Below are 56,728 nucleotides of genomic sequence, written 5' to 3'. Positions count from 1 at the left end.
TTGCTGATGGGCTACGCCAATCTGAATCGGTGCCTGGCGGATCTGGAGGCCCAAGGGCAGCTCCGGCGCGTGGATGTGGAGCTGGACCCCTGTCTGGAACTGGCCGCCGTGCAGCGCCGGGCATTCCGGGCCAAGGCCCCGGCTCTGCTCTTCACCAGAGTCAAGGATACGCGTTTTCCCATGCTGGCCAATCTCTTCGGCACGCGCGAGCGCCTGCGCTATATTTTCCGGGACAGTCTGCGGGCCGTGGACGCCGTGCTGGCGGCCAAGGCCGATCCCGCGGCGGCCTTGCGGCGGCCCTGGCGCTCGCTGGCCGCGCTGCCCGGTCTGGTCCGCATGCTGCCGCGCGCGAAGCGGAACGGCGGCGCTCCGGTGCTGGAGTGCAACTGCAATCTCGCCGATCTGCCGCGCCTGACCTGCTGGCCGGGCGACGGCGGCCCCTTTATCACCCTGCCCCTGGTTTATAGCGAAGATCCCTGCCGCCCCGGCCTGAACGCCTCCAATCTGGGCATGTACCGGGTGCAGCTGGCGGGCAACGCCTATGCGCCCGACGAGGCGGGCCTGCATTATCAGATCCACCGGGGCATCGGCGCGCACCACGCCAACGCCATCGCCAGGGGCGAGGAACTGCCGGTGCATGTCTATGTGGGCGGCCCGCCCGCGCTCAGCGTGGCGGCGGTCATGCCCCTGCCCGAGGGACTCTCGGAATTGCGCTTCGCCGGTCTGCTTGGCGGACGCCGGGTGGACTTGGCGCGCGCCCCGGAACTGCCTTTGCCCGTTCTGGCCGAGGCGGATTTCTGCATCAGCGGGCGTCTCGTGCCGGGCCTCAAGCCCGAAGGGCCCTTCGGGGATCATGTGGGCTACTACAGCCTGCGGCACGATTTTCCGGTGCTCAAGGTGGACGCCGTGTACCACCGGCGGGACGCGGTCTGGCCCTTTACCGCCGTGGGCCGCCCGCCGCAGGAAGATACGGTTTTCGGCGACTTTATCCACGAGCTCACAGCGCCCCTGGTGCCCCAGGTTTTCCAGGGCGTACGCGAGGTGCATGCCGTGGACGTCGCCGGGGTGCATCCTCTTTTGCTGGCCCTGGGCAGCGAGCGCTATACCCCTTATGAGGCGCGGCGCAGGCCGCGCGAACTGCTCACGGCGGCCCTGCATCTGCTGGGGGCCACCCAGACCGCTCTTGCCAAATACGTGCTGCTGGCCGCGCATGAGGACGCGCCTGATCTGCGCGCCCGCGACGTGCCCGCTTTTCTGCGCCACCTGCTGGAGAGGACCGACTTCAGCCGCGACCTGCATTTCCTGACCCGCAGCACCAGCGATACTCTGGATTATACGGGCTGCGGCCTGCACGAGGGCTCCAAGCTGATCTGGGCCTCGGCCGGGGAAAAACGGCGCGAGCTGGGTCTGGAACCGCGCGGCGTTCCGGACCTGCCCGAGGGCTTTTCCGAGCCGCGTGTGGCCGGACCGGGCCTGCTGGTCGTGCGCGGCCCGGCGCACTCGCTGGAGCGCGGCGAACCGGACCCGCGTATGGAGGAACTGGCCCGCCGCCTGGAGGCCTGGCCCGAGCGGGAGGCCTTCCCGCTGGTGGCGGTGGTGGACGATGCCGCCTTTTGCGCCGCCGGGCTGGACAATTTTCTCTGGGTGGTCTTCACCCGTTCGGACCCGGCCACGGACAGCTACGGCGCGCATGCCCAAACGAGCGCCAAGCACTGGTCCTGCGCCGCGCCCCTGGTTCTGGACGCCCGTCTCAAGCCCTTTCATGCCCCCCCCCTGGAAGAGGATCCGGCCGTCACGCGCAGGGTGGAAGCGCTGGCCGCGCCGGGCGGGCCTTTGCATGGATATTTTTAATTCTCTAATCCCGGGGGAGGCCGTGGAATGAAAATCGCCTTATTGCAGTGCAACAGCGTCACCGGCGACGTGGCCGGCAATCAGGAGCGCATTCTGGAGGCCGCGCGGCGGGCCGCGCGGGAAGGGGCGGATCTGTGCGTCACGCCGGAACTGGCCCTCTGCGGCGTGGCTCCGGGCCACTATCTGCGCGCCGTTGATTTCGCCGAGGGTTGCCGCACGGCCCTGCGGAATCTGGCCGAGGCCCTGAAGGACGGGCCGCCCCTGCTGGTGGGCGCGCCGGTGCCCAGCGTCTATGCCGCCGGTCTGCTCTCCAATGCGGGCGTGCTGGTGGACAAGGGCCAGTGGCAGGTGGCTTCGCGCAAGGTCTATCAGAACATGGGCCGGAATTCGGGCCAGGACGACGACGTGCGCTATTTCGACCGTGGGGTGTCCTGCGGCATCCTGAGCCTGGGCGGCTGGCGGCTGGGCGTGGTGCTTTGCGAGGACGCCGTGGCCGAGGACGGCGCGTTCTGGAAAACCCAGTACGCCAGCGGGCACAATCCGCTCATGGAGTTGGTCCAGCGCGGGGTGGACGCCGTGGTGCACATGGCCGCCGCGCCTTATTGCGTGGGCGCGCAGGAGGCGGGCGAGCACATGCTTTCGCATGTGGCGGCCCGGCATCACATACATCTTTTTTCGGTCAATCCGGCGGGCGGCAACGACAGCCGCGTATACAACGGCCAAAGTCTGGCCTTTGATCCCACCGGCCAGCTGCTGGCGCGCGGCAAGGCCTTTGCCGAAGACGTGCTGGTGGTGGACACGGCGCAGGGGCCCGGCAGGGTGGAGGAGCTTTGCCGAAGCGCCGAGGAAGCCGGCTGGCGCGCCCTGACCCTGGGCACGCGCGACTTTGTGCGCAAGTGCGGCGCGGAACGGGCCATTGTGGGGCTTTCCGGCGGCATGGATTCGGCCCTGGTCTGCTGCATCGCGGTGGAAGCCCTGGGCGCGGGCAATGTCACCGGCGTGCTGATGCCCTCGCCGTATACCAGCGAGGATTCGCTGGCCGACGCCCGTAGGCTGGCGGACAATCTGGGCGTGTCCACCGTGACCCTGCCCATTGAGCCTTTGATGCGAGCCTTTGAAGCGACGCTCAAGCCGGGTCTGGATCTTTTCCCGCCGTATGCGGGCGAAGTGACCTTTGAAAACGTGCAGGCCCGCATCCGGGGCACGCTGCTGACGTCCCTGGCGAACCGGGCCGGGGCCCTGGTGCTGAACACCGGCAACAAGAGCGAAGGGGCCGTGGGCTACTGCACCCTGTACGGCGACGCCGTGGGCGCGCTGGGGGTCATCGCGGACCTGACCAAAAGCCAGGTCTACGCCGTGGCCCGCTGGTACAATGCCCACCGGGGGGCGGAGATCATCCCGCGGAACGTCTTCGACAAAGCGCCTTCCGCCGAATTGCGGCCCGGCCAGAAGGACGCGGACAGCCTCCCCCCTTACGAGGAGCTGGACCCCATGCTGGAGGAACTGCTGGAGCCGACCGCCCAGGGGCGGGACAAGCCCATGAGCGATGTCTGCCGCGAGGTGCGCGACAAGCTGTTCCGGGCGGAATTCAAGCGCCGTCAGGAACCTCTGGCCCTGCATGTGAGCCGTGTGCCCTTCGGCGCGGGCTGGCAGGCGCCGGTGGCCGGGCGCTACCGGCTGCCGTAAGAGAGACCGGGGCGGTGCCGTCGGGCTTTTCCCTTGAAGCCCGGCGCGCAGTGGGGTAAAACCAGTTCTCAAACAACGCAGTTCCATCAGCTGGAGGATGTCATGGCGGAAGCACCGGAGAAAAATCTGGCCCTTGATATTGTACGCATCACCGAGGCCGCGGCCCTGGCATCAGCCCGCTGGCTTGGCCGCGGCGACAAGGAGGCCGGGGACGGCGCGGCCGTGGACGCCATGCGCATCAGTTTTTCCACCCTGCACATCGACGGCATGGTGGTCATCGGCGAGGGTGAGAAAGATCACGCGCCCATGCTCTACAACGGCGAAAAAGTTGGCATGGGCGACGGCCCCAGTCTGGACGTGGCCGTGGACCCGGTGGAAGGCACCAATCTGCTGGCCTACGGGCGGCCCAACGCCATTTCCGTGGTGGGCGTGGCCCCCAAGGGCAGCATGTTCGATCCCGGCCCCAGCTTCTATATGCAGAAGCTGGTGGTGGCGCGCGAGGCGCGCGATGCCATCGACCTGGACGCGCCGGTCAGGGTCAACCTGGACAATGTGGCCAAAGCCATGGGCAAAAGCGTGCAGGATCTGGTGGTCTTTGTGCTGGACAAGCCGCGTCACCAGCGCCTGATCGAGGAAATCCGCGCCGCCGGGGCGCGCATCCAGTTGCAGACCGACGGCGACGTGGCCGGATCGCTGATGGCTGTGGACCCGCGTTCCGAAGTGGACGTGATGATGGGCACGGGCGGCACTCCGGAAGGCGTGCTGGCCGCCTGCGCCATCAAGGGCATGGGCGGGCAGATTCTGGCCCGGCTGGACCCGCAGTCCTATGTGGAAAAAGAGGCTATCAACGAGACCGGTATAGATCTGCGTGAAGTGCTCACGGTCAATGACCTGGTGCGCAGCGACGACTGTTTCTTCGCCGCCACGGGCATTTCCGGCGGCGACTTTTTACGCGGCGTGCGCTACAGCGCCCGCCACGCGGTGACGCATTCGCTGGTTTTGCGCGGCAAAACCGGCACACTGCGGTATGTGGAGTCCTATCACAATATGGACAGACTCTCTAAATTTAGTGCGGTTCGGTATTGAATGAATAACGGTTATCACAGAACGCCGACGTTGCGGCGTCGGCTTTTTCGGGCCGGGCTGGCTTTGGTCGCGGTGCTGGTCGCGACTCTGAGCCTGACGCCGGTCCTGGCCCAGGACGCTCTGGCGGCGCGCGCCGTCCAGAAAAAGGCCGCCCAGGCCGTCACGGTGTATGAAAATCAACCGCCGGTCACCGACAAGGAACTGGTGGGTTTTCTGGAAATTCTGCCCCGCTTCCGGGCCTGGGCCAAGGAGCATAAGGAAGAGGCCCATCCGGTCTTGCGCAACGGCAAGGCGGACTTCCTCTATTCGCCCCAAGCGGCGGAATGGGTGCGCGCCCAGGGCTGGGACCCGGTACGCTTTTTCTGCGTCATGGGCCGCATGGCCGCGGCCCTGGTCATTGTGGAAGAAGGCAACGACATGAGCGGCACCCGCCCGCGCGACATGCCCGGCGTCACCGAGGAAGAGCTGGCTCTGGCCCGTCGCCATCTGGGCACCATGCTCAAGGCCGGGGGCAATGCGCCGCCCATCAACAGATAGAATTCGCTTATTTCAAAGGTGAATTGCTTCAGAGCGGATTACCTTTGAAATGCTGCGCATTCCAGAGGTAAAAACACGCTTACTTTGCCGCTTGGCTATGCTGTCCTCGTCCGCAAAGCTCGAAGACTCGCTAACGGGAGGGCAACAGCGCAAATAAATTGCGCTTCGGCTTCGTAGCAGAAGCGCTGCTCTCGCAGCTCCCTTAGGGCCTGTTAACGCTATGCCTTTTTGCCCTCCTGCCGCGTCAGATTTCACCTGCTTTTTCGGTCGAGTACCAGAAGAGTACACTCCCTCCTGCTTTTTCGGTCGAGTACCAGAAGAGTACACTCCCTCAAAGCAGGTTTATCTTCCTTGCAGGCGAACAAAAATTCTATAGTGTTAACAGACCCTAGAGCATTTCAACCTTGAAATTCCCTGACTTCCGCGTCTGATCGCGGCGGAAGCCAAGAGAGCCGCTTCGGAACACATCCGGAGCGGCTCTCTTGGCTTCTTGTATTATGGAATAAATCAGTTGGCGGAAGAGGGCGCGGCGGGCGCGTTTTCCTGCTCCTCACTTTGCGGCAGCGGTTGGGGAACGGCCTCGGGCGTTGCCGCGGGCGCGGGAGCGGTCGTCTGTTCCGGCCCGGCTTCGCGCGCGGTTTCCGGCAGGGGCTCGACGGCTTGCGGCGTTTCCGGCTGTGTTTCAGGCCGGGCGGCCTCGGGCTGCGCTGTCGGTTCCGGCGCGGGTGCGGCATTCTCCCGTGCCTGGTCCGAGGCCTGGTCCGGCAGAGTTGCTTCCGGCGCGGCCGGGACGGGCGGCGTGCCTTCTTCCTGCGGCGTCGCGGGCGCGGCGGGCGTCACGGCGTTTTCCGGCATGGTCGGCATCCGGATGTCCTGGAGGCGGCTCAGATGGGCCTCAGGCAGGGCCGCCAGCTCCGGCGCGAGCATCAGGGCCGCCGGCTGGGTGAGAATCACGGCCACCAGAGTGCAGAACAGCAGCGCGCCGCCCGGATGGTCCCGCCGAATAAAACGGGTCATGGTCACGGCGGCCAGCAGGCAGAGCGTGCCGAGCACGGGCAGGGCCTTGAGCCCCAGAATCATTTCGCGTTGTTCCGGGCTGAGGGGCCAGGAGAAAAAGCGCGCCATCCAGTCCAGGGAAAAGCCGAAGCTCGCCGCTACCAGAGCCATGCCCGCGTGCAGCAGGCAGAGAGCCGCGATGAGGTAAAACAGGCGGCTGCCCAGATGGGGCAGGCGCAGCAGGGCCTTGCCCAGCAGGGGCGCGGCCAGGCAGGCCAGGCAGACTGCCACGCTCTGGAGCTGCGCCATGGGCATGAACAGGCTCAGCAGACAAGCCAGCACCATGCTTATCCAGACAAAGGCCGAACCGGCGCGTTCCGCTCGGGAGGCCTTGAGATCGCTCCAGGCTGAGCGCAGCACCCGTTGCCAGGAAACGCAGACCACCACGCCGATCCAGGGCACGAGGCCCAGACCGGCCACGGACAGGGGCAGCCACCAGCGGGCGGTCACCGGGCCGTGCCATTGCCTCACTGTGGCGAACAGGCCTTGCATATAGCCTTCGGCGTTGGTCCAGAGGATGATCCCGCCCAGCCAGAGGGCCAGAAGCAGCAGAAGGAGGACAAAGCCGGTCAGGGCGTCCAGAGCCTGGGCCCGGCGGAAGGTGGCCCGCCAGAGCAGGAAGAGGGCGCTGGCGAGCAGGGGCAGCAAGAGATGGAAGAGCCCGCCGGTCAGGCCTGCCAGACCGGCCAGCACAAAGCCCGCCGGTAGGTAGAACCAGGCGCGTTGCGCCTGCCAGCCCCGGCAGAAGCAGATCAGGGAGAAGAGCAGCAGCGCGGCCGCCAGAGCCGCCGGACCCGTGAAATGGGCCAGAGGCGCGAAAATAGGCATGCAGAGCAGAATCAGCCCGGCGGCCAGGGCCGCCTTGGAGCCGAAGCCCGCCGCGCGGCTCAGGCCCCAGACGCCCAGCAGAGCCAGGGCGGCTGCCAGAGCCCCGGACAGGGGAAAGAGCAGGGCGGGCGGGAGCAGCGCGGCAAGGGAGGCCAAAAACCAGGTGAAGCCCGGCCACTGCGCCGCCAAACCTGCCGCCGACTCTGTTGCCAGGCCCGCCCCTGGGGCCAGCCATTGCCCGTCCTGTTGCGCGTGCAGGAATATCTGGATGTTCCGGACCTCTGCCGGGCAATATAGGGCGTCGCCCCGCCAGCCCTGCCAGAAATCCGGCCAGGCCTGGGCCGCCAGCACTGCCAACAAGACCAGGGGGCCCAGACAGCAGAGGGTCTGGAAGAATTTTTCGGCCCGGCCCGCAGGCGGGACCGGCGCGGCCTGTTTTTCCGCGCGCGGCGGCACATGGCCGCCATTGCTCTTATCGGCGTGCGCGTCATTCGGCGTTGCGGCAGCTTCAGGCTGACCGGCAACGGCGTCCTGCCCGTCTGGTCCTGTCTGTTCGGGCGTCGTGCCCGTAGCGGCCGTGCCATCCGGCGTTGCGGCCCGCGTGGTCTCCGGAGCGGCGTCGGGCATGGCGTCCGTCCTGCTCTCCGGCGAAGCGTCCGGGGAAGGGGTGGGGGCTTTGTCTGAAGTCATGGCGTCGCTCCTTGCTGCAAGGGTGGATGCTTTTAAAATACTATCGGCCAAGGCCCGCTGCCGGGCCGTCCAGCAGCACATGGCGGGAATGGCGGCCGTCCAGCTCCAGTTCAAGGCCGTGCCCGTTCCGCGTCAAGGTGGAAGACAGGTCCTGGCCGCCGCCGATGTCCCGGACAGTGCGCGCCGTAATACCGGCGGGCAGTGCCAGAGGGAAAATGCGTTTTTCAGCGGAAAAGTTGGCTGCCAGCAGCCAGCAGCCGCCCGAGGGCAGGGCGCTGAGCACGGCCACGCAGCCCGGCGGTCCGCTGAATACCGCCAGCAGTTTGCCCTCTGCCAGACCCGCGTCGCGGCGGGCGCGCAACAGGCGGGCCATACTGTGCAGAAAACTTTGTCTGTCCGCCCATTGTTGTTCCAGAGCGCCGAAAGCCGACGGCGCGTCCGGTGCGACGCCGCCCGGATTGCCGCCCCAGAGAGGCGTCAGGCCCAGGCTGGCGGGCAGATCCGCCGTGGAGCGCGACAGGTCCAGCGCCCCGCTGAGATCCTGGGGGCTCACAAAACTCAGGCCCGGCAGGCCCACACGCCAGCCCAGCAGCAAAAGGCAGGCCTCGCGCAGGGTCGCGCTTTTGCCGCTGCCGTCCGCCGCCGAAGCCGATGCTTCCGCCGTTTTCAGGCCCAGAGCGCGCGCGGCCAGAGAGGCGGGCGTGGTCCAGAGTTGCATGGCCTCGGGCGGGGCTCCGGCCAGACGCTGCGCCTTGCGGATCAGTTCCCGGCCCTGCGGCAGGTCCAGCAGGGGCCGCCAGTCCACGGCCTGCCAGTCGTGCAGACCGCGCGCCAGGCGGCTCTGGTCCACGCCGGAGGCCTGTGAGGCGCGCAGCAGGGCTGCCAGCGGGGCCGCGTCGCCGCTGAGCAGGGCATAGGCGGCGGCGGCCGGGGTGATGCTGTCGCGGCTGAAATCCACGGCCCCGGCCAGCACAACGGGCGTGAGCGAGGGCGGCAGCACGTCGTCCTGCATGGCCCAGCCGCCGTAGCGATGCACTTCGCGCGCGGCTTCATCCAGAGCGTCCAGGCCCGGCGTCAGTCGGGCGAAGCGGGCCGCATCCCCGCCGCCGGGATGAGCCGCCTGCGCGGCGGCCGCGTCTTCAGCCGATCCGGCGGGCACGTCCAGGCCCATGAGGGCTTCCAGGCGCAGGCCGGTCAGGGTCTGCTGCTGCAGGCCGGTATGCCGGATGATGGCGGCGGAAAAAATGCGCCTGGCTTGGCCCGATGGGTCCTGCCAGAGCAGCACCGGCCGCAGGGCGTCGCCGCTGTAGCGGTAGACCCAGCGCCGGATCCGGCCGTCGGCCCCGCGCACTTCGCCGGTCGCGGCCCAGCCGCCGGGCGTGGCCCAGGGCAGGGAATCGCGCACCAGGGCGTCGGGCAAAAGGCCGCGCTGGGCCAGTTGCGCCACGGCTTCGGGCCGCAGGGGCAGGCATTCCCACTCGTCCGGCAGGCGGGGCAAAAGATCCCAGTCTTTCTGCGGCACCGCGATCATGGCGTAGATGCCGTCAAAGCGCGCGGCCCGCCGCGCCTGAAGAATGAAGTCCGGTCCCAGGCCCGTGGCCGCCGGGGGCAGCTCGCCGCCCATCTGGATCTGCGACGGTTCCAGGCGTTGGGCCAGTTTTTCGAAGTCCGCGTCCGAGCCCAGGGCCGGGTCAAAACGCAGGGAGGCGACGTTTTCCCCGCCGGGCGAGGACTGGTTGTGCTTGTTCCAGAGGTCGCCGCGCTCGCCGGTGGGGGAGACGAACAGCCCATTGAGCCCGGCCTGGGGCAGCGCGTCCGGAAAACCGGCCCCGGCCCCTCCGGCCAAGGCGCGGAACACGGGCTGCCCTGTACTGACGGTATACGGATTGAGCGCGAACCAGTTGGGCGCGGCCCCCAGCAGCACAGGCAACCGCCGGGCCGTGCTGCTGTTGCGCCAGATGCGTTCCGTGCCGGAAACCTGGGCGGTGAGTTCCGGCGCGGCCCCGAGCATGGATTGCCGCTCAAGCCATTGCAGATAGCCGGGGTCGGCTCTGGGTAGGCCGTTGCTTGCGGCCTGGGCCGCCGTTGCGCCGGAGGCCGGGCGCGCCGCGTGTTTTGAGGGCGTGCAGGCCGCCAGACAACAGGCCAGGCAAGAGGCCAGACAACAGGCCATGACGGCCGACAGAAGGACGGGCAGCCCGGCCGACCGTCCGGCCCTGGAGGAAGCTGAAGGTCGCGTCCGCAGCGGCATGGGCCGTCTCCGTCAGGCCTTGGCGGCGGATTGGGCTTCTTCCTCCGCCTTGGCCGCGTTCCAGAGCTCGTCCTTGTCGTCCAGGGAAAGCTCCGTGAAGTCCCGGCCCTGCTCCCGGGCCAGTTCTTCCATGCGGGCGAAGCGGCGCAGGAAACGCAGCGTGGCCAGATCCAGAGCCTCATTGGCCTTGATGCCTTTGCGGCGGCCCAGCTCCGTAATGCTGAACAGCAGATCGCCCAGTTCGTGCTTCTGGGCCTCCGCGTCGCCGTTGGCCGAGGCGTCGAGCCATTCCAGCCATTCGGCCTCCACCTGCTGTTCCACTTCTTCGTCCTCGGGCCAGGTGAAGCCCGCGCGCGCGGCCTTGGAGTGGATGCGGTAGGCCTTGACCAGGGGCGGTAGGCTGGCGGGCAGGCTGTCGAAAATGCCTTGGGGCGCGCCGTCGGCGTCCGCGTGTTCGGCGCGTTTGATGGCCTCCCAGGTTTTGAGCTGCTCGTCCAGGTTTTCAAAGACCGTGTCCCCGAAGACGTGCGGATGGCGGCGGATCATCTTGGCCCGGCTGGTGTTCAGGGCGTCGCTGAAGTTGAATTGCCCCCGCTTTTCGCACAAACGGGCCACGAAGAGCAGCAGAAAGGCCACATCGCCCAGCTCTTCGCGGATGTCGTCCGTTTTGCCCGAGCGGATGGCGCTGACCAGCTCGTGACTTTCCTCAATAATATAGTCGGCCAGGCTTTCCGGGCTCTGTTCCTTGTCCCAGGGGCAGCCGTCCGGACCCGTCAGGCGTTCGATGACGTTCTGCAACTCTTCCAATGCGCTTTTTTCCATAACGCTGTGCATCCTTGGTATGAGTATGGGCATATGACGCGCCGGTTCAGATTCCCAGGCGGGACACGAGATCGGGCGGCAGCCAGGTGCGCACCTGTTCCATCAGGGCGTTGAAATAGGGCAGGACGCGCGAATGCTGCATGAACGGCGCGTCGTGAAAGAACTTTTGCAACACCAGCAGCGCCAGCGCGCAGAGCAGCACGCCCTTGGCCAGGCCCAGCAGGCCGCCCGCCAGCCTGTCCGCCCAGGAGACGAAGGAAAAGGAAAGGATTTTCTGCAGCAGGCGGGCCAGCACGGCCACGACCAGAATCACGGCCAGAAAGATCAGCACGTAGGCGGCGATGGTCCGCCAGGCCGGGTCGGCAATGGCCGTGAGGCGCGGGGACAGCAGGGAGTGATAGGCGTGCGCGGCCCAGAAGCCGCCCACCAGCGAAACCACCCCGGCCACTTCGCCCACAAAACCGCGCACAAAGCCCCGTCCGGCAAAAAAGACCAGCGCGAGGACGATAATCAGATCAAAGATGTCTTGTCCCATATGCGGTTCCCTCAGCCTCCGCGACGCACCATAGCAGAAGCGCCGCTGTGAGACAATGCGGCCCGCTGTACAGCCCCCGGAGGTTGGGCTATATTCCTTCCCGTGAAATACGTATCCGCAGCACCCGCCCCGGCGGAATCCCGGGAGCCCGGAGGGCAGAGCGCCGGTCTTGATGCCTACACGCCGGAAATCAGCGTGGCTGCGGCGGGACGGCAATGGCGTCTGACGCGGGCCGCCGACCTGGAGGAGCTCTGGGAGGCCATGACCGCCGATCCTCATAATTTCGAGGACGAGCGGCTGCCCTACTGGACCGAACTCTGGCCGTCCAGCGTGGCTCTGGCCGGTTGGCTGGCGGCCCGGCAAGAGGAAATCACGGGCCGCGCCTGCCTGGATCTGGGCTGCGGCCTGGGGCTCACCGCTCTGGTGGGCCAATGGCTGGGGGCGCGGGTCACGGCTGTGGATTATGAGGAAGCCGCCCTGCATTTCGCCGCGCGCAACGCGGATCTCAATGGCGTGGCGCAGCCCTGTTGGGCGCTCATGGACTGGCGGCGCCCGGCGGTGCGCGCCCGGAGCATGGCGCGGGTCTGGGGCGGTGACATCATGTATGAGAAGCGCTTTGTGGCGCCGGTGCTGCGTTTTCTGGAGCATGCCCTGGCCCCGGACGGCGCGGCCTGGGTGGCCGAGCCGGGGCGCTCGGTGTATGAGGCTTTTCTGCACGCCCTGCACAGCGGCGGCTGGCAGGGGCGGCGCGTGCATACCGCGCGGGTGGAGCCCCTTTATGCCCAGCCCGTGCCGGTGACCGTGCAGGTATGGGAAATCCGGCGTCGGGCGGACTGAGCGCGCACAGGCTGGAATTGTTTTTACAGACGGCAGGCGGAATGTATGGGCAAACTGGCGCGTTTCGGCGTATCGCTGGATGAGGATTTACTGGGGCCTTTTGACGCGCTCTGCGCGCGCAAGGGGTATTCCAACCGCTCGGAAGCCATCCGGGATCTGATCCGCAAGGCTCTGGTCGAAGAGGACTGGCGGACATCCCAGGGACAGGGCGCGGGCACGCTGACCCTGGTCTACGACCACCACAAAAACGATCTGGCGCGGCGGCTGATGCGTATTCAGCACGATGATCACGACATCATCGTGACCACCCTGCATGTGCATCTGGATCATTACAACTGCCTGGAGGTGCTGGTGCTCAAGGGCGAGGCCGAGCGCGTACGGGCTCTGGCCGACCGGCTGATCTCCTGCCGCGGCGTCAAACACGGCACGTTCAGCGTGACCACAACCGGACAGGATCTGGCCTGATGGAAGACGTACAAAGCCATGCCCCCACGGTGCCTCTGAATATCGACCGCGTGGGGGTGCGCGAACTCAGGCTGCCCCTGCTGGTGCGCGACCGCGCCCGGGGCAGCCAGCAGACCGTGGCCAGCGTGGACCTGGGCGTGGACCTGCCTTCGGCCTTCAAGGGGACCCACATGAGCCGCTTTGTGGAAGCCCTGGAGGAGTGGAATGAGGAAATCAGCTACCAGTCGGTGCGCCGCCTGCTGGAAAACATCAAGGAACGCCTGGGCGCGCGGCGTGCCTGGGCGCGCTTCAGCTTCCCCTATTTTATCCGCAAGGCAGCCCCGGCCTCGGGCAGCCCCGGCACTGTGGCCTATTCCTGCCGCCTCACCGGCGAGCTGGATGAAAACGGGCAGTCCTTTCTGCTGGATCTGGACGTGCCGGTGATGACCGTCTGCCCCTGCTCCAAGGCCATCAGCCGCGAGGGCGCGCACAGCCAGCGGGCCATCGTGCGCATGCGCGTGCGCATGACAGGTTTTTCCTGGCTGGAGGAATTCATCGAAATGGCCGAGGAATCGGGGTCCTCGGCGGTCTATACCCTGCTCAAGCGCGAGGACGAAAAATTCGTTACCGAGCACGCCTTCGCCGCCCCGGCTTTTGTGGAGGACGTGGTGCGCAATGTGGCGCAGCGGCTTTCCCGGCACACGCATGTGGACTGGTTCAGCGTGGAGGTGGAGAGCATGGAGTCCATCCACAACCATAACGCCTTTGCCCGCATCGAACGCAGTCTGGCCGCATCCGGAGCCCGGAAAGGCGCTCGGCCGTAGGGTTTGGCGGATCCGGCCCGGCACGGGAAAAAGCGTTTTGCAGTGGGCTGATTTTATGCTATGAAAGCCGTTAAGGTGTAAATGATGAGCGGCATTACCGGCAGTATGAACTTGGGCGCGTCGGCCATGAATGCCCATTCTTGGGGTATGGCTGTTACGGCGCACAATGTGGCCAACGTGAACACGGCGGGCTTTGCGCCGCAACACGCGGTCTATGCCACGGGCCCCGGCGGCCGGGGCGTGCGGCTGGATGCCGTGCTTCAGGATTCCGGCGTTGCCGGACGGCTTCCCGCCGAGGTCCGCAATAACCCGGCCGTATCCACCGCTCCGGCGTCTGTGGAGTCGGACTTTGTTAATCCCGGCGGCACGGATCTGGGGCGTGAAATGACGCAGATGATCTCCACGCAGCGGACCTATGAGGCCAACGCCCAGGTTGTCCGTACCGGCGACGCCATGCTGGGGACGCTGCTGGATCTTAAGGCCTGAATGACGCAATTACCGGAATGGGCGGGATGGACCTGCCCGTTTTTTTATCCCGTTGCCCGCCGCTTGCCGGTAGGACGGTCATTGCCGGAATGGCTTGCATTGAAAATGTCTGAATGCTCTGTGCGGATTTCTACAAGATCCGCGCCGCGAAATTGTCGCAAGGTGAATTGACTTCACCGTTACGCGGCAATTTCAAGCGCAACATGCTGGGAATGGAGTGCGAATGGGTAAATATCTGAAACTGTGTGCGCTGATTATGGGCTGCGGCCTGGCTTTCGGGTGCGCGGCCAAACAGAATGCCGCCGATGAGAATATGCGTGTGGAGCGCTTCCGCCGTTCCTATGAGGCGGCTCTGGACGAAGACCAGGCCCAGGCCAGCAGGCAGCTGTTGCGCAAGGCCCGTTCGGCCATCGGGACCCCCTATGTGCGGGGCGGGTCCAGTCCGGGCGGTTTTGACTGCTCGGGCTTTGTCTGCTGGGCCTACAAAAGCGTGGGCGTGCAGTTGCCGCGCACCGCGCGGGAGCAGTCCGCGGTGGGCCAGCGCATTAAGAATCAGGAAGATATGCGTGCCGGTGACATTGTGGCCTTCCGCCATCCCCGCCGGGGTTATCACACGGGTATTTACGTGGGGGACGGCAAATTCATCCACAGCCCGCGCCGCCGCACCAAAGTGCGGATCAACTCTCTCAGTGACCCCTATTTCAGCAGCACTTTTCTGGGCGCGCGCCGTGTGAATTTTGAAGGCAATGAAAACCTGGTGGCCCAGGCCGAAAGCCGTCTCAACGACTATGCCGAGGAAAAAGCCGTGCGCGAACTCTCCGTGCAGAAAAAAAGCCCGGCCAAATCCCGCCGCAGTGTGAAAACACGCCGCGCCTCTCGCGACAAAGTGGTGCAGGTCGCCAGCAACGACACGCGGCGCAGCGCCAAGGCCGTCAGCGGGCGCAAGGCCGCATCCGTCAAGATCGCCAAGGTTGGAAAAAGCAAGGCCGAGCGCGCTTCCAAGGGCGGCAAGACCGCTGTCCGCGCCTCGGAGAAAAAAGCCTCCTCCAAGATGGCCTCCTCTTCCCATCAGAAAAGCAAGAAATCTTCCGGCACCAAGAGCCGTAAGCAATCATAGGTAGATCCATGCTTCCTGTTATCAGTCCCGCTGAAACCCTGCAAAAACTTCGGGACGGAAAAATCCGTCTCGTGGACATCCGGGAACCCGATGAAGTAAACGCCGTGCGCGTGCCCGGCGCTGAAGTGGCCCCGCTCTCCGTCATCAAATGGACGCATCTGGCCCCGGCCAGTCCGGACCTGCCCATTGTCTTCACCTGCAATTCCGGCAACCGCACCGCCAAGCAGAGCGATCTGCTGCAAGAGTTGGCCGGTGGACCCGCCTGGCAGATGGAAGGAGGCGTCAGCACCTGGGCCAAGGAAGGCCTGCCGGTGGAACGCGGCCGGCGGAGCATGCCCCTGTTCCGCCAGATTCAGATCGGCGCGGGCGCGCTGGTGCTGCTGGGCCTGGCCGGCGTATTCGTCTGGCCCCCCATGATCTGGCTGTCCGCTTTTGTGGGGGCTGGGCTGGTCTTCGCCGGAGTGACCGGTTTCTGCGGCCTGGGCTTGCTGCTTTCGGCCATGCCCTGGAATAAAAAATAACAAAGCGCTGATTCATGGTTTTTTTGCCTCTTGCCTGGGCCAGGCGAACGCCGTGCGAGACTTCTGTCCGCTCTGACGTACGTTGTTTCGCCCTGTGTTCGTCTTGCTTGGCAAAGGGCAAAAGCACTCATAACTCAGCGCATCCATTGGCTCATGCCGTCCCGCGGAGTGGATGAGGCCGTCCGGGTTTGCGGTCGGCTGGCCCCGAGTCCCACGGGCTACGCCCACCTGGGCAATGCCTGGGCCTTTTTGCTGGCTTGGCTGGCGGCGCGGGCGCGCAAGGGCGTTCTTATTCTGCGGCTGGAAGACATCGACCCCCAGCGTTCCCGGCCGGAATTCGCAACGGCGTTATTGGAAGACCTGCGCTGGCTGGGTCTGGACTGGGATCAGGGGCCGGATGTGGGTGGGCCCGCCGAACCGTATGCGCAGAGCCTGCGCACCGCCGTATACGCGGACGCATTGGCCCGGCTGGAGGCTGCGGGCCTGACGTATCCCTGTTTCTGCACCCGAAAGGAATTGCGTCTGCTGGCCGCCGCCCCGCATGTGGACGACGCGGGCGCGCCGTATCCCGGCATCTGCCGGAACCTGGACGCGAAACAGCGGGAAGCCCTGTTTCGGGCCGGGCGCAAGGCCGCCGTGCGGCTGCGTTGCGCGGAGGAACGCGTCGATTTTGTGGACGTGCTGCTGGGCTCCCAATCCTTTTGTTTGGGGGAATGCGGCGGGGATTTCGCCTTGCGGCGTTCCGACGGCGTGGTGGCCTATCAACTGGCCGTGGCCGTGGACGATGCGCTTATGGGCGTAAACCAGGTGGTGCGCGGACGAGATATTTTGTCTTCCACACCGCGCCAGATCGTTCTTTTGCGGCTTTTGGGGCATGCGGTCCCCTCGTATGCGCATATTCCGCTGCTTCTGGACGGCGAGGGCCAGCGCTTGGCCAAACGCCACCAGAGCCTGTCGCTGCGGGTTTTGCGCGAGCGGGGTGCGGACCCCAGGCGCATTGTGGGCCTGCTGGCCCGGCTGGCCGGGCTTAACCCGCTCGGGCGACCCGTGCGCCCGGCGGAATTGTTGCCTGATTTTGCTCTGGAGCGCCTACCCGGCACAGACCAGCGCGTGACGGATCAGGATTTGCGTCAGCTTGCCTCATAACGCACAGGAAGCTTGAGTTTTCCTCTTGGCGGCGGGCAAAGCATCTCGCGGGTCTTGCTGGTCGAGCATTTTTACCGCCAAGAAGCAATGGTAGTCAGAAACAGCCCCTAGTGGCGCGTATCTCTCAGCAGGAGTGTGTAGAACCGTGGCAACGCTTGATCAGGATTTTCTGGATACTGCTTTTCCGGCCCAGCGGACGGATGATTTTTTTGACGCGCTGTTCGGCGGCGCCGAGGAGGGGGCCTACGACATCCGGCTGGTCTGCCGGAACGTGACGCCCGACCGGGCGCTTCTGGCCTTTGAACTGCGCCGGCGGCCGGGCAAATGCCTGGTCTGTAATCTGACCTACGGCCTGCCCCAGGTTTTTCAGCGCCATCCGGTGCTCAATGTGGCCGGTGTGGCCGAAGCTGTGGCGGTGCGCCTGGGCTGGCCCGAAACCAGCCGCTGGAGCCTGGAACCCACGGAAGAAATCAGCCATGAGCTGCACGCCATCCCGCTGGTGCTGGAACGGGCCTGACGCCCTTCTTGACAGAGCGTTTCTTTTTTGGCAATAGAAGCCGGTCGCCAGCTTAGCTCAGTTGGTAGAGCAGCTGATTCGTAATCAGCAGGTCAAGAGTTCAAGTCTCTTAGCTGGCTCCACAGATTTAAGCCCTTACGGAAATGCCCGTGAGGGCTTTTCATTTTTGGGGCGATTTTGCACCCGTTCCCTTCTCACTTCACCAGCAGACCGGCCAGTTCCTGGGCCCGGATATCCCCTTTTTCCAGCACATGCAGCACCTGTCCCTGATGCAGTACCACCAGGCGTGCGGCCAGCCGTACAGCCTGTTCCGGACTGTGCGAAACCACAATCAGCGGATAGCGCTCCGCCAGCCGCAGCAAAAGATCCTCGATACCGGTGGCGGCGTGTACGTCGAGCGAGGCCGTGGGCTCGTCCAGCAAGAGCACGGCGGGTTCCAGCGCCAGAGCCCTGGCCAGGCAAAGGCGCTGCTGCTGGCCGCCGGACAAACGTTCCGCCGGAATATCCAGCCGGTCGGCCACCTCATCCCACAGGCGCACGTCAACGAGAGCCCGCTGCATACGCCTCTGTATTTCCGGAGCCGGAACGCCCGCCACCACCCGCAGGGGAAGGGCCAGGTTCCGGGCCACGCTGACCGGCAGGACGTTAGGCGTCTGAAAAACCATGCCCACTCGACGGCGGAGTTCGCTCAGGGGGCGGGGACGCGTCCGTTCGCCGCCTTTGCCGGGCGCTTCATAGATGGCCTCCAGGCCGTTTCCCAGGTCCAGTTCCACCCGGCCGGTGGTCCGGCAGCGGGGAAACGTTTCATTCAGGCGGTTCAAGGCCCGCAGCAGGGTCGTCTTGCCCGAGCCCGAACGCCCGGCCAGCACCGTAATCCCGGCGGCCGGGGCGCAAAAAGCCACGTTGTGCAGGACGTGCCGTTTGTTGAAGGAAACGCACAGCGCATGAATGCGCGCGGCAATTTTCATGATTCCCCCCGCCAGCGCCGGTGAAAGCGGCTCTCCAGCAGCCGGGCGCAGGCCAGCAGGCCCGAGGCCAGCATAAGCAGAACCAGGGCCGCGCCAAAGCCCCGGAGCAGTTCCTCCTGGCTTTGGTATTGGGCCGCCGTGTAAAAGATGGAAAAAGGCAGGGCTTCAAACTTGCCCCATAAGCCCGCGGGCAGGCCCGCATTGGCTACGACGCCTGTAAGCATGATGACGGCCGTGTCCTCGGCGGCCCGGCCCAGGGCGAGAATCACGCCGCCCCGGATGCCCGGAACAACGGCGGGAAGCAGAATGTGACGCGCGGCCTGCCGCCTGGTGAAGCCCAGAGCCGTGGCGGTAGTTCTCAGGCTTTGGGGAACGGCCTCCAGGGCTTCACACGTGGCGGCCACCAGTACGGGCAGCACCAGCAATGCCAGGCAGGCGGCGGCCAGAAACAGCGAGGTGTTCGCTTCCGTTTGGAAGACCTTGCGCAGAAAGAGAATCAGCGTAAAGCCGAACAGCCCCATGACTATGGAGGGCGTTCCGGCCAGTACATCCATGGCCAGGCGGATGCGCACGGCCTGACGTTCCGGTGCGAATTCGGCCAGATACAGGCCGCAGCCCACGCCGGGGAAGACTGCCAGCAGTATGGTAAGGGCCACCAGACAGGCCGTACCCGCGCAGGCGGGCCAGAGTCCGTCCCAGACGGCTTGGCGCCCCAGCAGCGCGTCCAGGGCCGGGACATCCCCGAAAAAAAGCCGCGCGCCCAATGTGGGCAGCCCCTTGAAAAGCAGAAAGGCCAGCAAAGCGCCTGTTCCCAGGATGAGAAGCAGGGCGCAGGCGCGCAATGTCCAGCGGAAAAAAGCGCCGGACGGAGCAGGGGAGGGAGCCCGGCGGATCAGCATGACCGCATCTCCTTGCCGCGGCGCGCGCCCGTCTCCAGGCGGCGCAAGGCCAGGCTGACGCCGCCGTTGACCAGCAGGAGAATCAGACCGGCCACAAAAAGGGAATTATACGCCGCGCCGCCCACTTCGTTGGCCGTGACCAAAGCCATGTGCGCGGTAAGCGTGCGCAGGCTTTCGGTCAGGCCGCCGGGAACTTGCGTGGCATTGCCTGCCAGCATAAGCGGAATAAGCGTGTCGCCCACGGCGCGGCCGAAACCCAGAACAGCCGAGGCCGTCAGATTGCGCCGGGCTTTCGGAAGCACAAAAAAGCGCAGCAGGTCCAGGCGGGAAAAGCCCAGCGCCTGCCCCCAGGGGCAAAGCCGTTCCAGGCGGGGGCCGAGCCCGGCTTCCAGCACCAGAATCATGGTGGGAAGAACCAGAAAGGTGAGCATGATTCCGGCGGAGAGCAGGCACATGCCCGTACCGCCCAAAGCCGTGCGCACCAAGGGCGTCAGCAGGAACACGGCCGCAAAGCCGTAGACCACGGTGGGAATGGTGGTCATAAAGCGGATCAGCGCGCTTGTCAGCTTGACCAGGGGGCGCGCGGCACGGGCTTCCTCGGTGAGCAGCCAGCAGCACAAGCCCAGTGCCAGGGGCCAGCCGATGATCAGGGCAAAGCCCGCCAGAGCCAGAGATCCCAGACACATGGGCAAAATGCCGAAATGCCCCTGATAGGGCTGCCAGACCCAGCCCAGGGGGCTTCCCGGTCCCGGCTGGATTAATGCGGGCAGGGCCGCCGCCAGAATCATGACGAAGAGCAAAGACATTGCGCCGACAGTCAGCAGCGCGGCCAGCCGCGTGCCCAGGCCCGCCCGGTCGCCCGGTTCGCCCCGATATGCGCCCGGCCCGGCGGCTGGGAAGGTCAACTCTTCTTCCGCCGCCGGGCCGTCAGTGTCCTTATTTTTTCTCATAAGGAATATAACCGGCCCCGGACACGATCTCTTTGCCCGCGGGCGAGTAGATATAGTCCACAAAGGCTTTGGCCAGCCCCTCGGGCTCGCCCTTGGTATTCATATACAGCAGCCGGGTCACGGTATAGGTGCCCTTGGCGGCGTTTTCCTGGGAAGGCTTCATGCCGTCCACGTCCAGGCCTTTGATGCTCGGGTCCAGATGGCCGATGCCCACATAGCCCACGGCGTTGGGATCCTGGGCAATGGCGGTTTTCATGGCCCCGTTGGAATTGACCACATTGGCTCCGGCAGAGGTACTTCCCTTGTCCAGAGCGCGTTCTTCGAAGGTTTCGCGGGTTCCGCTGCCGTCCTCGCGCACGTAAAGCGAAATGGGCGCATCAGCCCCGCCCACGACTTTCCAGTTGGTGATTTTACCGGCAAAAATATCTTTGAGTTGGGCTTTGCTCAGGCCGGAAACCGGATTTTCGGGATTGACGGCCACCGCCACGCCATCGATGGCAAAGGGAAAGCTGACCAGCCCGTATTTCTTGATTTCGGACTCCTTGAGCGCCCGGCCCGTGTTGCCGATCTGGGCCAGACCTTCGCCGGCCTTCCGTACGCCGACGCCTGAACCGCCTCCGGCCACAGTGATGCGGATGTTCGGATTGGCCGCCATGATCTGTTTGGCGGCGCCTTTCATCACCGGGATATGGGCGGTGCCTCCCGCGATGTCGAGGTTGCCTTTCAGACCGTTGAAGGCGTCCAGAGGGCCGGCGGCCAGAGCCGGGGAAGCGCAGAAAGCCAGGCAGGCCAGCGCCATGAGACAACGATGCATGAGATTCTCCTGTTTTGCCGTGTGAGCGACACGATCCGGAGCTGTGTCCGAACTAGGCCATTGCCGCAAGTGCGGCGCCACTGAGCCGTTGCAGGAGGGAGAAGGAACCGCGTCATGCCTGATGCGGCCACGAAAGAAAAGAAAGCCCGGCCGCTAAGGGATGAAGGGAGACATCCAGCCCCACCCAACGGCCGGTCAGGTGGCGCCGGTACGCGCACGCATGCCCTGTGCGTCCTTCAGAATCCTGAGACGCTGGCATTTCAGCGAGATTTCGCGTGAATATTTCCGGCATGCAAGCATTAAATCTCTGTACGCAGACCTGGACCGGGAGTCAAGGCATGCGGGAAAGCGGACATTGTAGTTTCCCGGAGCTGGCGCAGGTCATTCCTCCGCGTTAAAGGGGCGTTCGAAGTCGTCCACGTCAAAGCGGCAATCCCTGAAATAACAGTAGCGGTCGGCCTCGGTGACAAACCGCAGCACGCGGCAGGGATTGCCGGCGGCCAGGGTATTGTCCGGAATGTCCCTGGTCACCACGCTGCCGGAGCCGATCACCACATTGTCCCCCACGCGCACGCCGGGATTGATCACCGTATTGCCCCCGATCCAGACATTGTCGCCGATGGCGACGGGCCTGCCGTATTCATAACCCGAGTTCCGGGATACGGGATGCAGGGGGTGCCCGGCCGTATAAATAGCCACATTGGGCGCGATCATGGCATAGCGGCCGATGCTGACCCTGGCCACGTCCAGCACCGTGAAGTTGTAATTGGCGAAAAAGTTTTCGCCCACAACGATATTATAGCCGTAATCGCAGTAAAACGGCCCCTCGATGCGCAGATGTCTGCCGCACGCGCCGAGAATCTCGCGGAGCAGCGCGTCCCGTTCGCCTTCCCGGTCGGGCGGCAGATGATTGTAGCGAAAAATTTTTTCCCGGCAGGCCCGGCGTTCTTCGCTCAGCCCGTCCAGCCATGCCTTGTAGGGCAGACCCGCCAGCATGCGTTCCTTGTGGTTCATGAGTTGTTCTCCTGTGTCTCGCGCGGGGAGCGGAGTTCAAAAAAACGGCAGGCTTGCGGCCTGCCGTTTTTTTGAACTGATGAAAAGCTTATCCGGCTCAGATGAAGAATATCCAGGTCAGCAGGGCGAACAGCGGGATCAGAATGCCCACGGACCAGGCCATGTAGCCGAAGAAGCTGGGCATGCGCACGCCCTGGTTTTCGGCGATGGAGCGGACCATGAAGTTGGGCGCGTTGCCGATATAGGTATTGGCGCCCATGAACACCGCGCCCGCCGAGATGGCGATCAGGGTGTTGGCCATGTCGTTCATCAGGTGAACGGCATCGCCGCCGGCGGTGTTGAAGAAGACCAGGTAGGTGGGCGCATTGTCCAGGAAGCTCGACAGCGCGCCGGTGAGCCAGAAATACATGGCGTTGACCGGCTGGCCGTCCGGGGTGGAAACCATCTGGATCAGGGAGGACAAGGCGCCGTCTGTACCGGCGCGCAGAATGGCGATGGCCGGGATCATGCTCAGGAAGATGCCGAAGAAGAGCTTGGCCACTTCCTCAATGGGCGCCCAGGAAAAGCCGTTAAGCTCGCGGCAGCGGCGGCTGGTGAACTTCCAGGAAAGACCGGCCAGGCAGAGCAGCACGATGTCGCGCAGCAGGTTCTGGCCTTCCACGGGCACGCCGAAGACTTCGATCCAGGTGCCCAGCGGCAGCATGCCCGAGGCCAGCACCGCCAGCACCACGCCCAGCAGGAAGAGCAGGTTGATCTTGCCGTCCAGGCCGAGTTTTTCTTCCGCGGCATTGGGGTCATGCGGGGGAGTGGGGCGGCCTTCCTTGTTGAAAAGCACCGTGTCCAGCACAAAGAAGATTGCCAGCAGGGCCACGGAGAGGCAGAGGGTCTTCAGGAAAAGGTGGGTGGTGGTCCAGAAAAAGCTGACGCCCTTGAGGAAGCCCAGGAAGAGCGGCGGGTCGCCCAACGGGGTCAGGGAGCCGCCGATATTGGCTACCAGGAAGATGAAAAAGACCACGGAATGGACCCGGTATTTGCGGTGGGCGTTGGCGCGCAGCAGGGGGCGGATCAGCAGCATGGCCGCGCCGGTGGTGCCCATCCAGCTTGCCAGGACGGTGCCCACGGCCAGCAGGAGAGTGTTCACCACGGGCGTGCCCACCAGGGAGCCTTTGAGACGCACGCCGCCGGCCACGGTGAACAGCGCGAACAACAGGACGATGAAGGGGATGTAGTCCAGCAGAATGATATGCAGAAATTCGTACAAAGCCACATTGAAGCCGTAAACGAGGAGGCAGGGCACCAGAAAGGCCAGACCCCAGAATACGGCGATTTTGCCGAAATGGTGTTCCCAGAAGTGCGGCAGGGCCAGCGGCATGATGGCGATGGAAAGCAACATGCAGGCGAAGGGAATGACCCAGACGGCCGAGAGCTCGGATCCGGGAATGGTGGGATGTCCCGCGGCGGCCAGGGCCGCGCCGGGCAGAACCAGGGCCGAGAACAGGGCCGTAACCAGGGTCAGGGACAAAGGCCAGAGTTTTGACATTGGGCACTCCTGAATGGAAAATGTCACGGCCCCGGGCCGCGAAAAAACAGATATTTTCCGTTTTTTTAGGCTAAATCCACACCCTTGGCAATGCGCTTGCCTGAAAAAGTTTTTTCTGACACACCTTTCACAAGCATTTGCATCGCTGCCGCCATGTCATTCGCAGCGTACGGGGCGTCAGCCACGGGGCGCGCCGCCAGCGGCGGTAAAGCAAGAGCCGTATTTTTTTCGCTGCGCGCAGGCCTGTTGCAGAAGTACACATGAGTAAGGAAGTCATCAGCATGCCCAAGGAACCCACTCCCAGGCGCAGGGCGCGCCTGCTTGAAGTGCTGCGTCACCGCCAGAACGATCTGACCCTGGTGCTGGCCAACATCCACGATCCGCACAATGTTTCGGCCATTTACCGCTCCTGCGACGCCTTCGGCCTGTCCAGAGTGCATCTGTACTATACGAATACCCCGTTTCCGACGCTGGGCCGCAAAACCTCGGCCTCGGCCCGCAAGTGGGTGGAAAGCGAGCGCCACAAGAACAGCGCGGATCTGATGCGCACTCTGCGCGGCCAGGGTTTTCAGGTGCTGGCGACCTCCTGCTCGGAAACGGCCCGGCCTTTGCGGACCTGGGATTTCATCCGTCCCACGGCGGTGATTATGGGCAATGAGCACAGCGGCGTGGAGGAGGAACTGCTCTCCCTGGCCGACGGCCAGCTTTACATCCCCATGTACGGCATGATCCAGAGCTTCAACGTCTCCGTGGCCGCGGCCATTATCCTGGCCGAAGCCGCGCGCCAGCGCGAGGGCGCCGGAATGTACGACTCCTCTCGTCTGAGCGAGACCGCGCTGGAAGCCAAGCTGGAGGAATGGCTGAAGAAGTAGAGCGTTGCCGCATGCCTGGAAGGGATTTGCGGCGGCCTGCTTTTCCTGAACAAGCTGAGCGCCGCGCCGCTCAGAAACAACTCCTGGTCCCGGATCAGGGACGTTCCCCGCTCTGTTCCTTGCGCGGGGTCACCTGCTTCTCAAAGGCCTTGCCGTTCCACTGAAAGCTGACGTCGTTGGCCAGGGGCACATGGGCCATGCCCGAGCTGTTCCAGAAGACGGGCTCGGCCTTGAGACCGCCCAGACCCAAGCAGATCAGCACCGTGGGATTGATGTCCGGCGGCAGCTTCTGGTCCTGGCCCAGAAAATCCCTGATGTCCGGTTCCGGCGGGGTGTCGATGGGCACCATGCGGCCCGAGGCGTCCACCCGCCATAATTCCATGGTGCAGATGGGACCGCCCAGGGTGCCGATGGCCGCCTCCACCGAGCCGTCCGCCGTATTGCGGAAAAGCCGCAGGGCCACGGCGCTGTCCCGGAAGGGAAGGGCCGCGAAAACAATGACGTCCTCGGTTTCTCCGGCGACTTCCCAGAATTCCGTATGGCCTTCGGCCAGCAGTTGCTGCTTTTCCGCGTCGGAAAGGCCTTCAGCCGTATTTTCAAAGATGCTGGCGGGCAGCAGGGTGAAAATGCCTCTGGCCGTCATGCCGTTGTCCTCCGCATGAACCGTGGCGGGCAGCACCACGGCAAGCAGGGCCAGCAGCGCGCATATCCGTATATATTGATGCATGTCTATCCCCCTCCCGGCCGGGCCGGGCGGCCTGTTTCAGGTCCGTAAAAATTTTTTTACCGATTTTACGTCCGCTTGTCCATGCGTTCGTCGGGTCCGGGGTCATATCTTTATATCCACGCACGAGTATAGATAAATTCTTCGGCAAAACGTCCGTAAAGAAAAGAGGCGGGTTATGCATAACCGCGTCCGGCAATTCCGGCAGAGCGCTGTGAGCGGCCGGGGATTTGTCGCGTGGCGGAAATATTTTGATTTGATGTATATGATCGCTGTTGTGCATAACGTCATGGTGTTTGCCGGATAAAAATTGATAAATCCTGCCTGGAAGAAGAATGCGTACATTAATAGTCATTGTAATATGTTAGATGTCTGGACGGATCTGCGGGTTGCGCTTGATTTTTTTAATGATTCTATGTAAGGCTGAAAACATATAAATATTTTATTTCTTTCTGGTGGGGAAATCATGTTGAAAAACATCAGTGTCCGCGCCAAGCTTTTTGTCCTGCTCATTCTGCCCGTGGCCGCGCTGATTGCCCTGGCCGCCGGAAATGCTCTGGAAAAATACCAAACCATGCGCGCCATGGACATGGCCGTAAGCGTGGTGGACCTTTCCTCGGCCGGCAGCGCCCTGATCCATGAACTCCAGAAAGAACGCGGTTTGTCCGCCGGTTTTGTGGCCCGGCGGGGAGCCTACGCCGAGGAATTGCCGGGCCAGCGCAAGCAGACCGAGGCGGCCCGGCAGGCCATGGTCGAAAAAACGGCTGTTTTCAGCGCGGCCAATCCCACGGCCTCGGTGAATGCGCAATTCGCACCGCTGGCGGAAAAACTTGAAGCCCTGAAAGACCTGCGTTCGCGCATCGACAATTATAATATCGCCCCGTCCGAGGCCATTGCCGTGTACTCGGACCTCATCGCCCATATGGAGGACATTCTCCGGGGCGTGCTGGACCAGTGTCTGGATGCCGGACTGTATGCGCGGGCGGTGAATTTTCTCAATCTCATCTCTGCCAAGGAATTCGCCGGGCAGGAGCGGGCCACGCTGAATGTGGCGCTGTCGTCCCGGCGTTTCAACAAACTCCTGTACCGCAACTGGATCGAACATGTTGCCTTGCAGCGGGCCTATCTTCAGGATTTTCTGGAGCGGGACGAAGCACTGGCGCGGGTCTACGAGCAAAAGGCGCCGTCTTTGCTGGAGAAGGTGGAAATCTTCCGCCGGGAAGCCTTCGAGAGCCAGGACGAACCTCGGCTCAACGGCGATGCCAGGGCCTGGTTCGCGGCCTCCACGGCCTATATCGACGCCCTCTACGAGGTGGAGGCCGCCGCCGCGCGGAACCTGGAGCGAACGGCGGACGCGCTGAGCGATACGGCCCGGCAAACCCTGTATATTTCGCTGGGCGTGACCTTGGCGGTGATCCTGTGCACGCTGCTGCTGGCCCGCAGCCTGGTCGGCAACGTCACCAGGCCGTTGCGGCGCTCCGTGGCCTTTGCTCAGAAAGTGGCCGCCGGAGAGCTGGACGCTGAATTGCGGATGGTCCGCAAGGACGAGTTCGGCGTGCTCGGCAGAGCGCTGCAGGCCATGGTCGTCTCCATCCGGGAAACCCTGGCAAAAGCCGACGCGGCGGCGGAATCCGCGCGGCGCGAGGCCGAACGGGCCCAGACCTCGACGACGGCGGCCGAGGACGCCCGCGCCCTGGCCGAGCGCCGCCAGAACGGCATGGCCCTGGCGGCGGAACGTATCGCCTCGGCTGTGGCGGCCATGTCCGCCGCCACCCGGAGCATCTCCAGCCAGATCGAGCAGTCCGACAAGGGAGCCAAGGAACAGTCCGCGCGACTGGGCGAGGTAGCCGCGGCCATGGAGGAAATGAGCGCCACGGTGCACGGGGTGGCCCAAAACAGCTCGGCCGCCGCCGAAACCGCGGAGGTTGCCGGAAAGCAGGCCCAACAGGGTTCGGCCAGCGTGGCGGAAGTGGCCGAAAACATCACCGGGGTGCTGCGGCACACCGAAGAGCTCAAGGAATCCATGACCCGCCTGGGCCTGCGCGTGCGGGACATCGACAAGGTGCTTAACGTGATTACGGACATCGCGGACCAGACCAACCTGCTGGCGCTCAACGCGGCCATTGAGGCCGCGCGCGCGGGCGAGGCCGGGCGCGGTTTCGCCGTGGTGGCCGACGAAGTGCGCAAGCTGGCCGAAAAGACCATGGCCGCCACCAAGGAAGTGGCCGAGGTGCTCTCCGGCATTCAGCGGGACGCGGCCCATAATATCGCCACCGTGGACCAGACCGTGGACGGCATGAGCCGGACCACGGATTTGACCCGTCAGTCCGACGAAGTCCTGCGCGAGATCGTGGCCTTGTCGGACAAGACCAGCGAACAGATCCGTTCCATTGCCGCCGCCTCCGAGCAGCAGGCCGCGGGCAGCGAAACCATCAGCAGAAGCGTGGAGGGGGTCAATCGCATTGCTGTGGAAAATATGGCGGGCATGGACCATTCCGCCAAAGCCGTCAGGGATCTGCTGGAACAGACGCGCCTGCTGGAGAATCTTGTGCGGGATCTCCAGGACGAGGAGCATCGCTGATCCCGTGACGCTCCCGCTTCGGCAACGATTCCGGCCGCCTGTCAGGGTTTGCGGCATGTGTCGCTTGACGCGGCACTGATTCTGTTTTGAGCACGGTAATCTGTTTCTGAAGTCCGTCTTCACGTGCCGCGCCCCGGCGTTCTTCACCGCCGTCCCGGTATGGCGGGGACTTCACAGCTCCGCGCCGTCATCCTCTATGCATGGGGGAAATGCATATGCGCCTTTGCCTACTGTGTTTCGCTGCCGCCGTCTGCATGCTGACGCTTGTTCCGGCCCGCGCGGGGTCCGTCGACGTGCCGGCCGGTCCTTACGTGGGTTCACAAAAATGCGCCGAGTGCCATGCCGAGGAGTATGAGACCTTCCGGAAATATTCCAAGAAGGCCGGCACATGGCGGCATATCAGCGCCATGGCTCCCAAACTGACGGCGGAAGAACTGCGGGGCTGCTACGCCTGCCACAGCACAGGCTACGGCAAGGGCGGCTTTGTGGACTATCAGTCCACGCCGCATCTTGCGGATGTTGGCTGTGAAACCTGCCACGGTCCGGGAGCGGCGCATGCCGAAAGCGGTGACCCCGCCGCCATCCGGCGCACGCCGCGCCATGAGGATTGCCTCGCCTGTCACAATGAAAGCCGCGTCAAAGCCTTCAACTTCAAGCCGCTGATCCATAGCGGAGCACATTAGGAGAACAGCATGCCTTTCTCCACCCGCAATATGCCGCTGGTCCGCAAATGCGCCTTGCTGGTCGTGCTCACGGCTGTGGCCGTCTTCGGCTGCCTGATCGTCTTCAACAGTATCCAGAACCGCAACGTCACCCTGAGCGGCCTGGAAGCCTCCACCCGTCTGGACGCCGAACTGCTGGCAAGGCTTGTGGAAGCGCCCATGAAGCGGGGCAATGACGCGGAAACCCGCGAGGTCGTGCGCCTTCTGGCGGATAACTACAAGAACGTGTCCGTCTATCTGGCGGGCTTCAACGGCGAGATCACCTATGCCTCGGACGCTTCGGCCGTGCGCGCGCCGTTGCGGGAACGCCTGCGGACGCCGGAAGCGCGGCAACTGGCCGCCGACACCCTGCGTGCGCCCCTGAAGGTCGGCCGTCTGGTGGAAGGGGACGGCGTCAGTCGCTTCCTGATGGTTTCCAGCATTCCCAACGGCAAGGATTGCCATCACTGCCACGGCGCGTCCAAAGCCATTCTGGGCACGCTGGTGGTGTCCAAGGATGTCACCCCGACCATCAACGACCTGAAATCGCGTACGCTCAGCAACATCGCCTTGTCCCTGGCGGGCATGTGTCTGCTCATCGCCGCGCTGCTGCTTTTTCTGCGCCGCACCGTGGTCCGGCCCGTGGCGGAACTGGCCGCGGCTTCCGGCAAGGTGGCCGGAGGCGATTTCGATGCGCCCTTCCCCGTGCCCAACTGTCTTGAACTGCGCAGCCTGCGAGACAGTCTGGCCGCCATGGTCGCCCACCTCAAAACCGAACTGGGCTTTTCCCAGGGGCTCCTCCGGGGTATGGGGCTGCCCTGCGTAATTACGGATACCGATGACCGCATCTCCTTCATGAACCAGCGGGCTGTGGACATCTACAGCCTCAAGGGGCGGCCCGGGGACTACAAGGGACGGCTGCGCGGCGAGGCCTTTTTCAATGATCCCGACAGAATGACCAATACCAAAAAGGTGCTTCTGAACAATGCCGACATTGAGGACGAGCCCTATGCCTTCACTGTGGGGGGCCGGACGCGCCATGTGCTGGTCAACGCCGCACGCCTGCTGGATGTGGACGGCAAGCTGCTGGGCGCCTTCACCCTGATGACCGACGTCACCGAGTCCGTGCGGCAGCGCGAGATCATCCGCGTGCAGAACGAACGCATCGCGCGGGCCGCCCAGGCCGCGGGCGTGGTTTCCGGCAGACTGGCCGACGCGGCCGCCCGGCTTTCCGAGCAGATCGACGCCACCAGCCGGATGGCCCAGGAGCAGGACGCGGCATCCGCCCGTTCCGCCGGGGCCATGCGCGCCGTGGCCGAGGAGGCCGGGCGTGTCTCGGCTTCGGCCGGGGATACGGTCCGCACCGCCGAAAGCACCCGGCAGGAGGCTGATGAGGGCGTGCGCATTGTGGAGGGCGTCACCGGCGGCATCAACCGGGCCGCGCAGGAAACTTCGGTCCTGGCTGAAAATATGCGCGAGCTGGGGAGGAAGGCCGAAAGCATTTCGCAGGTCATCACGCTTATTGAGGAAGTGGCGGACCAGACCAATCTGCTGGCGCTCAACGCGGCCATAGAGGCTGCGCGCGCGGGCGAGGCCGGGCGCGGTTTCGCCGTGGTGGCCGACGAGGTGCGCAAACTGGCCGAAAAGACCATGCAGGCCACCGGACAAGTCACCCGGGCCGTGGAGGAAATCCAGCAGAGCGTCAGCGGAAACGGCAAGACCACGGAGCGGATGGTGAATGTCATGGACGAGTCCAGCCGCCGGGCCGGGCAGTCCGGAGAGGCGTTGGAGCGCATCCGGCAGATGGCCACGCGCACGGCCGAAGGCATGGGGGCCATTGCCGCGGCCGCCGACGGCCAGTGCGAAACCAGCCGCGAGGTTTCGGAGACGGTGGACAGAATCAACGCGCTCTCGGATGACACCGCGCGCAACATGAGCGCCTCGGCTGAGGCCGTGGCCGAGCTGAGCCGTCTGGCGCATGAACTGGACGCCATTATCGAGAGTATGCGCGAGGCCGAAGAGGAAGGGGCGGCGCGCGCCGGAAAATCACGCCTTGCCAAGAGCTCCGGAGCTGCTTAGATAACACTCCATGAAAACGGACAACAAGCCCTGCATCCATATTGAAAAGGCCCGTCAGCATAATCTCAAAAACATCAGCCTGGACATCCCCCGCGACGAACTGGTGGTGATCTGCGGGCCGTCCGGTTCGGGCAAATCCACCCTGGCCTTCGACATCGTCTATGCCGAGGGGCAGCGCCGCTATGTGGAATCCCTTTCAGCCTACGCCCGGCAGTTCCTGCCTCAGATGGACAAGCCGGACGTGGAGAAGATTGAGGGTCTTTCCCCGGCCATTTCTCTGGAGCAGCAGAGCGTTTCGCGCAATCCCCGTTCCACCGTGGGCACGGTGACGGAGATTCACGACTTTTTACGCGTCTTTTTCGCGCGTCTGGGCCGCATGTACTGCCCCCAGTGCGGCCGTCCCATTGAGGCCCGCGCCGCCGACGAGATCATCGGCGACATCCTGGCCCTGCCGCAGGGAACCAAGTTCATGGTCCTGGCCCCGCTGGTGGAATTGCAGAAGGGCACCCATCTGGACAAGTTCAAGAAGCTCAAGGCCGAAGGCTTTGCCAGGGTGCGCGTGGACGGCGCGTCTTACACTCTGGACGACGTGCCCGCCCTGGACAAGAACAAGAAGCACAGCATCGACCTGGTGGTGGACCGCCTGGTGAACAAGGAAGGCATCCGGGGGCGGCTGGCCGACTCCGTGGAGCTGGCCCTGCGCTACGGCGAAGGCCGTCTGGTGCTGCATGAGCCGGATAAGGGCAAAGACGGGTCGGAGGCCGAACGCGACACCATCCATTCCACCACCTCGGTCTGCCCGCACTGTCATATTTCCCTGCCCGCGCCCAGCCCGCAGCTTTTTTCCTTCAACGGCCCGCAGGGGGCCTGCCCGCGTTGCGTGGGCCTGGGCAGCGTGGACTATTTCGAGCCGCGCCTCATCGCGCCCAACCGGGGGCTTTCGCTGAACACCGGCGCGTTGCTGCCCTGGGCCACGGACAAGATGTTCAGCCGTTACGAACCGGCGCTCAAGGCTCTGGGCAAGCGTTTCAAATTCATGCTCTCCACGCCGTTGGATCAGTTTTCGGATGCGGCTCTGGCCGCCCTGTTCTACGGCGAGGACGAGCACGGCAAGCCCGCAGCCGGGTCTTTGGGGCTGCGCCGTAACTGGATGGGCGGCAATGTGGCCCTGGGCGCGTCCGGCGACTACCAGAGCGAGCATTTCGCGGAGGCCCAGCAAGCCCAGAGCGCGCTGGCCGTGAGCGACAAGCGCTGGCCCGGCGTCATTCCCCTGCTGGAAAAGGGCATGCAGTACGGCGAGGCCTGGCGGGAAGTGCTGGCCCGCTTCCGCCAGTCCATGGACTGCCCGGACTGCAAGGGCGCGCGCCTCAATGCCGAGGCCTTGTCAGTGCGCGTGGACGATCTGAACATCGCCCAGTTCTGCGCGCTTTCCGTGGAGCGGGGCCTGGAATGGCTGGAAAAGCGGAGCTTCACGGGCCGCCATGCCCTGATTGCCGAACCCCTGCTCAAGGAACTGACCTTCCGTCTCTCCTTCATGCGCAACGTGGGCCTGGAATATATCTCTCTGGGCCGCTCCATGAGCACGCTGTCCGGCGGCGAGGCCCAGCGCATCCGTCTGGCCTCGCAACGGGGTTCGGGCCTGGTGGGCGTGACCTATGTGCTGGACGAGCCCTCCATCGGCCTGCACCCGCGCGACAACGAGCGCCTGCTGGGCACCCTGCGCTCTCTCCAGGCGCGCGGCAATACCGTGCTGGTGGTGGAGCACGACGAGGCCACCATCTGCGCGGCGGACACGGTCATCGAACTGGGGCCCGGCTCCGGCTCGCAGGGCGGGGAGCTGATGTTCCAGGGCCCGGTGGACGATCTGCTGGGCAAGGCCGACACGTTGACGGCCCGCTATCTGCGCGGGGACGAATCCATCCCCCTGCCCGACGCCCGGCGCGAACCCCAGGGCGAACTCCTGCTGCGCAACGTGACCACCAACAACCTGCGCGGCATTGACTGCCGCATCCCCCTGGGCGTGCTGACCTGCGTGACCGGCGTGTCCGGCTCGGGCAAGAGTTCGCTGGTGGTGGACACGCTCTACAAGCATCTGGCCCTGAACTTGGGCCTGCGCGTGGACCAGCCCGGCGCCATCGGGGGCTTGAGCTATGAGGGCGACGGCGCGCCCGTGGAGCGCATCGTGGCCATCGACCAGACGCCCATCGGGCGCACGCCGCGCTCCAATCCGGCCACCTATACCAAAATCTTCGACGAGATCCGCAACATCTTTTCCATGACCCCGGACGCGCGCAAGCGCGGCTACAAGCCGGGGCGCTTCAGCTTCAACGTGCGCGGCGGCCGTTGCGAGGCCTGCGGCGGCGACGGCCAGATCCGGGTGGAAATGCACTTTCTGCCCGACGTCTATGTGACCTGCGACGTCTGCAAGGGCAAACGCTATAATCACGAAACCCTGGAAGTGCGCTACAAGGGCCTGAACATCGCGGAAGTGCTGGATCTTACCGTGCGCCAGGCCCGGCAGCTTTTTGAGAACTATCCCGGCCTGGAGCGGCGGCTGGCCGTGCTGGAGGAAGTGGGCCTGGAATATCTGCGCCTGGGCCAGCCCGCCACCACGCTGTCCGGCGGCGAAGCCCAGCGCATCAAGATCTCGCGCGAACTGGGCAAGCGCTCTCTGCCCGGCACCATGTACATTCTGGACGAACCCACCACCGGCCTGCACATGCATGAGGTGGGCAAGCTGATCAAGGTGCTGCACGCCCTGGTGGACAAGGGGGCCAGCGTGGTGGTCATCGAGCACAATACGGACATGATCCTGGCTTCGGACCACGTGCTGGACATGGGCCCCGGCGGCGGCGAAAACGGCGGGCTGATCGTTTCGGCGGGCACGCCCGAGGCCATTGTGGCCGATCCCGAGTCCGTGACCGGGCGCTTCCTGATGCAGGAACGCACGGACCGGCTCAAGCGCCGCAAAAACTGAGGCGCTGATTTCTGAAAGGCACGGCCGCAAGCCTGCGGCCCGGCATTCAACCAAGGAGAAAAGCATGATCCGGCATATTGTCTGGTGGACGCTTCAGGACGAGGCGGACGGGCATACGGCGGCGGAAAACGCCCGGCGCATCAAAGAGGCCTCGGCGCCGCTCAGCGGCATCCCTTCGGTGCGTTCCGTGGAGGTTTCCTATGAAATCCAGCCCACGAGCACAGTGCCCGTGCAGGTAGTGCTGCAATCCCTGCATGACGACATGGCCGGGTTGGAGGCCTATGCCGGGCATCCCGTCCATCTGGAGTTCGGCAGGCTGGTCAAGGCCGTCAGCGCCTCGCGCCAGGCGCTCGATTACGCCGTGTAAGCCCTTTTGGACAGATCATTCCATCCCGCCTTTCCCTAGCATGGCGGGCACTGTAGAGCTTTTTGCGCTTAAAATTATTGTGTAACGGCGAAGTAAATTCGCCTTGCGATAATTTCGCGGTACGGATTTTCCGTGAAAATCCGCACAGAGCGTTGGGATTTTTCAATAGCAAAACGCTCTAATGCCGAAAGCCTCCCGCCTGTAAAAGCGGGAGGCTTTGCCGTCGTGTGGGTGTGGAGGAGGTACGCTGAAGCGGGGTCAGGGCAGCTTATGGCCGGAGCAGCCGCCCTGGCAGCAGTTTTTTTTGCCGTCGTTTTCGCAGCCGCAGGAGCACTGCCCTTTACGCAGGCAGAGGTAGAAACGACGGCCGATGAAGAAAAGCGCGGCAGCCACGCAGATAATGATCAGCAGCAATTGCATGTCCATGAGTTTCACCTTTGCTTGATTTGCCCGTGCGGGCGCGCCGGGATACGGCTCTCACGGAGCCGGGCGGGAACAGGCGCGTGAGGTCGCGGATGTACTGACGCCGCCTTTCCGTCACAAATCAAGTATGTCTCTTATGAAAATGAATGTCAAGTTCGTTATGGCCGTATAAAAAAGACCGCAACCGGCAGGGCTGTCCATCATGCGAAGCGGCCTGAGCCGTTCAGGCGGCGGATCAGACCGGGCCGCGTTCAGGCCTTGGCTTTGGCCGTGCGGCAGTCCGCGCACAGGCCATAGAGATTATGCACATGGCCGTTCAGGCTGAACCCGTGCTTTTCCGCCAGTTCACGCTGCAGTTTTTCGATGCGCTGATCGCAGATTTCCACGATTTTGCCGCAGGAGAGGCAGACGATATGGTCGTGGTGGCTGTCGGGCCGGGCCACTTCATAGCGGGTGATGCCGTCGCTGAAATGGATTTCCATGGCCAGCCCGGCGTCGCAGAGCAGCTTGAGCGTGCGGTAGACCGTGGTCTGTCCGATGCCCGGATCGCGCCCCAGAATATATTGATAGAACTCTTCCAGCGAATGGTGGCCGGGGAGTTCAAAAAACGCTTCGGCAATGACGCGTCGCTGGGATGTGGTGTTCAGCCCTTTGCGGCTCATGAAGTCCAGAAAGTCCGCCAGGGACGCGTTGTTTTGTTTGGACATAACCAACCCCCATAATCTTTTAGCACGGGGTGTGCCTTTCTGCCAAGTGGTCCGCGCGGCCGGATCGGGCCGTCTTTGCTCCGGCGGCTTGACAGAAGATACCCGCCCGGATAGAGCACTTCAACTTGGAAAAAGTGAACCGCCGCCGGGTCCGTAAGGATGCATGTCAAGGAAACGGCGAACGCCGCGCCTTTTCCGCGCCTTGCGGCACGCGCCAATGCACGGCGGCAGAGTTGCCGCGCAATGTATTGAACATAAAAAACAGCAGCGCCCGCTGCCTGATTTGAAAAATGAGACACACAGAACCCGTAAAATTTTTCGGCGGCGTAGCCGCCATGAGCCGGCGAAAATTGAGGGCATAAACAGGCTCGAAATTTTAGCCCCCAGGAATGACAATTCCCGACGGCCGTCCGCGCCAAAAGGCGAAGGCTGTCCGGCCCGCGCCGCCTGAAAACCGGCGGCGCACGGCGTCCCCCGCGCTTTCCCGCGCGGAATGCGGGAATGCCCGAGCGTCAAGGAGTTCCGCCGTGCGCCTTTCCCCTCTGAGTCTGAAAATTCTGCTCAACCTCTTTCTGGTTTATATTTCCTGGGGCTCCACGTATATCGGCTTCGAATTCACCCTGGAAGTGCTGGGACCTTTTCTGGCCTGCGGTTCGCGCATGCTTCTGGCCGGGCTGTTGCTCTGCGCGGCCATCGTCTGCACGGGCCGCTGGCAACGCCCCTCGCGCGCCGACTGGCGGCACGCCTGCTGGCTTGCCGTGTTCATGGTCCTGATGGCCAGCGGCTTTCTGGGCAAGGGGCAGGAATACGTTTCTTCCGGCGTGGCCGCCGTGGTTACCGGTTCCACGCCCATTTCCATGCTGGTGGGGGCCTGGCTGTTCGGCGGCGAGCAGCGTCCCTCGGCCATGCAGTGGCTGGGACTGGCCGGAGGCCTGTGCGGCCTGGCCCTGCTGGGCTTCAGCCAGACCGGTTCCGGCGCGGAGCAGAGCAGCCTGGGCGGCATCTTCTGGGTTTTCGGGGCTACCTTGGGCTGGGTGACCGGTTCTCTGCTGACGCGGCGTTTTCCCCTGTCCACCCGGCTTTCGGCCCTGCAGTCCTGCGGCCTGCTGCTGCTTATCGGCGGCCTGGAAAGCCTGCTGCTGGGCTTTGCCTGCGGCGAGGCGGCCATGACCCGTTGGGAGAATCTGCGGACCGAAGTTGTACTGGCATTCGCCTGGATGACCGTCGGGGGCTCCATCATCGCCTATTCCAGCTATTTCTGGCTGCTGACCCATGTTTCCATCGCCACGGCCGTCTCCTATGAATACGTGGTGCCGATTATCGGCATTTTCCTCGGCTGGTGGCTGGGTGGAGAAACCGTTTCGGGCCGTATGATCCTGGCCTGTTGCCTGACCGTGGGCTCGGTCTTTTTCGTGCTCTGGCACAAGCACAATAAATGAATATGACCAAAATGCCCGGCGGCTGCCCCGGACCCGCGTAACGCCGCGTTTTTTCGCGGGATTTCCTTGAGAATTTCGCGTCTTGCCGGTGGAAAGCGTCCGGTGTATGATTTTTCTGCTCTGACCGGCTGAAGGCTTGACAAGTCTAATAAGAAATGAATATCATTTTCATTAAGTCAAGACGCTGAGTTCAGAAATCCTCAACAACGGAAGCAAGCTACGCTTCTTCAGCATAAAGGAAAGCATCATGGAAAGTCTGATCAATAAGAAAGTGGAACCCTTCACCGTCCAGGCCTTTCACAACGGCGAGCTGAAGGATATCAGCGAGGCGGATCTGCAGGGACACTGGTCGGTTATTTTCTTCTATCCGGCGGACTTCACTTTTGTCTGCCCCACGGAGCTGGAAGACCTTTCCGACCATTACGACCAGTTCCGGAAACTGAATTGCGAAATTTACTCCGTGTCCACGGACAGCGCCTATGTGCACAAAGCCTGGGCCGACGCCTCCAAAAGCATTGCCAAGATCCGCTATCCCATGCTTTCGGACAGCGCCACCTGGCTTTCCCGCTTTTTCGGGGTTTACATTGAAGAGACGGGCCAGGCCCTGCGCGGCACTTTTATCATCAATCCCCAAGGCGAAATCAAGGCCTATGAGGTGCACGACCTGGGCATCGGCCGCAATGCCGACGAACTGGTGCGCAAGCTGGAAGCCGCGCAATTCGTCGCCGAGCACGGCGACCAGGTCTGCCCGGCCAAATGGAAGCCCGGCGCGGCGACCTTGAAGCCCGGTCTGGATCTGGTGGGCAAACTGTAGGCGGCAGACGCGCCTTTTTGTCGCTGGCGGCGTTAAACCGTGCGGCCCGGCTTGGTCACGTAGCAAGCTACGTTCCCGCGCCGGGCCGCTTGTTTGCCTTGCCGGCGAGCAAAAAATCACGCCTGCCGGATGCATGGTGTAACGAAAAAGCCCGGCGTGAGAGATCACGCCGGGCTTTTTCGTTACTCATTAATCATTTTGCTCAGCTTAGGTCATGTTGACACTACATTCTTTTGCCCGCTGGCTTTGTCGAACTTCGCCTTTTATTCCAGTCGCGCTAGCCGTTCACAGCTCTGCTGTGTTACGGATAGCGACAGTGATTTCGATGAGAGGAGTTTTGTGTAACTCATTGCTGTCCTCATCCGTAGCTTCCTTCGTCGCAACGGCTGAAGCGAGTACCAGAAGAGTACACTCCTTTCATAAAAGGCTTGTTCTCCTTGTCGGCAAAAAAATCCCAGTAGTGTCAACAGGCCCTAGAGCAATTTCACTTTAAAATTGCCCGCCACGAAGGCGTAAGTGCAATTTATTTGCGCTGTCAAGCGCCGAAGTGAGAGTCTTTAAACGTTAAGAATGTAGATTTTTAACGTGAATCCGCTCTGGGAGCTGTTTCTAAATAAGTATTTTCGTTCTCTGCCAAGGAAGGCGAGTCCTGGGCGAAGGGAGTCTATTCAAACATATTCGACCTTCGCACGGGGCGAGCCTAACGCAGGCAGAGGGCGAAAGGACAATTTAGAAATGGCTCCTAATGGCCGCGCAGCATCTTCACCGAGCAGAACTTCCCGCACATGGCGCAGACTTCCTCGCTCTTGTGGGCCTCCCGGCGTTTGGCGAGCTGGGCCGGGTCCAGGGCCGCCCTGGACATGCCTTCCCAGTCCAGAGCCTTGCGGGCGGCGTTCATGGCGGCTTCGCGTTCGACGGCCCTGGGCCGTCCCAGGGCCACTTCGCCCACATGGGCGGCCACGCGCGAGGCCATCACGCCGGCGCGCACGTCGTCCACATCCGGCAGAGTCAAATGCTCGGCCGGGGTCAGATAGCAGAGAAAGTCCACACCGGCTTCCACGCCCAGAGCGCCGCCGATGGCCCCGGCAATGTGGTCATAGCCGGGCGCGCTGTCGCAACACAGCGGCCCCAGCACATAGAGGGGCGCGTTGTTGGTCAGGCGCTTGATGCCCTGGATCTGGGTGCGCACCTGATGCAGCGGCACGTGGCCCGGACCTTCGATCATGCACTGCACGCCCTTTTCCAGGGCGTATCTGGCGAGCTGGCCCAGGTTGATCACTTCCTCCCACTGGGCGGCGTCGCCCGCGTCCACGCCCGCGCCGGGGCGCAGGCCGTCGCCCAGGGACAGGGTGACGTTGTAGGGCAGGCAGATGTCCAGCAGGCGGTCGAAATATTCCAGCAGCGGATTTTCGCGGCCGTTTTCCAACATCCAGCGGGCCAGCATGGAGCCGCCGCGCGAAACAATGCCCAGCACGCGGTTGTCCTTGACGGCCAGCTCCGCGCCGCGCCGGGAAAGCCCGCAGTGCACGGTGACGAAATCCACGCCCTGGCGGGCCTGCTTTTCGATTTCAGCGAACAGGTCGTCCGGCTTCATGCTGCTGATGTCGCGCTCGGCGTCCAGGATCTGCTGGCCCACGGCGTACATGGGCACCGTGCCCAGGGGCAGGGGGCAGGCTTTGAGCATGCCCGCGCGGATGGCGTCCAGGTCTCCGGCGATGGACAGGTCCATGACCGTGTCGGCCCCGGCGTCCAGGGCTGCCTTGATCTTGTTGTTCTCGGTTTCCGGGCAGTTGCAGAGCGGCGACGTGCCGAGGTTGGCGTTGACCTTGATCCGGGAGGGCTGGCCCACCAGGATGGGCTTGAGCCCTTCATGGGCCGGGTTGCCCAGAAGCACCATGCTGCCCTCTTCCAGGGCGCTGGTGATGGCTTCGGGGGCCAGACCTTCCTCCTGGGCCAGGGCGGCCAGATGCCGGTCGAGCAGGCCGCGCAGGGCGGCGTTTTTCGAGCAGAGCGAAGATGACATGAGTGCCTCGCGGGTTGCGACGCAGGGCGCAAAAAAAGCCACAACCTGCGGGGAAAGCGGGTGCGGCTGCAGCTTCCCTCCGGCAGTGCGAACTGCGTCAGGTTCACAGGGTCTGGGGCTGATTCCCCACTCTCAGCCGCCCTGAACGCGTTTTCGCAAAACACATCCCGCGCGGCTCCCCTAGCTCCCGTCATCTATAGCTTGGCCCCGTGACGCTGTAAAGGACTTTGTACGCGTGCTCAACGGGCGGCGCCGTAGGCTTGCCGTTGGCGGCGAAAGGCCTACGCTGCCTTGCGCGCCAGCCAGGCGCACAGCTTCCGTCTGAGAATCCGGGGATCAATGGGCTTGGTGATATGATCGTTCATGCCCGCTTCCAGGCTTTTTTCGCGGTCGCCGCTCATGGCATGGGCCGTCATGGCGATGATCGGCGGCCCGGACGGCCCTGCCCCCGGCAGCGCGCGTATTTCGCGGGTGGCGGTCAGCCCGTCCATGACTGGCATCTGAATGTCCATGAAGATCAGGTCAAAGGATCGTCCGCGGCAGAGCTCCACGGCCTCGGCCCCGTCCTTGGCGAGGGTGACCCGCATGCCCAGGTCTTCCAGGAGATTGAGGGCCACTTCCTGGTTGATTTCATTGTCCTCGGCCAGAAGAACGCGCGCGCCCGCAATGGCGCGCATATCGTCGGGCTCGTCCTGCTCCATGCACCCACGCAAGGGGATGGGAGGCAGATCAAGGCCCAGGGCCGCCACAATGGCATTGCGCAGGGAGGCCCGCCAGACGGGCTTGGAGAGGATGCGCGTCCCGGCGTCCAGGCCGGGCGCGTCGCGGTACTGATCCACATGGAAAGCCGGAACGAGCAGCAGACGGGGCAGAGCGCCGTTGCCGAGCCGTCCCAGAGCCGCCGCGCAGTCCAGGCCGCCCTTTTCCGGCAGATTCTGGTCCACCAGGGCCAGATCAAAAGGCGCGCCCTCCGCCTGGGCGGCGCGCGCCGCCTCCAGGGCCGCCGTGCCGGAATCCACGGCGCGCACCGCCATGCCCAGGTCGCCCAGCAGGCGCGTCAGCACGTCACGGCATGCGGGGGAACCGGCGGCCAGCAGCAGGCGCCTGCCGCGAAATTCTCTTGGGGCGGCGTCCACGGGTACCTCCTCGCCGAGATCCAGAACGGCGGTAAAGGCGAAGACGCTGCCCTTGTCCGGTTCGCTCTCCACCCAGATCCGGCCGTCCATCATACCCACCAGGCGCTCGCAGATCGCCAGCCCCAGGCCGGTGCCGCCGTAACGCCGGGTGGTTGAGGTGTCCACCTGCTGGAAGGCTTGGAACAGCTTGCCGGCCTGTTCCCTGGTCAGGCCGATGCCCGTGTCGCGCACCTCCACCCGCAGGCGCGCCTGATGCGCGTCTTTGGACTCCAGGTATACGTTGAGGGTCACCGATCCCTGATGGGTGAACTTGAGAGCGTTGTTGGCGAGATTGGTCAGCACCTGCGAAAAACGCAGCCTGTCGCCCACCAGAACGTAGGGCACGTCCGGCCCCACGTAAAAGAGCAGTTCAAGACCCTTTTCAGCAGCGCTGAAAACGAGCAGATCCGCAATATTTTCCAACACTTCCGAAATGAGGAAGGGCGCATGTTCCATGGTCATGCGTCCGGCTTCGATTTTGGAGAAGTCGAGAATGTCGTTGAGCAGGCCCAGCAGATTGCGCGCGGCTTGCTGGGTGCTTTCCAGATAGTGGCGCTGGCGTTCGTCCACAGGGGTTTGGAGCAGCAGGTGGGTCATGCCCAGAATGGCGTTCATGGGCGTGCGGATTTCGTGGCTCATGCGCGCCAGGAAATCGCTTTTGGCGCGGGTGGAGGCCTCCGCCGCCAGGCGCGCGGCCCTGAGTTCGGTGATGTCCTGAAGCCAGATCAGCAGGGCCGGATTGCCCCGGTAATTGATGGTGCTGATGCCGGCGAGGGTTTCCCGGCACGGGCCGTCCGGGGCGTCCAGCCGCCGGACGGCCATGGGAATGTTGACCGCCGGGCGGTCCTGCCCGGCCCCGGCGCAGAGATCGAGATAGCCCTGATAATCCGCCCAGATGCCCGAGCAGTTTTCCCCGGCGGCCAGGCCCGCCAGGCTTGCGGCCGCGGGATTGAACATAAGCGCCTCGTCCTCGGCGGAGCAGATCAGCATGGCCGAGGGCGCGGCCTTGATGATGGCCTGCAGAAGTCGGCGTTCATTTTCCAGGATTTTTTCATAGGCCTGAATATCGCGCAAGTCGTGTACGGAGGTGAAAAAGGCCGTGCCGAAAGGCGAGACGATCTTGACCAGTACGCCATCGCAGGGGAGCGGACTGCCATCGGCGTGGCGGAATATCCAGCCTGAATGCTCAAGGCCGCTTTTGGCGCAACGCTCGAAAATATCATCCATGGCCTGAGGCGTGGGTGTGCCGTCTGCCTGCACGGGCATCTGGAAATTCAGAATATGGTCCCGAACCTGCTCCACTGAAGACGCGCCCAACCATGTAAGCGCGGTGGCGTTGCAGGTCAGCAGGGCATGATTTTCGTCCCAGAGGAAAAAGGCGTCGCCGGCATTGTCGAAAATGGTGCGCTGCAACAGTTCGGTCTTGTAGGCTTCCCCGATGTTGTGGAAGGCCACGATAGCCCCGGTGACGCGGTCTTTATCGCGGATGGGCGCAATGCTGCCGCTGACCAGTACGAGTTCACCGTTTTTATGCAGAAACGGTTCCATCTCAAAGCGTATTTTGCCTGAATTCAACCGCGCCCTGCACAGAGGACAGGATTCCCTGGGGTTGGGCGTGCCGTCCAGGCAACGGCTGTGCAGGGTTTCGTGCAGCGTTTTACCGATCAGTTCGTTTTCTTCATACCCCAAGATGGATTGCACGGCGTGGTTCATGAAGGTGACGGTTCCCATTGTGTCCATGCCGATGATGCCGTCGCTGGTGGCATTGAGCAGGCGCAGGCTGTGCGCCTGGGAGGCTCTCAACTGGCGGGTGCGTTCCTCCACGCGCCGCTCCAGGCTGTCGGCCAGCTGCTGGAGCGCGTTCCGCGCGGCGTTGCGCTGGTCAATGCGCCGCAGCAGTCGCATGCTGAACCAGGCCACGCCCAGAATGCAGAACAGGGCGAAAAGAAAGTGCAGCAGAGTGATTTTGCCGCTCAGCGTCTCTTGCATCCGGGCCATTTCCGCCAACGGCGGACTGACGCTGAGCCCGCCGATCACCTCGCCTTCCCTGTATCCCTGAACCGCATGACAGGTCAGGCAATTTTTTTCGGCCCGCAGGATATGGATCAGGCGGACCCGCTTTTGCCCGCCGGTATCGTCCAGGCCGAGCTTTTCCTCGCCGCCGTTGCGGATCAATTCCTCCAGCGCGGCGGCTTCCCACGGGTCGGCCTGATTCGCGGGTCTGATGGGCCTGAGGCTCACCAGCCGCCCCTGGCCGGTGGAAGCCTTCATCCAGCGCTCCTGCACCAGGCGGAAGGCATAAGCCGGGTTGATGCGGGTGACGGCCATGCCGTTGCTCAGGGTGAAATCGCGGTTTTCAGGGGCCAGCCAGGGATTGGGGGGCGTGCCCGGGGTCACCGGCGCGTAAAGCCCGCCGAGATCGGCCACCCAGGCGCGCAGGGCCAGATCCTTGCTGATGGACAAACGGGCGAGCTTGACCGCGTGGTCGCTGGTCTGGCTTGCGAGCAGGCTGGAAAAACTCCAGCAGGAAAAGACGGACAGGGCCAGAATGCCCAGGCAGAGAAGGCTCGCGCCCAACAGGACACGGCGGTGTTCCATCTGCATGCATGTCTTGCCCGGAGAAGTAACGGCCATGGCATCCTCATCGACAGGGGATTCCAACGGGGCGCATCCGTTGCGGAATTGAATAAGTATGAAAGAGGACAGCGCGATTACTTTAGCCCCTGGCGCGGCGTCAGGCAAGGCCGCCGGGCGCCGGGCGAAAAAATATGCCGGCTCATGCCCGTTCTCCCTCCGGGGCAGACCTTTTCCGTCTCCCATAAGTCCGCCCGCGCCGGGATCCGCAGGGGCTTGCATGCGCGGACCCTTCGGGGCCGAAGGGCTGAACCGGCTTTGGCGCGGACGGCGCGCCTTGCAATCCCCCCACGCCTGGAATACACCACTCCAATGCGGTGCAAGCGTTTGTTCAGTCCTCTTACCTGGCCGGTCTTCTCCTTTCTGGGGGCCATCGCCCTGGGCACCGTGCTGCTCTGCCTGCCGCCGAGCTGGCACCCGGGCCGGGAGCTGCAAACCCTGGACGCCTGCTTTCTGGCGACCTCGGCGGTCTGCGTCACCGGGCTCACGCCCGTGGACATCAGTTCGGTGCTCAGTCCCTTCGGCCAGGGCGTGCTGCTCTTCCTGATCCAGTTGGGCGGCCTCGGGGTCATGACCTATACGAGCATCATCTTTCTGCTCTGGCGCAACAACGTGCCCTTTACCAATCGCGAGGCGGTCAGCCAGGCCCTGCTGGGCGGCGATTTCAATCTGGCGGCTTTTGTGCGCCAGGTGCTGGTTCTGGTTTTCAGCATCGAAGCCCTGGCCGCCGTGTTGCTCTATCTGCATGACCCCCGCTTTTTTCATCCCTTCAGCGCGGTTTTTCACGCCGTTTCCTCCTTCTGCAACGCGGGCTTTGCCCTGAGTCCCGACAATCTGATGCCATTCCGCGATGATCCGGTGGTCAACCTGGTGATCGCGGGCAGCGTCATTCTGGGCGGCATCGGCTTCGGGGTGCTGCGTGAATTCCTGGGCCTGCTCAGCGGCGGCAGGTTCGGCGCTCCTGTGCATCGTCTGAGCCGTTTCAGCCGCCTGGTGGTCAAGACCAGCCTGTTTCTGATCGTGGCGGGCACCGTGCTGATTTTCTGCATCGAATTTTTCCGGGCGGGCAACGAGCAGAGCGTGGGCGACGGCTTTGACCTGGCGATCACCTCTTTTTTCCAGTCCGTGATCGCCCGCACCGCCGGTTTCAACAGCGTGGACATGACCGCCCTGAGCGAGGCGAGCCTCATGGTGCTTATGGCCCTGATGTTCATCGGCGCCGGGCCCGGCTCGTGCGCGGGCGGCATCAAGGTGGTCACCTTCCGGGTGCTGGCGGGCTATGTGGCCGCCCAGTTCCGCGGCGACCGGCAGATCGTGCTGGAACAGCGCGGCGTGCCCAAGGGAAACGTCACCCGAGCCCTGACCCTCTTTTTTCTCTATTCCATGCTCATCGCGGTCTCGACCTTTTTGCTGAGCATCACGGAAAACGGCATCCTGCACCGCACCGGACGCGAGGGCGTCTCCATGCTGCGCCTGCTCTTCGAGTCCGTATCCGCCCTGGGCACGGTGGGCCTTTCCATGAACCTGACCCCGGATTTGAGCGCGGAAGGCAAAATGATTATCATCTTCAATATGTTTGCCGGACGCGTGGGCCTGCTCAGCCTGCTCATGGCCGTGCAGAGTTTGCAGCCGAGGAAGGCGTATACCGTAGCCGAAGCCCAGCTCCCCATCGGCTAAACAGGCGGCCTTTTCGCCGTTGGCCGCGCCGGGCTTCGTTTTTTATTCCGGTTGTGAACCGAAGAGTTCACGCCCGTTATAAAAAATTCGCTTGCCTGGCCAGCGCCGCAAAAATCTCAATTGCCGGGCTCGCTGAAAAACAGGGCGCGGGTACCTGCCAAAATAGTTAAGGAGACGGCATGCCTGAAAAAAAACTGGAGATCGGGATCATCGGCCTCGGCAAGTTCGGCCTGCGCATGGCTACCGCCCTGGTTTCCCTGGGGCATACCGTGGTGGGCATCGACATGTCCGAAACCCGCGTGCAACTGGCCGAGGAGGCGCTGGATTCGGTCTATCGGGCCGACGCCACCAACATCAGCGTGCTGCGTTCCCTGCACATCCAGGATCTGGACTGGGTGGTGATCAGCGTGGGGCAGAGCGTGGAACAGTCCCTGAACGTCACGCTCAACGTACAGGAACTGGGCGGCCCGAGAATCCTGGTCAAAGCCTCCAACGAGGAGCATCGCAAGATCCTCCAGCGCTTGCGTGTGGACCGCGCCCTGGTGCCGGAGACCGACGCGGCGGTCATGGCCGCCCACCAGCTCACCTATCCGGGCATGCTGGACCTGATCCCCAAATACGGGGGCATCGCCATTCAGGAGTTGCGCGTGGACCATTGGGACGGCAAAACTCTGGTGGACCTCAACCTCATGCAGCGCTTCAATGTGATGGTCATGGGCATTCGCCCGGTGGGCGAGCGCTCTTTCATTTTCGTGCCCCCGGCGCGCACGGTGCTGCATCGCGGCGACACCCTGGTGGTGGCCGGGAGGGCGGATTCCATGGGCGATCTGCAACCCTAGGTGTAATGTTTCAAGAGGCTGTTCACTCTGTCCTCGGCTCGGTTTGCTGTTGTCCGCTAACTCCGCCTTTACCGATTCGAGGCAGGGTGAACAGCCTCTTGAAACATTACACCTGGAGCGGATCGTCTTTGAAACGCTCCGCGTTTCAAAGGGGTCATTCCGATAAAAAACGCGGTTATCGCCGCTGTCGGTCCCCGTATGGTTCCGTTGCCGCCGACGGGGACGGCCCTTCGGGCCGCCCGTCGGGTCGGGCTTCGCGGCGCGCCTCACCGTGTTCGGCGTTAGCGCATTTCAACGTTGAACCACTCTGGAACTTTCCGTTTATTTCGAGCCGATGAAGCAGCGTCCCGCGAATTTTCGCGGGACGCTGCCGTTGGGGGAGGCCGAGGTCTCATGCGTCCGGAGTGCGTCAGCTTCAGCGCCGCATGCCCGCGGTGGGCAGATCTTCCCACAGCACGGCGGCCACATGCTCCTCGGGATGGTGCCGGGTGACCAGGCTCACGCCGAACACGCCCAGCGCGCTGAAAAGAAAGCCGAACAGGGTCTGGTCGAAGTCCAGGCCCAGATAGGGCCAGAGCACGGTGGAGACCAGGCCGCCCAACATGCCCGCCATAACCCCGGCGCGGGTCAGGCCGCGCCAGAGCATGGTGGCGAGGAAAGGCAGCACGATGGTGGTGGCCGTCAGGCGCAGGGCCCACTGGTAGATGGCGATGATGCCCGTGAAGTTAAAGGCCACCCACAGCGCGGCCAGAGCCACCAGGGCCACGGTGAGGCGCGAAACCAGCATGAGCCGCCGGTTGTCGGCCTTGGGATTGATGAGCTGGCGGTAGAAATCATGGGTCAGGTTGGACGATCCCTGCAGGATGAAGGAGTCTGCCCCGGTCACCAGCGCGGCCAGCAGGGCGCAGTAGATCAGGCCGCCCACGTAAGGGGGCAGCAGATCGCGCGTCACGGTGGAAAAGATCAGGTCCGGGTTGATGTCCGGGGGCAGGAACTGCCGGGCGGCCAGACCGATGAGAATGGGGCAGACAAAGACCCCGCAGCAGATCAGCACGCCCAGGGTATTGGCGTTGAGCGAGACCTTTTCGGACTTGGCGGCGAAGATGCGCTGCCAGGAGGATTGCCAGACCAGATAAAAAGGCCCCACGGAGATGAAGAACAGGGCCGCCTCCTTGGCCCCGTATGGTCCCGAGGGCGAGAGAAATTCCGGCGGGGTGGCGGCCAGCATGGGCCCCATGCCCCCGGCCAGGCTCACGGAGGCCACGGCCAGGACGACGATGCCCGTGATGATCAGTACGGCCTGGAGGGCGTCGGTGACGATGGTGCCGGGCAGGCCGCCCAGCACGGTGAAGGCCAGCACCAGCACGGCCGAGAGAACCAGCGCGTTGCCCACGTCCATGCCGAAGCAGGCCGACCAGATGGTGGACATGGCAAGATACTGCATGGCCGTGGTGGGAATGGCGTAGACCACGGCCGAGAGCAGGGAGGGAATGATGCCCGCGCGCACGCCGAAACGCTGCCCGAAAAGGTCGGCCAGGGTGTAGAGGCGCTGGCGGCGCAGGGCGCGGCCGAAGGCCAGGATCAGAATCAGAGTGAAGATGACGCTGGCAAGGCTGAAACGGATATAGCCCGAAGCCCCTACCTGGAAGCCCAGGCCCACGGTGCCGATAAAGACCGAAGCCCCGCACCAGGTGCTGATGACCGTGCCCACAATGGGCCAGAAGCCCATGCTCCAGCCGCCGATGAGATAGTCGTCGGCGTTCTTGACCTTCAGGAAATAGTAAAAGCCGATGCCGAACATGATCAGGAAATAGACGATGATGTAGCCGAGATACCAGCCCATGGAATCCTCCTCGTGCTGTGGCGCCGCCCGTCCGGGCGGCTTTTCATATGGGAAGCGGAAACCGTCAGTCCTTCAGAGCGCCCCAAACCGGGCGGCCCATGCTGATCACGGAGATGATGTTGACTTTGTTGATGTCTTCCGGCGCAACGGCGCGCGGATCCGCATCCAGAAAGGTGAAGTCGGCCAGCTTGCCGGGTTCGATGCTGCCTCGCCGGTCTTCCTCGAAGCACATGGCCGCCGCATCGGTGGTGTAGGCGCGCAGGGCGTCCAAAACGCACACGCGTTGGTCCGGGCCCAGCAGGCGGCCCGCGCGCGTGCGCCGGTTCACGGCGGTGTGGATGGATTGCATGGTCATCTGCGGCAGCACCGGGGTGTCGGCGTGCAGGGAGAAGGGCAGGCCCAGACGCGCCGCGCCGCCGCAGGGGTCAATGCGCGCGGCGCGCTCCGGTCCGAGAAAGATGTCGTGGTGGCGGTCGCCCCAGTTCCAGACGTGCAGGCCGAAAAAGGAGGGCCACAGGCCCACGGCCTTCATGCGCGCCATTTGTTCGTCCGACGCCATCTGGCAGTGGATGAGCAGGTGGCGCGGGTCGTTGCGGGGGCAGCGGGCCTGGGCTTTTTCCACGGCGCGGACGGCGGCTTCGACAGCGCCGTTGCCGTTGCCGTGGATGACGGCCTGCTGGCCCGCGCTGTGGGCTTTGAAGACGGCGTTCTCCAGTTCTTTCTGGGGAATGATGGGGGCGGGCCGCGTTTCGGGGCGGCTGTGATAGCCCTCGGGCACGGCGGCGGTATAGGCCTGGATGGAGCCGTCCACGAGCAGCTTGATGCCGTGGAAGCGCAGCAGGGGCGAGCCTGTTCCGGCCAGCAGGCCCGTTTCCAGCACCCGCTCAAACCAGTCCGCGAACACGGGCATGTGCACATGGAGGTGCAGGCGGCCCTCAAGCTCCAGCCCGGCCAGAGCCTCGTAAACCATCCAGGGCGTGAGCCCGCCGAGGCCCGCGCCGCCGCCGATGCAGGCCGTGAAGCCTTGGGCGTTGTAGCTTTCCACGGCGCGGAGCAGGCCCTGTTTCAGGGTCGTGGTTGTCACGGGCGGCAGCTTGCCCAGGGCTTCCAGGGCCAAAGTTTCGGTGATCAGGCCGTTGGGGCGGCCGTTTTCGCAGACCGCGTCCGGATTGTCCGAAGGCCGTTCCGGGGAAATGCCCAGCAGGCCGTACATGCGGCTGTTGACGTAGGCCGCGTGGATGGAGATGTGCAGCAGCAGCGCGGGCCTGTCCGGAAAAAGGGCGTCCATTTCGGCCAGGTTCGGGCCGCGCTGTTCGGTCACGGCCGTGTCGTCGAAGCCGTAACCCATGGGAACGGGCTGATCCTGCTCCCGGCCGTGCCGTTGCAGAATGTCCAGGGCCGAGGCCAGGTCGGCCGTGCCGCCGCAGTAGGCATAGGGGGCCCAGGCGGCGAGCATGTCCGGGTGGCTGTGAGTGTCGATGAAGCCGGGATAGACGGTCAGCCCGTCCAGATCCGTTTCTTTCAGGCGCGGGCCGCCCAGGCGGCGCAGTTCCGCCGCCCCGCCCACGGCTTCAATGCGGCCGCCCGCCGTCAGAACGGCTTCAGCCGTGCGGTCCCCGGCGTCCAGCGTGACGATGCGGCCATTGTGATACAGGGTCTTTTCGCAACATTGCATACGGCACCTCGTGTGGAGCGGAATTTCGGACCGCGTGGAGGGCGGCCCGTACTCCGTATGGAGCAAGGGAGGTGCCAGCAGCTTTTCTGAAAAATGCTATTAGAAAACAGAGAGTTATTTGTGGTAAAGAGAAGAATGGCGCTATGTTTTATGAAAATTTATTCAAAACTTGTCTTTGATTTTGAATAAATATAATTTTGTATACAAAGCCGTGGAGGCGCGGATGCGCGCCTGAAGGAGTCCCGCCATGCTGTCGCCCGGCCAAGCGGCCCATGTTCTGGCCCTGTATCTTGCCCCCCGTCCCCTGAGCGCCGATGAGCTCCGTTGGCTCACGGGCGAGGCCGCGCGGTCCGGCGATGCGGCCCGAAAACAGGATCTGGCCGCACTGGAGCGCCTGCGCATGGCGGAGCGCGTGCCCGGCGGCACGCCATGCTGGCGGGCGGGCCCCGCGGCCGGGGCTTTTGTCCGGGCACGGCTCTTCGCGGGCCTCTGGCCGCCGGAACATCGGGCCGGAGCCCTTCTGAGCCTGCTCGACGAGGGGGCCGGACCGCGCCGGTGCGCGGACATCCTGCGCGGCGGCTGGACAGGCGGCCATGCGGACGTGGAACTGGTGCCCCTGCTGGAAGTGCTGGTGGCTTTTCTGATGCGCTGGTGCGCGCGCCGCGCCGCCGACCCGGCGGCTCTGGACGGCGACTTTCTGAACCTGCTCTTCGCCCTGCAGGGCTTCCCGTTGAGTTCTCTCTCCCTGCTGCGCAAAATCCTGCGCCTGACGGCGCGCGCCTATCACATGGCCCGCAACAGCGGCAATGAGCGCTTCATGGCCATGCTGCTGCTTTCCCGCCTTTATCTGCACGTTTTTGTGGGCAATAACTCCAGCCGTCTGGCCGACAGGCTGGAAGCGGCCCTGAATACGGTCAAGGCTTTCCTGGGGCCGGAAGAGGACAGCCTTCTGCCCCTGTTCGAGGGGCAACTGGCCTATCTGCGCGGGGATCTCAAAGAAATCATCGCCTGTTTCAATCGCTGCCCCGAAGACATGGCCTGGTGCCACCGCCGCTTTTACGACACCCTGGGGGTCTGCGCCCTGTTCAGCGCGGGCTATCTGCATCAGTTCCATTTCGCGCTCGGCAGCGTGGAGCACTTTCAGCGCAAGGCCGTGCTGGCCGGAGACGAGCTCACGGCGGCCATGTTCCGGAGCAATTCCTGCTTTCTGCTCCTGCGCAAGGGCGACAGGCAGCGCATGCGCGCCGTGCTGCGCGGTCTGGAGGCTTCGCCGCTCTATGCGGAACACGCCATCGTACATTCCCACGTCACCAGGGCGCATGCCCTGCTGCTTTTCATGGAGGGCGACGCGCGCGGGGCGCACACCCTGCTGGATGTCCGGACCCGGCGTCTGCTGGCGCGGGGCGACAAGCCCGTGACGTTCAAGGATCCCCTGGTGCTGGACATGCTGTACGTTTTTTCGCGCAACGGCTGGCCGGCCATTCCCGGCTATGAAGCCGACCCCCTGCTGCGGCGCTTTCTGCAGGGAGCCAACCGGCATCTGAAAGGCACGGCCATGCGCATCCGGGCCCTGCAACTGCTGGATGCGGCAGCACTGCCGCGCGACGCCGTGGCCCTGCTGCGGCAAAGCCTGGAGATTTTCCGCGTTCTGGGCGATCCGCACGCCCTGACCCTCACGGTTCACGTTCTGGCCCGGGCCCGGGCCCGCGACGGCGATGCCGGGGAGGCCAGGCTGCTGCATGATATGGTGCGCGAGGCCACGGGGCGGGATCTGAGCGGCGTGGAATACCACGAGGCCTGCCGGGCCTGCATGGAAGTGCGCCCGGCGGCTTTCGAGCTTTTCGGGGCGGCCTTCTCCGAGGCCGGAATGGCGGGCAAGAGCGTGTCCGAGCGCTGTCACGCCATTTTCAGCGTGCTTGACCTGCCCGATACCCGCGAGGAGGCCCTGCAGCACTTTGTGCGGGCGGCCATGGATGCCTTCCGTCAGGAGCGCGGCGGACTTTTCCGGCCCGGCGAGGGAGGGGAGCCGCGCTTTGCGCATATCGCCAACGTGTCCGCCCTGGAACTGCGCTCCCCGGCCATGCGCCCCTGCCTGGACTGGCTGGCCGAGGCCGCGCGGCGAAGCCGCCGTCCGCTGCTGCGGCACGAGCGCCACGGCCTGGTGCTGCGTCTGGCCGAGAGCGACGGCCGTCCCTGGCTGTTGTGGATGAGCAGCCTGTATGCGGCGGGCCCGCCTTCGGAGACTGTTCCGGCGGAGGATCTCTTGCGGGGAGGCCGCCTGCTGGCCGCGGAACTGCGCGCGATCCTGCGCCTGGAAGCCTTCAGGGAGCGGCAAATAGCCCGGCAGCATGACAAATTGCGCACGATTTTTCTGCGGGAAGACCGCGACGACTGCCTGGTGCTGCGCGAAGGTCTGCACGACCTTCTGCTTCAGGCCGCGAGCGGGGCCGTCACGGACGTGCCCATCCTGATCTGCGGCGAGACGGGCACGGGCAAGGAGCTCATGGCCCGGCACATCCACACGGCCAGCGGGCGGCCGGGGCCGTTCATTCCCGTGCATCCGGCGGGCATGGTCGAGAGTCTTTTTGAGAGCGAATTTTTCGGGCATGAGCGGGGCGCGTTCACCGGCGCGCTCAAACAGAAGATCGGCCTGTTTGAAATGGCCGATCAGGGCACGCTGTTCATTGACGAGATCGGCGAAATGTCGCCCCTGGTGCAGACCAAACTGTTGCGCGTTCTGCAGGAGCGGCGTTTCATGCGCGTGGGCGGCACCAGGGAGCTGCATTCGCGCTTCCGGCTCATCGCGGCCACCAACCGCGATCTCTGGCAGGAGGTGCGCGAGCGGCGTTTCCGGCAGGACCTCCTCTACCGCATTGCCGTGTTCCCGCTGACCCTGCCGCCCCTGCGCAGGCGCAAGCAGGACATCCTGCCGCTGACCAACGCCTTCATCCGCCACTTCGCCCGCCGCTACGGCAAAACCGTTCCCCCGCTCAGCGAGACGCAGGCCGGGGAACTGCTGGCGTATGCCTGGCCCGGCAACATCCGGGAACTGCGCAGTCTTGTGGAAAGGGCCGTGATTCTGCACCGGGGCGGCGGATTGCCCCTGCTGTTCGGGCTGCACGGCGGACCGGCGGCAGCCGCCGGAGACAAGGAAGGCGGACAGGCGCAACCGTCCCTCCCGGAAGGCCCGGTTGCGCCGGAAAACCTGCCGACCCTGGAGGAGGCCGAGGCGCTCTACCTGCGCCGGGTCATGCGGCTGGCCAAAGGCAGGGTGCGGGGCGAAGGCGGGGCGGCGGCGCTGCTGCGCATGAAGATTCCCACCCTTTACGCCAAACTGCGCAGGCACGGCATAGCCTGCGGGCGGGGATAGAATGGGTGCCGGTTACCGGTAGTCTTCAGCGGTCCCGCTCGTCCGGGCCGGTTCCGGGCAGGGCCCACCAGGGCAGGTCGCGCCAGGCGCGGTTGAGCTCTTTTTCCATGTCCGGCCAGTGCGGTGAAAAGCGCGCCAGTTCGGCCCTGTAGGCCGGGGAGTGGTTCATCTGGCGCAGATGGCAGAGCTCGTGCCAGCAGAGGTGCTCCAGCAGGGGCACGGGCAGGAGCAGAGCCCGCCAGTTCAGGTTGATGTTTCCCGCCGCGTCCTGTACGGCAGCGCCGTCGTCCGGGTCATTTCCACTGTCCCCGCCCAGCAGCCTGCCCAGAAAATCCTTGAAGCTGACGCCACGGCGCGGACGGGCGGCGCGTTGTTCCCGCGCGTCCGGCCGGACCCGCGAACAACTGCCCCAGCGGCTCCGCTGGTCCCGCACGCTCACGCCGGACACGGCAAAACCTTCCCTGGCGGCCAGGTGCAGCAGGTAGGGCGGCAGCAGACGGGCGGCCCGCTCCCGGCACCAGCGGCGCAGGGCCAGAGCGCCCAGGGCCGCGTCCCCCGGCGGGCCGAACAGGCGCAGCAGGCCCGGCGTTTCCAGCAGCAGAAGGCGGCGCGCCCCTTGGCTGACCAACAGGGAATGCGCGCGGGCCTGGCTGTGCCGCCGCCCCTCGGCCAGATCTCCGCCCGTTTCCACCCGGAACTCCAGACCCGGCAGGGGCAGGACCACAGCGCTCGGCAGGCCTCTTTCCGGCGCGCGGCGCTGATGCCGCTGCCAGGCCCGTTCCAGCCAGGGCAGAAAGCGGGGCAGGGTCCGGTCAACGGCGGAGGGGGGCCAATGGCCGGGCACCGTCAGCAACAAGCCGCCGTCCGGGGTCAGGCTCAGGCGCGCCCGCCGGGCGCGGGCCGAACGGCGCACGCGGGCCGTGAGCCGCGTACCGTCGGCAAGCGTGAAGTCCGCCGTGGCGTCCGGCGCGGGAGCGGCAATTTTTGCAGGCATGGCGGCAGGCTGCCACAGGCCGAAGAGGCTGTAAAGCGGTGTGCCGACAGCCCGGACGTTCTTGGCGCGGAATTTGCTTTGTATGGGCCGGGGACAACCAGCGGGAGCAATATTTTCCCGGAGGCTGTCGCCATGAGTGTCTTTCCGGTTATCTCCGCGTCGAACATCGCCTTTTATTTCGGTCGAGTACCATAAGAGTACACTCCCTGCATAAAAGGCTCGTTCTCCTTGACATAACACGAAAATCCATCTCATGACGACATCCTCCAGCCAGCACAGGAGCGCAACCATGGAAATCGGATCCGCCTACAGCACAAGCGGTCTTTGGGACCTCAACGCCCTCAGCGGCGTGGATTCCTCTTCGCAAAAATCCTCGTCCACAGGGCAGAGCGGTTCTTCCGGCGATACAGTGGACATTTCCGATGAGGCCAGGAAGCTTTTTTCGGAAAAAATTCACCAGTACGACAAGGGCAGCCCCACAACGACAACCGCGGATGCAAACCGGAACAGCGGCGGTGAAGAAACCGAAGCGTCCGAGGCTCAGGGCGGCGGGGCCAGCGGCGGATCGGGCGGCGCGTCCGCTTCGGGCGGCGACAGCACGGAAGCCATCAAGAAGCAGATTGAGTCGCTCAAGAGCCAGCTTATGAGCCTGGCTTCCCAGTTGAGCGGCGGCGGGGCGGATGCGGGCGTCACCAGCAAGATGAACGCCCTGCAATCCCAGATCGCGGCCCTGGAGGCCCAGCTCAACGCCGCCGAACAGGCCTGAGGCCATAAGCGGGCACCAGGACAATCGAATAAATAGAACGAAAAAGAAAAATGCTCTTGCGTCAGGCTTCCTGTAGCGTTGCGGTTATTTTACAAAATCCGCCTTTTCCGCGTGGGCGGCGTTATCGGCGCGTTTTTGATGCTCGCGTACTTGAGTACAGCTCTGCTCGCGATGCCCGTAAGGCTCGCTCTACTCGCCAACGGGCACGGCCCTTTGGGCCGCCTTCCGGTCGGTCTCCGCTCAAAAACGCGTCGCTGCCTTGCCCACACGAAAAAATCGCCAATTTTGCAAAATTCCCGCAAAACCAGCCTCCGCTCACTTGCCGACTGCGTCGGCTGTGTTCGCGGGTCTTAAGGAAGGAAGACGCACGGATGGAATCAAATGCGTATCCGGAGAGGAAGCGCTCATTCGATTGTCATAAAGCGGGTGCGGGCATGCCTTGACAGGCAAATTGATAAAGGTTATGAAAAAGAAGTAGGGGAGAGCGGGTTCAGAGCATTTGACACTTGAAATGCTCGCTTACGGCGAGCAAAGCCCGCCTGCCCGCATTTCGTGACAAGGGTTTGCAGACAAATCCTTGTAGAGCAGTTAGCGCATGAAATGCGCCGACTGCTCTATCTCTTTGTCTTTTCAACTGTTCAACCATGCCTGGCATGTTCAGAGTTGAGGTAGTTATGAAATCGCTGAAAGGCACCCAGACCGAAAAAAATATTCTGACCGCGTTCGCCGGTGAATCCCAGGCCCGTAATCGTTATGATTACTTCGCCTCCAAGGCCAAGGAAGACGGTTACGTGTTCGTGCGTGACATCTTTACTGAAACGGCCCTGCAGGAAAAAGAGCACGCCAAGCGCCTGTTCAAGTTCCTGGAAGGCGGCGAAGTGGAAATTCAGGCCGCCTATCCCGCCGGCGTCATCGCGGGCAGCGAGGCCAATCTGATCGAGGCCGCCAGCGGCGAGAATTACGAACATACCCAGATGTATCCTTCTTTTGCCGATGTGGCCGCCAAGGAAGGCTTTTCCGAAATCGCCTCGGTCATGCGCAACATCGCCGTGGCCGAAGCCTATCATGAAAAGCGCTTCCTGAAGCTGGCCGGCGACATCAAGGAAGGCCGCATGTTCATGCGCTCCAAACCCACCGTGTGGCGCTGCCTCAATTGCGGCTGTCTGGTGGAAGGCACCGGCGCGCCGGACGTCTGCCCCGCCTGTGCCCATCCCAAAGCCTATTTTGAAGAGCTGAATTACACGTTCTAAATCTGTTGTTCCATGCCCGCCCGCGCGGCCCTCTTTCGCAGGAGGCGCGCGGGCTTTTTTTGCGTGGCGCGTCGGACGTCGCCATGCCGTTATTACCGGAGATTGTGCTATGTGGGATACATTGGTTCTTTGGGTGCATCCGGCCATGCAGAGCCTGGCGGTGCTGATCGGCCTGCTTGCCATGTGGCAGGGCTGGAAGCGCATTGAAATGCTGCGGGGCCGCAAGGTCATTTTTCCCTGGCGGACCCACGTGCGCCTGGGCACTGTGGGGCTGCTGCTCTGGACGGCCGGGGCCTTCGGCTTTTACGTGACGCACAGCCTGTTCGGAGCCACGCATATCACCGGCATCCATGCCACCCTGGCCTGGCCGATCATCGTTCTGTCCATTCTGGGACTGATCACCGGCGGGATCATGAACAAATACAAGAAAAAGCGTTTCTGGCTGCCGCTGATTCACGGAGTGGGCAATACCATCCTGATGATTCTGGTGCTCTATGAGTGCTGGACCGGCATTGATCTGTACGACGCGTTCATGGCCTGAGCTTATTTCCCTCAGACGGCAAGGCCCCCGCATCCATCGGAATGCGGGGGCCTTGCCGCGTTTGCCGGGTTACTCGTGTCAGGCGTTTTCCCCGCCGCTATTGCCGCTGAAACGGGCGGCATGCTCCCTGAGCGTGCGGTCCAGAGCCAGGAGCAGGCGTTGGGCCGAGGCCGGGGTCATGACGATGCGCCGGTCCAGGTCCACGGCCAGGACGTTTTCAGTACCGCCGTCCTGGGTGTTCAGGCTTTCGGGCTGACTCAGGCCGCAGCAGAGGATGATAGCAGAGGATGATTTCCTCGGCCGTGCAGCGGGTCTGGAAGACATTGGCGTAGGACGTGCGGAGCCGCGCGCTGTTCAGGGCCACGCGGATTTGTTGGCTTTGCGCCGCATCGGCGTTGGCGGCGTTCTTTTCCTCTTTGCTCATGGCTACCTCTTTTTCCTGTCCGGAGTGCGGGGCGCGGCCGGGGTTTTGTCCGTCTGGCCCGCCTGAGCGGGCGCTTGGGGCGCGGCTTTTTGCTCCGCGCCGGGCAGCTTGACGGACACCACGGGCAACGCCGGGAAGACGGCCTTGCGGGTGTCCATGCCCTTGAGCACGCTTGCCGTGATGTCCAGCGTGTCGTCGGCGTCCAGCACATTCTGCCGGGGCAGAACCAGGGCAGCCTTGTGGGCCTTGCGCCAGGCTTTGACCTCTTCCAGAAGCAGGCCGTTGACGACATTTTGTACGGCTGCTTCTTCGGCCGCCATCTGGCGGCGGAGGGTCAGCGCGCCGTCGCGCAGCACGGCCTCGCGCTCCTTGTCCGGAGCTTTGGCCCAGGCTTTTTGCAGGTCGGCAAAGCCC

At 63.9% G+C, this 56,728-nt stretch carries 48 protein-coding genes, 1 tRNA gene and 1 riboswitch (1 of these 50 cut by a window edge); of the genes, 28 read left to right on the top strand and 21 right to left on the bottom strand.

Annotated elements, in window-relative coordinates:
• The 5 genes from KH208_RS05350 to KH208_RS05330 all read left to right on the top strand — a co-directional run.
• Positions 1-7, top strand: partial view of an NUDIX hydrolase gene (locus KH208_RS05350; protein WP_291434476.1) — the end only. 491 nt of this gene lie to the left of the window's left edge; only the last 7 of its 498 coding nucleotides appear in the window; its start codon lies off the left edge, out of view; the stop codon is at positions 5-7.
• Positions 7-1,851, top strand: coding sequence for a UbiD family decarboxylase (locus tag KH208_RS05345; protein WP_291434474.1), 1,845 nt, complete (start codon positions 7-9; stop codon positions 1,849-1,851). Before KH208_RS05350 ends, KH208_RS05345 begins: the two co-directional genes overlap by 1 nt.
• Before the next feature lie 27 nt (positions 1,852-1,878).
• On the top strand, positions 1,879-3,537 hold the full coding sequence (locus tag KH208_RS05340) for an NAD+ synthase (protein WP_291434472.1): 1,659 nt from the start codon (positions 1,879-1,881) through the stop codon (positions 3,535-3,537).
• A gap of 102 nt (positions 3,538-3,639) precedes the next feature.
• On the top strand, positions 3,640-4,623 hold the full coding sequence (glpX, locus tag KH208_RS05335) for a class II fructose-bisphosphatase (protein WP_291434471.1): 984 nt from the start codon (positions 3,640-3,642) through the stop codon (positions 4,621-4,623).
• Entirely contained in the window at positions 4,624-5,160 is a 537-nt protein-coding gene (locus KH208_RS05330; RefSeq protein ID WP_062251426.1) for a hypothetical protein, read from the top strand.
• 507 nt (positions 5,161-5,667) lie between these two features.
• On the opposite strand, the gene KH208_RS05325 is transcribed toward KH208_RS05330, so the two are convergent.
• Genes KH208_RS05325 through KH208_RS05310 form a run of 4 tightly spaced genes read right to left on the bottom strand, consistent with a single transcriptional unit; the run spans position 5,668 to position 11,342 of the window.
• The gene (locus KH208_RS05325; RefSeq protein WP_291434470.1) at positions 5,668-7,734 is read right to left on the bottom strand and encodes a hypothetical protein; all 2,067 of its coding nucleotides are present in this window, start codon (positions 7,732-7,734) and stop codon (positions 5,668-5,670) included.
• A gap of 40 nt (positions 7,735-7,774) precedes the next feature.
• Positions 7,775-9,985, bottom strand: a complete 2,211-nt coding sequence (locus KH208_RS05320; protein ID WP_291434468.1) for a hypothetical protein — start codon at positions 9,983-9,985, stop codon at positions 7,775-7,777.
• A gap of 12 nt (positions 9,986-9,997) precedes the next feature.
• Positions 9,998-10,807 carry a nucleoside triphosphate pyrophosphohydrolase gene (gene mazG / locus KH208_RS05315; protein ID WP_008685368.1) on the bottom strand — a complete coding sequence of 270 codons (810 nt, stop codon included), beginning with the start codon at positions 10,805-10,807 and terminating at the stop codon, positions 9,998-10,000.
• Positions 10,808-10,853: 46 nt separating this feature from the next.
• Entirely contained in the window at positions 10,854-11,342 is a 489-nt protein-coding gene (locus KH208_RS05310) for a CvpA family protein (protein ID WP_291434467.1), read from the bottom strand.
• A 102-nt stretch (positions 11,343-11,444) separates the two neighbouring features.
• Here KH208_RS05310 and KH208_RS05305 point away from each other — a divergent pair, with 102 nt between their 5' ends.
• The 9 genes from KH208_RS05305 to KH208_RS05265 all read left to right on the top strand — a co-directional run bounded on the left by KH208_RS05305 (position 11,445) and on the right by KH208_RS05265 (position 17,356).
• Positions 11,445-12,179 (top strand): methyltransferase, encoded by a 735-nt coding sequence (locus KH208_RS05305; RefSeq protein ID WP_291434466.1) that lies wholly within the window; start codon positions 11,445-11,447, stop codon positions 12,177-12,179.
• Positions 12,180-12,224: 45 nt separating this feature from the next.
• Positions 12,225-12,644, top strand: coding sequence for a nickel-responsive transcriptional regulator NikR (gene nikR, locus KH208_RS05300; RefSeq protein ID WP_008685371.1), 420 nt, complete (start codon positions 12,225-12,227; stop codon positions 12,642-12,644).
• Positions 12,644-13,447: a GTP cyclohydrolase FolE2 gene (folE2, locus tag KH208_RS05295; protein WP_291434465.1), complete on the top strand. Its 804-nt coding sequence runs from the start codon at positions 12,644-12,646 to the stop codon at positions 13,445-13,447. The genes nikR and folE2 overlap by 1 nt, the downstream gene beginning before the upstream one ends.
• Before the next feature lie 84 nt (positions 13,448-13,531).
• Entirely contained in the window at positions 13,532-13,933 is a 402-nt protein-coding gene (locus KH208_RS05290; protein WP_291434464.1) for a flagellar basal body rod C-terminal domain-containing protein, read from the top strand.
• A 223-nt stretch (positions 13,934-14,156) separates the two neighbouring features.
• Positions 14,157-15,050 (top strand): C40 family peptidase, encoded by an 894-nt coding sequence (locus tag KH208_RS05285; RefSeq protein ID WP_291434463.1) that lies wholly within the window; start codon positions 14,157-14,159, stop codon positions 15,048-15,050.
• A gap of 8 nt (positions 15,051-15,058) precedes the next feature.
• Positions 15,059-15,571, top strand: a complete 513-nt coding sequence (locus KH208_RS05280) for a rhodanese family protein (RefSeq protein WP_291434462.1) — start codon at positions 15,059-15,061, stop codon at positions 15,569-15,571.
• 153 nt (positions 15,572-15,724) lie between these two features.
• Entirely contained in the window at positions 15,725-16,717 is a 993-nt protein-coding gene (gene gluQRS, locus KH208_RS05275; RefSeq protein ID WP_291434461.1) for a tRNA glutamyl-Q(34) synthetase GluQRS, read from the top strand.
• Positions 16,718-16,862: 145 nt separating this feature from the next.
• Positions 16,863-17,234 carry a hypothetical protein gene (locus KH208_RS05270; RefSeq protein WP_291434460.1) on the top strand — a complete coding sequence of 124 codons (372 nt, stop codon included), beginning with the start codon at positions 16,863-16,865 and terminating at the stop codon, positions 17,232-17,234.
• A 46-nt stretch (positions 17,235-17,280) separates the two neighbouring features.
• Positions 17,281-17,356, top strand: a tRNA-Thr gene (locus KH208_RS05265).
• Positions 17,357-17,428: 72 nt separating this feature from the next.
• Here KH208_RS05265 and KH208_RS05260 read toward each other — a convergent pair.
• The 6 genes from KH208_RS05260 to KH208_RS05235 all read right to left on the bottom strand — a co-directional run bounded on the left by KH208_RS05260 (position 17,429) and on the right by KH208_RS05235 (position 23,419).
• The gene (locus KH208_RS05260) at positions 17,429-18,202 is read right to left on the bottom strand and encodes a phosphate ABC transporter ATP-binding protein (protein WP_291434459.1); all 774 of its coding nucleotides are present in this window, start codon (positions 18,200-18,202) and stop codon (positions 17,429-17,431) included.
• Entirely contained in the window at positions 18,199-19,101 is a 903-nt protein-coding gene (locus KH208_RS05255) for a PstA family ABC transporter permease (protein ID WP_291434458.1), read from the bottom strand. The genes KH208_RS05260 and KH208_RS05255 overlap by 4 nt, the downstream gene beginning before the upstream one ends.
• Positions 19,095-20,051 carry a PstC family ABC transporter permease gene (locus KH208_RS05250; protein ID WP_291434457.1) on the bottom strand — a complete coding sequence of 319 codons (957 nt, stop codon included), beginning with the start codon at positions 20,049-20,051 and terminating at the stop codon, positions 19,095-19,097. The genes KH208_RS05255 and KH208_RS05250 overlap by 7 nt, the downstream gene beginning before the upstream one ends.
• Entirely contained in the window at positions 20,038-20,865 is an 828-nt protein-coding gene (locus KH208_RS05245) for a phosphate ABC transporter substrate-binding protein (RefSeq protein ID WP_291434456.1), read from the bottom strand. Before KH208_RS05245 ends, KH208_RS05250 begins: the two co-directional genes overlap by 14 nt.
• Positions 20,866-21,246: 381 nt before the next feature.
• Positions 21,247-21,879: a sugar O-acetyltransferase gene (locus KH208_RS05240; protein ID WP_291434455.1), complete on the bottom strand. Its 633-nt coding sequence runs from the start codon at positions 21,877-21,879 to the stop codon at positions 21,247-21,249.
• A gap of 97 nt (positions 21,880-21,976) precedes the next feature.
• Positions 21,977-23,419: a sodium:proton antiporter gene (locus tag KH208_RS05235; protein ID WP_291434454.1), complete on the bottom strand. Its 1,443-nt coding sequence runs from the start codon at positions 23,417-23,419 to the stop codon at positions 21,977-21,979.
• Between the two features lie 281 nt (positions 23,420-23,700).
• Between KH208_RS05235 and KH208_RS05230 the strand changes: the two genes are divergently transcribed.
• The gene (locus KH208_RS05230; RefSeq protein ID WP_291434504.1) at positions 23,701-24,291 is read left to right on the top strand and encodes a TrmH family RNA methyltransferase; all 591 of its coding nucleotides are present in this window, start codon (positions 23,701-23,703) and stop codon (positions 24,289-24,291) included.
• A gap of 94 nt (positions 24,292-24,385) precedes the next feature.
• On the opposite strand, the gene KH208_RS05225 is transcribed toward KH208_RS05230, so the two are convergent.
• Positions 24,386-25,018: a hypothetical protein gene (locus KH208_RS05225; RefSeq protein ID WP_291434453.1), complete on the bottom strand. Its 633-nt coding sequence runs from the start codon at positions 25,016-25,018 to the stop codon at positions 24,386-24,388.
• A 463-nt stretch (positions 25,019-25,481) separates the two neighbouring features.
• Between KH208_RS05225 and KH208_RS05220 the strand changes: the two genes are divergently transcribed.
• From KH208_RS05220 to KH208_RS05200, 5 genes are all read left to right on the top strand, one after another.
• Positions 25,482-27,596 (top strand): nitrate- and nitrite sensing domain-containing protein, encoded by a 2,115-nt coding sequence (locus KH208_RS05220; RefSeq protein ID WP_291434452.1) that lies wholly within the window; start codon positions 25,482-25,484, stop codon positions 27,594-27,596.
• 215 nt (positions 27,597-27,811) lie between these two features.
• The gene (locus KH208_RS05215; protein WP_291434451.1) at positions 27,812-28,279 is read left to right on the top strand and encodes a cytochrome c family protein; all 468 of its coding nucleotides are present in this window, start codon (positions 27,812-27,814) and stop codon (positions 28,277-28,279) included.
• 9 nt (positions 28,280-28,288) lie between these two features.
• On the top strand, positions 28,289-30,376 hold the full coding sequence (locus KH208_RS05210) for a methyl-accepting chemotaxis protein (RefSeq protein WP_291434450.1): 2,088 nt from the start codon (positions 28,289-28,291) through the stop codon (positions 30,374-30,376).
• A 10-nt stretch (positions 30,377-30,386) separates the two neighbouring features.
• Entirely contained in the window at positions 30,387-33,353 is a 2,967-nt protein-coding gene (uvrA, locus tag KH208_RS05205) for an excinuclease ABC subunit UvrA (protein ID WP_291434448.1), read from the top strand.
• Positions 33,354-33,417: 64 nt separating this feature from the next.
• On the top strand, positions 33,418-33,720 hold the full coding sequence (locus KH208_RS05200; protein ID WP_291434446.1) for a Dabb family protein: 303 nt from the start codon (positions 33,418-33,420) through the stop codon (positions 33,718-33,720).
• A 258-nt stretch (positions 33,721-33,978) separates the two neighbouring features.
• On the opposite strand, the gene KH208_RS05195 is transcribed toward KH208_RS05200, so the two are convergent.
• Together KH208_RS05195 and KH208_RS05190 are read right to left on the bottom strand one after the other, a co-directional pair.
• A complete protein-coding gene (locus KH208_RS05195) occupies positions 33,979-34,146 on the bottom strand; it encodes a hypothetical protein (protein ID WP_291434444.1) in 168 nt (55 codons plus the stop codon).
• A 248-nt stretch (positions 34,147-34,394) separates the two neighbouring features.
• Positions 34,395-34,850 (bottom strand): Fur family transcriptional regulator, encoded by a 456-nt coding sequence (locus tag KH208_RS05190; RefSeq protein WP_291434442.1) that lies wholly within the window; start codon positions 34,848-34,850, stop codon positions 34,395-34,397.
• Positions 34,851-35,377: 527 nt separating this feature from the next.
• Between KH208_RS05190 and KH208_RS05185 the strand changes: the two genes are divergently transcribed.
• Together KH208_RS05185 and ahpC are read left to right on the top strand one after the other, a co-directional pair.
• On the top strand, positions 35,378-36,289 hold the full coding sequence (locus KH208_RS05185) for an EamA family transporter (protein ID WP_291434440.1): 912 nt from the start codon (positions 35,378-35,380) through the stop codon (positions 36,287-36,289).
• Between the two features lie 247 nt (positions 36,290-36,536).
• Positions 36,537-37,103, top strand: a complete 567-nt coding sequence (gene ahpC, locus KH208_RS05180; RefSeq protein ID WP_291434438.1) for an alkyl hydroperoxide reductase subunit C — start codon at positions 36,537-36,539, stop codon at positions 37,101-37,103.
• A gap of 742 nt (positions 37,104-37,845) precedes the next feature.
• Here the strand turns inward: ahpC and thiC are convergent.
• Together thiC and KH208_RS05170 are read right to left on the bottom strand one after the other, a co-directional pair.
• The gene (gene thiC, locus KH208_RS05175) at positions 37,846-39,126 is read right to left on the bottom strand and encodes a phosphomethylpyrimidine synthase ThiC (RefSeq protein ID WP_291434436.1); all 1,281 of its coding nucleotides are present in this window, start codon (positions 39,124-39,126) and stop codon (positions 37,846-37,848) included.
• Positions 39,127-39,183: 57 nt separating this feature from the next.
• Positions 39,184-39,318: riboswitch (TPP riboswitch) on the bottom strand.
• Positions 39,319-39,407: 89 nt separating this feature from the next.
• Positions 39,408-42,935 (bottom strand): response regulator, encoded by a 3,528-nt coding sequence (locus KH208_RS05170; RefSeq protein ID WP_291434435.1) that lies wholly within the window; start codon positions 42,933-42,935, stop codon positions 39,408-39,410.
• Between the two features lie 327 nt (positions 42,936-43,262).
• Between KH208_RS05170 and KH208_RS05165 the strand changes: the two genes are divergently transcribed.
• Together KH208_RS05165 and KH208_RS05160 are read left to right on the top strand one after the other, a co-directional pair.
• Entirely contained in the window at positions 43,263-44,612 is a 1,350-nt protein-coding gene (locus KH208_RS05165) for a TrkH family potassium uptake protein (protein ID WP_291434433.1), read from the top strand.
• A 179-nt stretch (positions 44,613-44,791) separates the two neighbouring features.
• Positions 44,792-45,451 (top strand): TrkA family potassium uptake protein, encoded by a 660-nt coding sequence (locus tag KH208_RS05160; RefSeq protein ID WP_291434431.1) that lies wholly within the window; start codon positions 44,792-44,794, stop codon positions 45,449-45,451.
• A gap of 415 nt (positions 45,452-45,866) precedes the next feature.
• On the opposite strand, the gene KH208_RS05155 is transcribed toward KH208_RS05160, so the two are convergent.
• The gene (locus KH208_RS05155; protein WP_291434429.1) at positions 45,867-47,294 is read right to left on the bottom strand and encodes a sodium:solute symporter; all 1,428 of its coding nucleotides are present in this window, start codon (positions 47,292-47,294) and stop codon (positions 45,867-45,869) included.
• 64 nt (positions 47,295-47,358) lie between these two features.
• Positions 47,359-48,969, bottom strand: a complete 1,611-nt coding sequence (locus KH208_RS05150; protein WP_291434428.1) for an amidohydrolase — start codon at positions 48,967-48,969, stop codon at positions 47,359-47,361.
• A gap of 247 nt (positions 48,970-49,216) precedes the next feature.
• Here KH208_RS05150 and KH208_RS05145 point away from each other — a divergent pair, with 247 nt between their 5' ends.
• Positions 49,217-52,339 (top strand): sigma 54-interacting transcriptional regulator, encoded by a 3,123-nt coding sequence (locus tag KH208_RS05145; protein WP_291434427.1) that lies wholly within the window; start codon positions 49,217-49,219, stop codon positions 52,337-52,339.
• Positions 52,340-52,364: 25 nt separating this feature from the next.
• Here KH208_RS05145 and KH208_RS05140 read toward each other — a convergent pair whose 3' ends face one another.
• On the bottom strand, positions 52,365-53,333 hold the full coding sequence (locus KH208_RS05140) for a YgjP-like metallopeptidase domain-containing protein (protein ID WP_291434426.1): 969 nt from the start codon (positions 53,331-53,333) through the stop codon (positions 52,365-52,367).
• 289 nt (positions 53,334-53,622) lie between these two features.
• Here KH208_RS05140 and KH208_RS05135 point away from each other — a divergent pair, with 289 nt between their 5' ends.
• From KH208_RS05135 to KH208_RS05125, 3 genes are all read left to right on the top strand, one after another.
• Entirely contained in the window at positions 53,623-54,099 is a 477-nt protein-coding gene (locus KH208_RS05135; RefSeq protein WP_291434425.1) for a FlxA-like family protein, read from the top strand.
• 674 nt (positions 54,100-54,773) lie between these two features.
• Positions 54,774-55,349, top strand: a complete 576-nt coding sequence (gene rbr / locus KH208_RS05130; RefSeq protein ID WP_291434424.1) for a rubrerythrin — start codon at positions 54,774-54,776, stop codon at positions 55,347-55,349.
• 109 nt (positions 55,350-55,458) lie between these two features.
• The gene (locus tag KH208_RS05125; protein WP_009303622.1) at positions 55,459-55,890 is read left to right on the top strand and encodes a hypothetical protein; all 432 of its coding nucleotides are present in this window, start codon (positions 55,459-55,461) and stop codon (positions 55,888-55,890) included.
• A 78-nt stretch (positions 55,891-55,968) separates the two neighbouring features.
• Here the strand turns inward: KH208_RS05125 and KH208_RS05120 are convergent, their stop codons facing one another.
• The 3 genes from KH208_RS05120 to KH208_RS05110 all read right to left on the bottom strand — a co-directional run.
• Positions 55,969-56,094: a hypothetical protein gene (locus tag KH208_RS05120; protein WP_291434417.1), complete on the bottom strand. Its 126-nt coding sequence runs from the start codon at positions 56,092-56,094 to the stop codon at positions 55,969-55,971.
• A 13-nt stretch (positions 56,095-56,107) separates the two neighbouring features.
• On the bottom strand, positions 56,108-56,314 hold the full coding sequence (locus KH208_RS05115) for a hypothetical protein (RefSeq protein WP_291434416.1): 207 nt from the start codon (positions 56,312-56,314) through the stop codon (positions 56,108-56,110).
• A 2-nt stretch (positions 56,315-56,316) separates the two neighbouring features.
• Positions 56,317-56,728, bottom strand: a 412-nt coding sequence (locus KH208_RS05110; protein WP_291434414.1) for an OmpH family outer membrane protein, incomplete at its 5' end; no start/stop codon positions are given.

The sequence above is a fragment of the Desulfovibrio sp. genome (genome assembly GCF_018379785.1).
GTDB lineage: Bacteria > Desulfobacterota > Desulfovibrionia > Desulfovibrionales > Desulfovibrionaceae > Desulfovibrio.
The sequence above is the reverse complement of the archived record's forward strand: the minus strand, read 5'-3'. Positions and strand labels throughout refer to the sequence as shown.

What these genes read in the sequence shown, in the direction of transcription:
- KH208_RS05330 (WP_062251426.1), top strand. Translation starts at nt 4,624, where the DNA reads ATGAATAACGGTTATCACAGAACGCCGACGTTGCGGCGTCGGCTTTTT.
- KH208_RS05320 (WP_291434468.1), bottom strand. Translation starts at nt 9,985, where the DNA reads ATGCCGCTGCGGACGCGACCTTCAGCTTCCTCCAGGGCCGGACGGTCG.
- KH208_RS05250 (WP_291434457.1), bottom strand. Translation starts at nt 20,051, where the DNA reads ATGAGAAAAAATAAGGACACTGACGGCCCGGCGGCGGAAGAAGAGTTG.
- KH208_RS05125 (WP_009303622.1), top strand. Translation starts at nt 55,459, where the DNA reads ATGTGGGATACATTGGTTCTTTGGGTGCATCCGGCCATGCAGAGCCTG.
- gluQRS (WP_291434461.1), top strand. Translation starts at nt 15,725, where the DNA reads ATGCCGTCCCGCGGAGTGGATGAGGCCGTCCGGGTTTGCGGTCGGCTG.
- KH208_RS05230 (WP_291434504.1), top strand. Translation starts at nt 23,701, where the DNA reads ATGCCCAAGGAACCCACTCCCAGGCGCAGGGCGCGCCTGCTTGAAGTG.
- KH208_RS05240 (WP_291434455.1), bottom strand. Translation starts at nt 21,879, where the DNA reads ATGAACCACAAGGAACGCATGCTGGCGGGTCTGCCCTACAAGGCATGG.
- KH208_RS05325 (WP_291434470.1), bottom strand. Translation starts at nt 7,734, where the DNA reads ATGACTTCAGACAAAGCCCCCACCCCTTCCCCGGACGCTTCGCCGGAG.
- KH208_RS05190 (WP_291434442.1), bottom strand. Translation starts at nt 34,850, where the DNA reads ATGTCCAAACAAAACAACGCGTCCCTGGCGGACTTTCTGGACTTCATG.
- KH208_RS05115 (WP_291434416.1), bottom strand. Translation starts at nt 56,314, where the DNA reads ATGAGCAAAGAGGAAAAGAACGCCGCCAACGCCGATGCGGCGCAAAGC.
- KH208_RS05150 (WP_291434428.1), bottom strand. Translation starts at nt 48,969, where the DNA reads ATGCAATGTTGCGAAAAGACCCTGTATCACAATGGCCGCATCGTCACG.
- folE2 (WP_291434465.1), top strand. Translation starts at nt 12,644, where the DNA reads ATGGAAGACGTACAAAGCCATGCCCCCACGGTGCCTCTGAATATCGAC.
- KH208_RS05135 (WP_291434425.1), top strand. Translation starts at nt 53,623, where the DNA reads ATGGAAATCGGATCCGCCTACAGCACAAGCGGTCTTTGGGACCTCAAC.
- KH208_RS05225 (WP_291434453.1), bottom strand. Translation starts at nt 25,018, where the DNA reads ATGCATCAATATATACGGATATGCGCGCTGCTGGCCCTGCTTGCCGTG.
- KH208_RS05255 (WP_291434458.1), bottom strand. Translation starts at nt 19,101, where the DNA reads ATGCTGATCCGCCGGGCTCCCTCCCCTGCTCCGTCCGGCGCTTTTTTC.
- KH208_RS05245 (WP_291434456.1), bottom strand. Translation starts at nt 20,865, where the DNA reads ATGCATCGTTGTCTCATGGCGCTGGCCTGCCTGGCTTTCTGCGCTTCC.
- KH208_RS05140 (WP_291434426.1), bottom strand. Translation starts at nt 53,333, where the DNA reads ATGCCTGCAAAAATTGCCGCTCCCGCGCCGGACGCCACGGCGGACTTC.
- KH208_RS05345 (WP_291434474.1), top strand. Translation starts at nt 7, where the DNA reads ATGGGCTACGCCAATCTGAATCGGTGCCTGGCGGATCTGGAGGCCCAA.
- thiC (WP_291434436.1), bottom strand. Translation starts at nt 39,126, where the DNA reads ATGTCATCTTCGCTCTGCTCGAAAAACGCCGCCCTGCGCGGCCTGCTC.
- KH208_RS05170 (WP_291434435.1), bottom strand. Translation starts at nt 42,935, where the DNA reads ATGGCCGTTACTTCTCCGGGCAAGACATGCATGCAGATGGAACACCGC.
- KH208_RS05195 (WP_291434444.1), bottom strand. Translation starts at nt 34,146, where the DNA reads ATGGACATGCAATTGCTGCTGATCATTATCTGCGTGGCTGCCGCGCTT.
- KH208_RS05290 (WP_291434464.1), top strand. Translation starts at nt 13,532, where the DNA reads ATGAGCGGCATTACCGGCAGTATGAACTTGGGCGCGTCGGCCATGAAT.
- KH208_RS05235 (WP_291434454.1), bottom strand. Translation starts at nt 23,419, where the DNA reads ATGTCAAAACTCTGGCCTTTGTCCCTGACCCTGGTTACGGCCCTGTTC.
- KH208_RS05285 (WP_291434463.1), top strand. Translation starts at nt 14,157, where the DNA reads ATGGGTAAATATCTGAAACTGTGTGCGCTGATTATGGGCTGCGGCCTG.
- KH208_RS05340 (WP_291434472.1), top strand. Translation starts at nt 1,879, where the DNA reads ATGAAAATCGCCTTATTGCAGTGCAACAGCGTCACCGGCGACGTGGCC.
- KH208_RS05145 (WP_291434427.1), top strand. Translation starts at nt 49,217, where the DNA reads ATGCTGTCGCCCGGCCAAGCGGCCCATGTTCTGGCCCTGTATCTTGCC.
- KH208_RS05200 (WP_291434446.1), top strand. Translation starts at nt 33,418, where the DNA reads ATGATCCGGCATATTGTCTGGTGGACGCTTCAGGACGAGGCGGACGGG.
- KH208_RS05215 (WP_291434451.1), top strand. Translation starts at nt 27,812, where the DNA reads ATGCGCCTTTGCCTACTGTGTTTCGCTGCCGCCGTCTGCATGCTGACG.
- KH208_RS05280 (WP_291434462.1), top strand. Translation starts at nt 15,059, where the DNA reads ATGCTTCCTGTTATCAGTCCCGCTGAAACCCTGCAAAAACTTCGGGAC.
- ahpC (WP_291434438.1), top strand. Translation starts at nt 36,537, where the DNA reads ATGGAAAGTCTGATCAATAAGAAAGTGGAACCCTTCACCGTCCAGGCC.
- glpX (WP_291434471.1), top strand. Translation starts at nt 3,640, where the DNA reads ATGGCGGAAGCACCGGAGAAAAATCTGGCCCTTGATATTGTACGCATC.
- KH208_RS05220 (WP_291434452.1), top strand. Translation starts at nt 25,482, where the DNA reads ATGTTGAAAAACATCAGTGTCCGCGCCAAGCTTTTTGTCCTGCTCATT.
- KH208_RS05155 (WP_291434429.1), bottom strand. Translation starts at nt 47,294, where the DNA reads ATGGGCTGGTATCTCGGCTACATCATCGTCTATTTCCTGATCATGTTC.
- nikR (WP_008685371.1), top strand. Translation starts at nt 12,225, where the DNA reads ATGGGCAAACTGGCGCGTTTCGGCGTATCGCTGGATGAGGATTTACTG.
- KH208_RS05310 (WP_291434467.1), bottom strand. Translation starts at nt 11,342, where the DNA reads ATGGGACAAGACATCTTTGATCTGATTATCGTCCTCGCGCTGGTCTTT.
- uvrA (WP_291434448.1), top strand. Translation starts at nt 30,387, where the DNA reads ATGAAAACGGACAACAAGCCCTGCATCCATATTGAAAAGGCCCGTCAG.
- KH208_RS05160 (WP_291434431.1), top strand. Translation starts at nt 44,792, where the DNA reads ATGCCTGAAAAAAAACTGGAGATCGGGATCATCGGCCTCGGCAAGTTC.
- rbr (WP_291434424.1), top strand. Translation starts at nt 54,774, where the DNA reads ATGAAATCGCTGAAAGGCACCCAGACCGAAAAAAATATTCTGACCGCG.
- KH208_RS05210 (WP_291434450.1), top strand. Translation starts at nt 28,289, where the DNA reads ATGCCTTTCTCCACCCGCAATATGCCGCTGGTCCGCAAATGCGCCTTG.
- KH208_RS05260 (WP_291434459.1), bottom strand. Translation starts at nt 18,202, where the DNA reads ATGAAAATTGCCGCGCGCATTCATGCGCTGTGCGTTTCCTTCAACAAA.
- mazG (WP_008685368.1), bottom strand. Translation starts at nt 10,807, where the DNA reads ATGGAAAAAAGCGCATTGGAAGAGTTGCAGAACGTCATCGAACGCCTG.